Origin of the sequence: Stenotrophomonas sp. NA06056 (genome assembly GCF_013364355.1) — a bacterium.
Taxonomy (GTDB): Bacteria; Pseudomonadota; Gammaproteobacteria; order Xanthomonadales; family Xanthomonadaceae; genus Stenotrophomonas.
Window position 1 is genome coordinate 3,191,781 of sequence record NZ_CP054931.1, and the last position, 55,628, is coordinate 3,247,408.

59 protein-coding genes (1 of these 59 only partly in view) are annotated in these 55,628 nt (G+C 66.3%); 42 read left to right on the plus strand and 17 right to left on the minus strand.

Translation table 11 applies throughout. From position 1 onward, the window contains the following. A protein-coding gene (locus HUT07_RS14320; protein ID WP_176021494.1) for an RHS repeat domain-containing protein crosses the window boundary here: on the minus strand, positions 1-4,163 show its 5' portion. It extends 1,156 nt beyond the left edge of the window; only the first 4,163 of its 5,319 coding nucleotides appear in the window; it begins with the start codon at positions 4,161-4,163; the stop codon falls past the left edge of the window. 241 nt (positions 4,164-4,404) lie between these two features. Here HUT07_RS14320 and HUT07_RS14325 point away from each other — a divergent pair, with 241 nt between their 5' ends. The 13 genes from HUT07_RS14325 (at position 4,405) to HUT07_RS14385 (ending at position 17,844) form a co-directional block, all read left to right on the plus strand. After that, positions 4,405-4,944 (plus strand): GNAT family N-acetyltransferase, encoded by a 540-nt coding sequence (locus HUT07_RS14325; RefSeq protein ID WP_176021495.1) that lies wholly within the window; start codon positions 4,405-4,407, stop codon positions 4,942-4,944. After that, complete coding sequence (locus HUT07_RS14330; protein WP_033830543.1) at positions 4,941-5,273, plus strand: non-heme iron oxygenase ferredoxin subunit; 333 nt, start codon at positions 4,941-4,943, stop codon at positions 5,271-5,273. Before HUT07_RS14325 ends, HUT07_RS14330 begins: the two co-directional genes overlap by 4 nt. Positions 5,274-5,435: 162 nt before the next feature. Beyond that, a complete protein-coding gene (locus HUT07_RS14335) occupies positions 5,436-5,840 on the plus strand; it encodes a hypothetical protein (RefSeq protein ID WP_176021496.1) in 405 nt (134 codons plus the stop codon). A 154-nt stretch (positions 5,841-5,994) separates the two neighbouring features. Next, the gene (locus HUT07_RS14340; RefSeq protein ID WP_176021497.1) at positions 5,995-8,277 is read left to right on the plus strand and encodes a TonB-dependent siderophore receptor; all 2,283 of its coding nucleotides are present in this window, start codon (positions 5,995-5,997) and stop codon (positions 8,275-8,277) included. 70 nt (positions 8,278-8,347) lie between these two features. Beyond that, positions 8,348-9,067, plus strand: a complete 720-nt coding sequence (locus tag HUT07_RS14345) for a tetratricopeptide repeat protein (RefSeq protein ID WP_176021498.1) — start codon at positions 8,348-8,350, stop codon at positions 9,065-9,067. A gap of 10 nt (positions 9,068-9,077) precedes the next feature. Continuing rightward, positions 9,078-9,755, plus strand: coding sequence for a Fe2+-dependent dioxygenase (locus HUT07_RS14350; protein ID WP_176021499.1), 678 nt, complete (start codon positions 9,078-9,080; stop codon positions 9,753-9,755). A 172-nt stretch (positions 9,756-9,927) separates the two neighbouring features. Next, entirely contained in the window at positions 9,928-10,323 is a 396-nt protein-coding gene (locus HUT07_RS14355; RefSeq protein ID WP_176021500.1) for a hypothetical protein, read from the plus strand. Positions 10,324-10,471: 148 nt separating this feature from the next. Beyond that, on the plus strand, positions 10,472-12,892 hold the full coding sequence (locus tag HUT07_RS14360) for a TonB-dependent receptor (RefSeq protein ID WP_176021501.1): 2,421 nt from the start codon (positions 10,472-10,474) through the stop codon (positions 12,890-12,892). Between the two features lie 247 nt (positions 12,893-13,139). After that, positions 13,140-13,778, plus strand: coding sequence for a PepSY-associated TM helix domain-containing protein (locus tag HUT07_RS14365; protein WP_176021502.1), 639 nt, complete (start codon positions 13,140-13,142; stop codon positions 13,776-13,778). Between the two features lie 40 nt (positions 13,779-13,818). Beyond that, the gene (locus HUT07_RS14370) at positions 13,819-14,337 is read left to right on the plus strand and encodes a DUF2271 domain-containing protein (RefSeq protein ID WP_032975835.1); all 519 of its coding nucleotides are present in this window, start codon (positions 13,819-13,821) and stop codon (positions 14,335-14,337) included. 75 nt (positions 14,338-14,412) lie between these two features. Beyond that, positions 14,413-15,216 carry a DUF4198 domain-containing protein gene (locus HUT07_RS14375; protein WP_025873992.1) on the plus strand — a complete coding sequence of 268 codons (804 nt, stop codon included), beginning with the start codon at positions 14,413-14,415 and terminating at the stop codon, positions 15,214-15,216. Positions 15,217-15,271: 55 nt separating this feature from the next. Next, positions 15,272-16,243, plus strand: a complete 972-nt coding sequence (locus HUT07_RS14380; protein ID WP_176021503.1) for an FAD:protein FMN transferase — start codon at positions 15,272-15,274, stop codon at positions 16,241-16,243. Further along, positions 16,240-17,844: a sulfite reductase subunit alpha gene (locus HUT07_RS14385; RefSeq protein ID WP_176021504.1), complete on the plus strand. Its 1,605-nt coding sequence runs from the start codon at positions 16,240-16,242 to the stop codon at positions 17,842-17,844. Before HUT07_RS14380 ends, HUT07_RS14385 begins: the two co-directional genes overlap by 4 nt. A 346-nt stretch (positions 17,845-18,190) precedes the next feature. On the opposite strand, the gene HUT07_RS14390 is transcribed toward HUT07_RS14385, so the two are convergent. From HUT07_RS14390 to HUT07_RS14405, 4 genes are all read right to left on the minus strand, one after another. Beyond that, positions 18,191-18,799 (minus strand): HutD family protein, encoded by a 609-nt coding sequence (locus tag HUT07_RS14390; protein ID WP_176021505.1) that lies wholly within the window; start codon positions 18,797-18,799, stop codon positions 18,191-18,193. A gap of 34 nt (positions 18,800-18,833) precedes the next feature. Further along, entirely contained in the window at positions 18,834-19,562 is a 729-nt protein-coding gene (locus HUT07_RS14395; protein WP_176021506.1) for a murein L,D-transpeptidase catalytic domain family protein, read from the minus strand. Positions 19,563-19,579: 17 nt separating this feature from the next. Then, a complete protein-coding gene (locus HUT07_RS14400; RefSeq protein WP_176021507.1) occupies positions 19,580-20,647 on the minus strand; it encodes a L,D-transpeptidase in 1,068 nt (355 codons plus the stop codon). Between the two features lie 337 nt (positions 20,648-20,984). Further along, on the minus strand, positions 20,985-21,311 hold the full coding sequence (locus HUT07_RS14405) for a helix-hairpin-helix domain-containing protein (protein ID WP_254898875.1): 327 nt from the start codon (positions 21,309-21,311) through the stop codon (positions 20,985-20,987). Between the two features lie 198 nt (positions 21,312-21,509). Here HUT07_RS14405 and HUT07_RS14410 point away from each other — a divergent pair, with 198 nt between their 5' ends. The 4 genes from HUT07_RS14410 (at position 21,510) to murU (ending at position 25,154) form a co-directional block, all read left to right on the plus strand. Further along, entirely contained in the window at positions 21,510-23,003 is a 1,494-nt protein-coding gene (locus HUT07_RS14410; protein ID WP_176021509.1) for a M20 family metallopeptidase, read from the plus strand. 70 nt (positions 23,004-23,073) lie between these two features. Further along, entirely contained in the window at positions 23,074-23,343 is a 270-nt protein-coding gene (locus tag HUT07_RS14415) for a GlsB/YeaQ/YmgE family stress response membrane protein (protein ID WP_176021510.1), read from the plus strand. A 63-nt stretch (positions 23,344-23,406) separates the two neighbouring features. Further along, positions 23,407-24,432, plus strand: a complete 1,026-nt coding sequence (locus HUT07_RS14420; RefSeq protein ID WP_176021511.1) for a phosphotransferase — start codon at positions 23,407-23,409, stop codon at positions 24,430-24,432. Positions 24,433-24,443: 11 nt separating this feature from the next. Then, a complete protein-coding gene (gene murU / locus HUT07_RS14425) occupies positions 24,444-25,154 on the plus strand; it encodes an N-acetylmuramate alpha-1-phosphate uridylyltransferase MurU (protein WP_176021512.1) in 711 nt (236 codons plus the stop codon). 584 nt (positions 25,155-25,738) lie between these two features. On the opposite strand, the gene hda is transcribed toward murU, so the two are convergent. From hda to HUT07_RS14440, 3 genes are read right to left on the minus strand one after another with little or no spacing between them, the layout of a single operon-like run. After that, on the minus strand, positions 25,739-26,446 hold the full coding sequence (gene hda / locus HUT07_RS14430) for a DnaA regulatory inactivator Hda (protein WP_089241202.1): 708 nt from the start codon (positions 26,444-26,446) through the stop codon (positions 25,739-25,741). Further along, positions 26,446-27,618 (minus strand): AI-2E family transporter, encoded by a 1,173-nt coding sequence (locus tag HUT07_RS14435; RefSeq protein WP_176021513.1) that lies wholly within the window; start codon positions 27,616-27,618, stop codon positions 26,446-26,448. The genes hda and HUT07_RS14435 overlap by 1 nt, the downstream gene beginning before the upstream one ends. After that, positions 27,615-28,742: a DUF2066 domain-containing protein gene (locus HUT07_RS14440; protein WP_223482051.1), complete on the minus strand. Its 1,128-nt coding sequence runs from the start codon at positions 28,740-28,742 to the stop codon at positions 27,615-27,617. The genes HUT07_RS14435 and HUT07_RS14440 overlap by 4 nt, the downstream gene beginning before the upstream one ends. A 112-nt stretch (positions 28,743-28,854) precedes the next feature. Between HUT07_RS14440 and purM the strand changes: the two genes are divergently transcribed. The 7 genes from purM (at position 28,855) to HUT07_RS14475 (ending at position 33,762) form a co-directional block, all read left to right on the plus strand. Continuing rightward, entirely contained in the window at positions 28,855-29,913 is a 1,059-nt protein-coding gene (gene purM, locus HUT07_RS14445; RefSeq protein ID WP_176021514.1) for a phosphoribosylformylglycinamidine cyclo-ligase, read from the plus strand. A 22-nt stretch (positions 29,914-29,935) separates the two neighbouring features. After that, entirely contained in the window at positions 29,936-30,433 is a 498-nt protein-coding gene (locus tag HUT07_RS14450) for a hypothetical protein (protein WP_176021515.1), read from the plus strand. Further along, positions 30,430-30,852: a hypothetical protein gene (locus tag HUT07_RS14455; RefSeq protein WP_176021516.1), complete on the plus strand. Its 423-nt coding sequence runs from the start codon at positions 30,430-30,432 to the stop codon at positions 30,850-30,852. Before HUT07_RS14450 ends, HUT07_RS14455 begins: the two co-directional genes overlap by 4 nt. 43 nt (positions 30,853-30,895) lie before the next feature. Beyond that, the gene (locus HUT07_RS14460; RefSeq protein WP_176021517.1) at positions 30,896-31,558 is read left to right on the plus strand and encodes a DUF2238 domain-containing protein; all 663 of its coding nucleotides are present in this window, start codon (positions 30,896-30,898) and stop codon (positions 31,556-31,558) included. Further along, the gene (gene purN / locus HUT07_RS14465) at positions 31,555-32,211 is read left to right on the plus strand and encodes a phosphoribosylglycinamide formyltransferase (RefSeq protein WP_176021518.1); all 657 of its coding nucleotides are present in this window, start codon (positions 31,555-31,557) and stop codon (positions 32,209-32,211) included. Before HUT07_RS14460 ends, purN begins: the two co-directional genes overlap by 4 nt. Positions 32,212-32,278: 67 nt before the next feature. Next, on the plus strand, positions 32,279-33,076 hold the full coding sequence (locus HUT07_RS14470) for a DUF3108 domain-containing protein (protein ID WP_176021519.1): 798 nt from the start codon (positions 32,279-32,281) through the stop codon (positions 33,074-33,076). A 2-nt stretch (positions 33,077-33,078) separates the two neighbouring features. Further along, positions 33,079-33,762, plus strand: coding sequence for a DUF3108 domain-containing protein (locus tag HUT07_RS14475; protein WP_176021520.1), 684 nt, complete (start codon positions 33,079-33,081; stop codon positions 33,760-33,762). A gap of 44 nt (positions 33,763-33,806) precedes the next feature. On the opposite strand, the gene HUT07_RS14480 is transcribed toward HUT07_RS14475, so the two are convergent. From HUT07_RS14480 to HUT07_RS14490, 3 genes are read right to left on the minus strand one after another with little or no spacing between them, the layout of a single operon-like run. Further along, positions 33,807-34,124: an EF-hand domain-containing protein gene (locus tag HUT07_RS14480; RefSeq protein ID WP_176021521.1), complete on the minus strand. Its 318-nt coding sequence runs from the start codon at positions 34,122-34,124 to the stop codon at positions 33,807-33,809. Then, positions 34,121-35,395, minus strand: a complete 1,275-nt coding sequence (gene murA / locus HUT07_RS14485) for a UDP-N-acetylglucosamine 1-carboxyvinyltransferase (protein ID WP_176021522.1) — start codon at positions 35,393-35,395, stop codon at positions 34,121-34,123. Before murA ends, HUT07_RS14480 begins: the two co-directional genes overlap by 4 nt. A gap of 21 nt (positions 35,396-35,416) precedes the next feature. Further along, on the minus strand, positions 35,417-35,647 hold the full coding sequence (locus HUT07_RS14490) for a BolA family protein (protein WP_089239309.1): 231 nt from the start codon (positions 35,645-35,647) through the stop codon (positions 35,417-35,419). Between the two features lie 54 nt (positions 35,648-35,701). Here HUT07_RS14490 and HUT07_RS14495 point away from each other — a divergent pair, with 54 nt between their 5' ends. From HUT07_RS14495 to HUT07_RS14570, 16 genes are all read left to right on the plus strand, one after another. Further along, entirely contained in the window at positions 35,702-36,703 is a 1,002-nt protein-coding gene (locus HUT07_RS14495; RefSeq protein ID WP_176021523.1) for a KpsF/GutQ family sugar-phosphate isomerase, read from the plus strand. 66 nt (positions 36,704-36,769) lie between these two features. After that, entirely contained in the window at positions 36,770-37,318 is a 549-nt protein-coding gene (locus HUT07_RS14500) for an HAD hydrolase family protein (RefSeq protein ID WP_176021524.1), read from the plus strand. Next, on the plus strand, positions 37,315-37,890 hold the full coding sequence (gene lptC / locus HUT07_RS14505; RefSeq protein ID WP_176021525.1) for an LPS export ABC transporter periplasmic protein LptC: 576 nt from the start codon (positions 37,315-37,317) through the stop codon (positions 37,888-37,890). The genes HUT07_RS14500 and lptC overlap by 4 nt, the downstream gene beginning before the upstream one ends. A gap of 104 nt (positions 37,891-37,994) precedes the next feature. After that, positions 37,995-38,525: a lipopolysaccharide transport periplasmic protein LptA gene (lptA, locus tag HUT07_RS14510; RefSeq protein WP_176021526.1), complete on the plus strand. Its 531-nt coding sequence runs from the start codon at positions 37,995-37,997 to the stop codon at positions 38,523-38,525. Continuing rightward, positions 38,525-39,244 carry an LPS export ABC transporter ATP-binding protein gene (lptB, locus tag HUT07_RS14515; protein WP_176021527.1) on the plus strand — a complete coding sequence of 240 codons (720 nt, stop codon included), beginning with the start codon at positions 38,525-38,527 and terminating at the stop codon, positions 39,242-39,244. Before lptA ends, lptB begins: the two co-directional genes overlap by 1 nt. Before the next feature lie 40 nt (positions 39,245-39,284). After that, entirely contained in the window at positions 39,285-40,724 is a 1,440-nt protein-coding gene (locus HUT07_RS14520; RefSeq protein ID WP_176021528.1) for an RNA polymerase factor sigma-54, read from the plus strand. 58 nt (positions 40,725-40,782) lie between these two features. Beyond that, positions 40,783-41,100, plus strand: a complete 318-nt coding sequence (gene raiA, locus HUT07_RS14525) for a ribosome-associated translation inhibitor RaiA (RefSeq protein ID WP_004147311.1) — start codon at positions 40,783-40,785, stop codon at positions 41,098-41,100. A 21-nt stretch (positions 41,101-41,121) separates the two neighbouring features. Then, entirely contained in the window at positions 41,122-41,574 is a 453-nt protein-coding gene (locus HUT07_RS14530; RefSeq protein ID WP_176021529.1) for a PTS sugar transporter subunit IIA, read from the plus strand. Beyond that, positions 41,571-42,521, plus strand: coding sequence for an HPr(Ser) kinase/phosphatase (gene hprK / locus HUT07_RS14535; RefSeq protein WP_004147299.1), 951 nt, complete (start codon positions 41,571-41,573; stop codon positions 42,519-42,521). Before HUT07_RS14530 ends, hprK begins: the two co-directional genes overlap by 4 nt. A 27-nt stretch (positions 42,522-42,548) precedes the next feature. Then, positions 42,549-43,433, plus strand: a complete 885-nt coding sequence (rapZ, locus tag HUT07_RS14540) for an RNase adapter RapZ (protein ID WP_176021530.1) — start codon at positions 42,549-42,551, stop codon at positions 43,431-43,433. Between the two features lie 410 nt (positions 43,434-43,843). After that, on the plus strand, positions 43,844-44,236 hold the full coding sequence (locus HUT07_RS14545) for a PTS fructose IIA component family protein (protein ID WP_025874023.1): 393 nt from the start codon (positions 43,844-43,846) through the stop codon (positions 44,234-44,236). Continuing rightward, positions 44,229-44,498, plus strand: coding sequence for an HPr family phosphocarrier protein (locus HUT07_RS14550; protein WP_025874024.1), 270 nt, complete (start codon positions 44,229-44,231; stop codon positions 44,496-44,498). The genes HUT07_RS14545 and HUT07_RS14550 overlap by 8 nt, the downstream gene beginning before the upstream one ends. 2 nt (positions 44,499-44,500) lie before the next feature. After that, entirely contained in the window at positions 44,501-46,270 is a 1,770-nt protein-coding gene (gene ptsP, locus HUT07_RS14555; RefSeq protein ID WP_176021531.1) for a phosphoenolpyruvate--protein phosphotransferase, read from the plus strand. Between the two features lie 200 nt (positions 46,271-46,470). Then, positions 46,471-47,832 (plus strand): magnesium transporter, encoded by a 1,362-nt coding sequence (mgtE, locus tag HUT07_RS14560; RefSeq protein ID WP_025874026.1) that lies wholly within the window; start codon positions 46,471-46,473, stop codon positions 47,830-47,832. Positions 47,833-47,843: 11 nt separating this feature from the next. Next, a complete protein-coding gene (locus HUT07_RS14565; RefSeq protein ID WP_025874027.1) occupies positions 47,844-48,110 on the plus strand; it encodes a hypothetical protein in 267 nt (88 codons plus the stop codon). Positions 48,111-48,180: 70 nt separating this feature from the next. Further along, complete coding sequence (locus HUT07_RS14570; protein WP_176021532.1) at positions 48,181-48,978, plus strand: prolyl oligopeptidase family serine peptidase; 798 nt, start codon at positions 48,181-48,183, stop codon at positions 48,976-48,978. 86 nt (positions 48,979-49,064) lie between these two features. Here HUT07_RS14570 and HUT07_RS14575 read toward each other — a convergent pair whose 3' ends face one another. The 4 genes from HUT07_RS14575 to HUT07_RS14590 form a co-directional block, all read right to left on the minus strand. Continuing rightward, positions 49,065-49,556, minus strand: a complete 492-nt coding sequence (locus HUT07_RS14575; protein WP_176021533.1) for a transposase — start codon at positions 49,554-49,556, stop codon at positions 49,065-49,067. A 141-nt stretch (positions 49,557-49,697) separates the two neighbouring features. Next, positions 49,698-50,648 (minus strand): aspartate carbamoyltransferase catalytic subunit, encoded by a 951-nt coding sequence (locus HUT07_RS14580; protein ID WP_176021534.1) that lies wholly within the window; start codon positions 50,646-50,648, stop codon positions 49,698-49,700. A 16-nt stretch (positions 50,649-50,664) separates the two neighbouring features. Further along, positions 50,665-51,132, minus strand: coding sequence for a Holliday junction resolvase RuvX (ruvX, locus tag HUT07_RS14585; protein ID WP_025874031.1), 468 nt, complete (start codon positions 51,130-51,132; stop codon positions 50,665-50,667). After that, positions 51,125-51,691: a YqgE/AlgH family protein gene (locus HUT07_RS14590; protein WP_176021535.1), complete on the minus strand. Its 567-nt coding sequence runs from the start codon at positions 51,689-51,691 to the stop codon at positions 51,125-51,127. The genes ruvX and HUT07_RS14590 overlap by 8 nt, the downstream gene beginning before the upstream one ends. A gap of 81 nt (positions 51,692-51,772) precedes the next feature. On the opposite strand from HUT07_RS14590, the gene HUT07_RS14595 reads away from it, so the two are divergent. Then, positions 51,773-53,584, plus strand: a complete 1,812-nt coding sequence (locus HUT07_RS14595) for a DUF4153 domain-containing protein (RefSeq protein WP_176021536.1) — start codon at positions 51,773-51,775, stop codon at positions 53,582-53,584. Further along, positions 53,581-54,126 carry a DNA-3-methyladenine glycosylase I gene (locus HUT07_RS14600; RefSeq protein WP_176021537.1) on the plus strand — a complete coding sequence of 182 codons (546 nt, stop codon included), beginning with the start codon at positions 53,581-53,583 and terminating at the stop codon, positions 54,124-54,126. The genes HUT07_RS14595 and HUT07_RS14600 overlap by 4 nt, the downstream gene beginning before the upstream one ends. Before the next feature lie 33 nt (positions 54,127-54,159). Here the strand turns inward: HUT07_RS14600 and HUT07_RS14605 are convergent, their stop codons facing one another. Both HUT07_RS14605 and HUT07_RS14610 read right to left on the minus strand, forming a co-directional pair. Then, the gene (locus tag HUT07_RS14605; protein ID WP_099819252.1) at positions 54,160-54,867 is read right to left on the minus strand and encodes a YitT family protein; all 708 of its coding nucleotides are present in this window, start codon (positions 54,865-54,867) and stop codon (positions 54,160-54,162) included. Positions 54,868-55,196: 329 nt separating this feature from the next. Further along, positions 55,197-55,409, minus strand: coding sequence for a DUF4287 domain-containing protein (locus tag HUT07_RS14610; protein ID WP_033830520.1), 213 nt, complete (start codon positions 55,407-55,409; stop codon positions 55,197-55,199). Positions 55,410-55,628 lie beyond the last annotated feature (219 nt).

Here is a 55,628-nt window from a genome sequence, read left to right on the forward strand (position 1 = left end):
TGATAGGTGCCGGTAACCAGATCGGCACTGGTGAACGCCTGCGCCGCACCATCGAAGATCGTGCTCCAGGTTCCCGCCTGGGCACGCTGCAGTTCATAGCGGTTGGCGCCACCGGCAGGACTCCACGTCAGGTTGACGCTGCCCTGGGTGATATAGCCTGGGGCGCTCAGCGCTGGAATACTGGGGGCAGCCTCACCGTGCACCTGCGCCACCAGACTGCCGGACAGGTACAGATAGTCCGTCTGCTTTCCCGTGCGCTCATTGCGCTGGAACCGCAGCACGCCGCCATTGTCATAGAACGAGTAGATCGCGCCCGCGTCACTGTTCCAGGCCTTTACCCGGCGCCCATGCGCGTCATACAGATAGGCTTCCGTCGTCCCCACGGTACGCAGGCGGTTGCCGTAGTCGAAACCAAACGCCTGACCATTTCGGATGGAAAGATTGCCCTGCACGTCATAGCCGAGACCGACAACGGTCGCGCTGCTGCCGGTATCGACGACGTTGACCAGACGATTGGTCGGATCGAAATAATGCGTGCGGTCCCGACTGCCGACTTTGGCCCGGCGCAGGTTGTCCAGTGCGTCGTACTCATACAGCGCATTGCCAAAGCCCGGCGCGGTAACCGAGCGCAGCCGATCCAGCCCGTCATAGGCCATGTCACGATTGCCAGGCGCACCCGGCAAACCATCGGAGATGGCCATCACGTTGCCACCCGCATCGTAGTCGTAGCTGTCGTCCAGCACTGCGGCCGCAGCGGTGGCGTCGCGACTTCGGTCAGGAAGGCCGCGTGCATTCTGGGTCAATGTATGGACAACGCCGTTCCCATAGACGAAGCGTGCCAGCGCACCGTTGGCAAAATAGCTGGCCTCCTTCGCATAGCCGCCTACCGATGTAGCGCGGCCGAGCGCATCCGGGGCATAGCTGGCGATGCGCCCGCCCGGGTACGTGTTGCTGGCCAGCATGCCATTGCCGTCGTAACCATAGGCGAATTTCAGCGTCCCCAGGTCCAGATGCTGCAGCGTCTCGCTGCTGAGCAGGCGGCGACGGTTGTACTGATAACTATTGATGACCGGCGGACGCCCGGTATCGTTCTGGGTACTGATTTCTGCGGGCAGGCCGTCCGGTGTATACGACCAGGCCTGGTTACCGCGGCTATCGGGGAAGGTCAGCGCCTTCAGGCGGTTGGCGGCGTCATAGCTGCGCTGCACCGCGCGCCCACTGGCCAGTGCTTCGCTGCGGTTGCAGTCGGCGGCACTGGTCAGGCCCGTGCCGGCCGCCGACCAAAGGACATTGCCAGCGGCATCGTAGTCCTGCACCGTCGCCCCGGTTTCCGGCTCGATGGTCTTGCAGAGCTGCTGGTAGGCGTCATAGACATAACGGCGAGTCAACGCCTGGCTGCCATCGGCGCTGCGACGGGTGATCGCCAGCGGTTTGCCGAGAACGTCGCGCTGGATCTCGGTCACTACCCCTTCCGGATGCTGCAGCGTCAGCGGCATCTCATAGGACGGCTGGTCATAGGCCAGGTGCCGCGTTGTGGTGGACTGGCCTCGCGGATTGGTCACCTTCACCGACAGGTTGCCCACGAACTCGGTGCGGGTTACCAATGCACCCAGTTCGGACGACTGGCTGACCACGACCGGTCGGCCCAGCGCATCGTACTGCGTGGTGGTGCCGCCAAACGACGCATTGATGTCGGAAAGCTGGCGAACCGGATAGGACGCGAACACCGTCTTGCCGCTGGTGTCATAACGGGTCACGACTGCGCTATCGAGAACGTTGTCTGCATTTTCAGTGACCAGCACCGGGCGGAACATGGCGTCCAGGTAGGTATCGGTCCGTCTCCCGCCGTGGATTCGTGAATGCTTCCAGGCGCCGGCCGGTACGCCGAACTGCGCTCCGCCCAACCGCTGCAGATCCATGGTCACCGCATTCCAACTCACGGTGTCGCCACCGGGGAACTGCTGGCTGCGTAGGCGCCCCATGCTGTCGTAGCTGAAGCTGGTGGTCGCACCGATTTCGTCGGTCAACGAGGTGATCCACCCGTTGTCGTCCACCACAACGGTGCGCGTCGCTCCATTTGGAGATTCAGCCGTGGCTGGCATCCGCAACTGCTGCGGCACACCGCGCTTCCAACCGGAGAGATGGCTGGTGTTGCCACGGCCGTCGGCGACGGACGCCACCGTACCGTCTGCCGCGTAGGTCACCTGCTGTGCCAACCGCCCGAAGGCATAGGCGCGCAGCGGCAACGCATTGGTCGTGTCGAACTCGCTACGTGACTGCTCGACACCATTGACTACGCTGCGCGCTGATTGGCCATTCACCCAAAGCGCAGCGTTGTCGTAGTAACTGGTTGTGCTGGTGCGGCTCTGTCCGGTGGAATTTCCTTCGACGACGGTGACTTCGCGCGCAAATGCATCAAAGGCCTGCACGGAGCGGGTGAACTGCACGCCATCCTGATCCACCACAGTGGACTGTACAGGCCGGTTGTAGTGTGCTTTGAGATCGTTCGCACCGTACTTGAAGTCCTTGCCGGCCTCCTTCGGGAATGGCGCCGAGTCCAGCTGGGCATCCGGGTAGTAGTTGTTGCGATCAACGCGCACGACGGAGCCGCCCGAACGCGTCGTGGTCGACAGGAGAAGACCGTCGTTGTACGCCACCTCCTTGCCGAACTCATACACACGCACAACACCGTCAGGCAGCGTTTCGGTGGTGATCTTCGGTTCGGCCTGGCCCGGAGGAATATCCGGACCGCCCAGATCCTTCGCGTAGGCACCATTGAGATTGGTGTACTGGTAGGTCCACTGCGCTGTGGGCATGCCCGGGCCACTGATGGTCTTGGCCACCAGCGATTGCGCGTCACGATAGATAGGCGTGTAGTTCCAGCCCTCGGCAATGAGGTGATTGTCGCCGGAAGTCTGGCAATCAAGCTTGACGTTCTTGCGCCCATGGCGGAATGGCCGGAACAGGAACGACCCCAATGCGCCCGACGGATGCTGGACCGTCGCGGTGATTTCGGTGGGCACGATTTTGTTCATGCGCGAACACGTCGCCGGGTACTCCAGATATTCCCATATGTTCTGACCCGTGTACTCGGCGTACTTGTGTGTGACCCACAGTGGCGGCAGGTTGTAGACCCACTGGGTCCCGTCGGGGAGTGTCACGGTGCGCAGAATGTTCGCCTCGGTATAACCGTAGGTCCATGTCCGACCTGCCGCAGTGGCCGAAGCAATCAACCCGTTCGCGGTGTAGGCCAGGCTGATCTCGCGTCCGTCGCTGGCGACCATGCGCTGCAGCCTATCGCCGCTCCACTCATAGCGCACCCAATTGCCAAAGCGATCGACGATCTGCGAGGGGTACAGGAATACCCGTTTGCGATTCAGCATCGCGTTGCTTTCCGGGCCATACGGCTGCAGGGTGGCTTCGGTGTTGTAGCGGGCCACCATCCAATCGAAGTAGTACTTTGTTCCATCTGGTGCATGGCCAAGGAATCCCTCACCCGGCTGACCGCTCTTCAGTGCGGTCAAGCAACTGAAGGTCCATCCACCTTTCGTGTTCCAAGGCGCCGGTTGACCAAACTGCGGCTGCGGCTGGCGGGCATCGCCACTGCCGCCCAGCATCGGCTCACCACCGCCACCCGGCAGGGAGAGGCGTACGCCATCCCAGAACGTATGCGTGTTGAAGTTGACGATCTGGGTGTGTCGGCGATTCCACACATCCAGCGCCGGTGGCGCACCCACCGTCGAACAGCGCGCTGCCGGCGCCCAATAGCCGGCAGCAGCAGTTTCCGGCAGATCACCATAGACGCCGGACAACGATGGGATGTCCAGGCCCCAATCAGAGAACGGGCTCTCGCTGCTGCCGTCACCATCGCTGTAACTGCGGCTCAGCGTCATCGGCAAGCTGCCATTGCCCGGGATCGAAATATCCGTCGCCTTGAAGCTGATCGAACCGTCATACAGGTTGACCTGCTCACCAAAGATCTCGCCCTTCAAAGGCTCGACCAGGTCGCCATACTTCAAGCGCTTGTCGTACTCCTCGCGCCAGGTCGGAACGATCTGGGCGGAGGCGGTGACCGGTGCCAATACGCAGAAGGCCAGCGTTGTCAGAAGCAGGCCCTTGATGGCGCTTGCAGCGCGCGGATGAGGAATGAGCCGTGACTGCATGAAGATCCTCCCTGGATCGACCTTCCTTGAGAGCCCCGCCCACATCGCGCCACTGTCGATGCTCAGATCGGACGGTGCCCACTCCGGCAAACAACCACACGCTTGAACACGGTGGGTGGGCATTGGCTCACTTATGAATGCAAAATGAAGAACGTGTCAACAGGTCGTATACGACAAATTCGGCAAAGCCAATCAAATCAACGGCCTCCCCGCCCACCCGCGCCCCACCTAAAATGCCCCCATGAGCACCCTGACCTTCCGCGCCGCCACGCCGGCCGACATCCCCGCCCTGATCACCCTGGTCACCTCGGCCTACCGTGGCGACGCCAGCCGCGTTGGCTGGACCACCGAAGCCGACCTGCTGGACGGCGCCCGCATCGATGCCGAAGGCATCCAGGGCGACCTGGACCGCCCGCGCTCGACCATCCTGCTGGCCGAACGCGACGGCCAACTGGTGGCTTGCGCCCACGTCGCCGATGTCGACGGCAAGGGCTACTTCGGCATGTTCTCGGTCGACCCGGCCCAGCAGGGCGGTGGCGTCGGCAAGCAGCTGATGGACGCCGCCGAAGCCCATGCCGCGCGCGAATGGAACGTGCCGGTAATGCAGATGACGGTGATCGACGTGCGCGACGAACTGATCGCCTTCTACGAGCGCCGCGGCTATCAGCGCACCGGCATCAAGAAGCCGTTCCCGTATGGCGACGAACGCTTCGGCATCCCCAAGCGCGACGACCTGCGCTTCGAGATCCTGGAAAAGCCGCTGGCCGGAGCCACCGCGTGAGCGAGGCCTGGACCTTTGTCTGCGCCGGCGCCGAACTGCTGCCGGGCGAAATGAAGAGCGTGTTCGACGAAGTGACCGGTACGCCGATCGTGGTGTTCAACCTCGACGGCGAACTATATGCCTTGGAAGACCAGTGCACGCATGAAGAGTTCGAGCTGTCCTCGGGCGAGTTCAACACCACCGAAGGCAGCGTGGAGTGCGTGCTGCACGGCGCGCGCTTCGACGTGCGGGACGGCCGCGCCCTGTGTGCGCCGGCCTACACGGCGGTGCCGAAGTTTCCGGTGAAGCGCGAGCACGACGCCATCTGGACCCGCGACGACCGCGATTGAGGCCAAGGGCATCCACCCATGGGGTGGATCCACTGGAACGGCCTGAGGGGCCTGCCAAGGGCCTTTCGGGACCGCCCGGGCGACCTGCCGCACCCCGTACATGCGAATCATTATCGTTGATGTTATCCTACGTAACATCTTCGTAATGCCCCCGCCTGCGCCATGGCTTCGTCCGCGCCCACCGCCATGCTGTGCCAGCTCGCCCGTCAGGGGTGGCAGCTGCTCGTGGCCGCGCTGCTGACGCTGCTGCTGGGCTGGTCGGCGCTGCATGAAGGACGCGGTGGCCACGCCGCCAACGCAGGCTGGCAAGCGCTTCTGCACGATATCGAGCAGGTCGCTCCGCTACCGGCGCCTTCCGGCGACGAATGCCCGCACCACGCCGCCCCCGCCCCGGAACCTCCGGTGGATGGTGAAGGCGGTACGCCCTGCGCCGGCTCTACGCCGCCGCGTGCTGCGCTGGTGGCCCACATCCCGTTGTGGCACTCCGATGCCCTGCGCTGGCAGCTGCACGACCCCTCGCTGCGCCTGAATCCCGGCCACGCACCTCCGGCACCGCACGCCATCTGAGGCGCCCTGCGGCCGTTGCCGCGCGCCTGATTGCGTTTCCGGCCAGCCGAGCATGGCTCGGCTCCATAGAACCCACCTCCTGCCTGTCGCCGCGCGCCCAGTCGCGCTGGCCGGCCCTCGCTCATTCCCTATCCAAGCCACCGCCAACCTGCCCATGACCCACATCAAGACCCGCAAGTACGCACCTCGCGTTTCCGTACTGGCCACCGCCACCCTGGCCGCCGGCTTCGCGCCGCTGGCCGCACAGGCGGCCGACGACGCCGGAGCCAGCAAGGCCACCGAACTGGACAAGGTCCAGGTGCGTGGCAGCTGGTTCAACCCGTCCTCGCCGAAGTTCACCGCTGCCCTGCTGGACACCCCGAAGTCGGTCTCGATCGTCTCGGAGAAGCTGATCGCCGAAACCGGCGCGACCAACCTGCAGGATGCGCTGCGCATGGTGCCGGGCATCACCTTCGGTGCCGGCGAAGGCGGCAACCCGACCGGCGACCGCCCGTTCATCCGTGGCTTCGACTCGCAGAGCAACATGTTCGTCGATGGCCTGCGCGACGTCGGTTCGCAGACCCGCGAAGTGTTCGACCTGGAGCAGGTGGAAGTGGTCAAGGGCCCGAGCTCGGCCTACGGCGGCCGTGACTCCGGTGGCGGCAGCCTCAACCTGGTCAGCAAGACCCCGAAGCTGAAGAACGAGACCACGGCCAGCATGGGCATCGGTACCGACAGCTACGCGCGCGGCACCGTGGACGCCAACTACGTGCTGGGCGATGGCATCGCCGCACGCCTGAACCTGATGAAGCACGAGTCGGACATCGCCGGCCGCGACGCTGCCAATGTCAGCCGCTGGGGCATCGCGCCGTCGATCGCGTTCGGCCTGAACGGCCCGGCGCAGCTGATCGCCAGCCACTACCACATGCAGAGCGATGACCTGCCGGATGCCGGCGGCTTCCCGTATGGCAACCCGAACGGCGCACCGGTATCGAAGTGGGTCGACGGGCGCCCGATGGTGCCCGACCGCAACAACTACTACGGTCTGGTGGACCGCGATTTCCAGCGCACCCGCGCCGACATCAGCACCCTGGACGGCAGCTACGACTTCGGCAGCCACAAGCTGCGCAACATCGCGCGCCTGGGCAACACCAGCAACGATTACCTGTGGACCCAGCCGGACGACAGCCAGGGCAACCCGAACAACTACGGCACCTTGTGGCGCCGTACCAACAGCCGCGCCGTCGACGTCAAGAGCTTCGCTGACCAGCTGAGCCTGACCGGTGCGTTCCAGACCGGCGCGCTGAAGCACAGCTACAGCGCCGGCGTGGAATACAGCGACGAGAAGATGACCCGTGGCAGTTACCTGATGACCCCGGGCACCAACAACCCGCTGACCAACAGCAGCAAGTGCCCGACCATCGGCGCTGCTACCGGCTACAACTGCACCAGCTTCGACAATCCGAACCCGAACGATCCGTGGGCGGCGACCCATGCGGTGTACCGCAGCGACAAGGCACTGGACGTCGAGCAGCGCACCAAGACCACGTCTGCTTATCTGTTCGATACCATCGAACTCAATGCGCAGTGGAGTTTCAACCTCGGCCTGCGCTACGACGACTTCTCCACCACCCTGACCACCCCGGTGGCCGGCAAGGCGCCGACCCGTGTGCGCAACGACAATGACTTCCTGAACTACCAGGCCGGCATCGTCTTCAAGCCTTCGGCCAACGGCAGCATCTACCTGTCCTACGGCACCTCCTCGACCCCGCCAGGCATGGACGGTGGTGATGGCTCGGATGGCCTGAGCGCCGCAGTGGCCGACCTCAAGCCGCAGGAAACCAAGAACCTTGAGCTGGGCACCAAGTGGGACCTGTTCGACAACCGCCTGAACCTGACGGCTGCGATCTTCCACACCGTGATGGACAACGCGCGCGTGACCGTGGACAACGGCACCAGCCAGAACGCCGGCAAGAAGGAAATCAATGGCTTCGAGCTGGGCTTCACCGGCCAGCTGACCGATGCCTGGAGCCTGTACGGTGGCTACACCTACCTGGACTCGGAACTGAAGGACAACGGCTTCGTCTGCGCCGTGTCCGGCCGCACCTGCCCGTCCAATGTCTACGTGCCCTCGCCGTACAACGGCAACGTGTTCCCGAACACCGCCAAGCACAGCGCCACCCTGTGGACCACCTACCGCTTCCCGTTCGGCCTGACCGTCGGTGCCGGTGCCAACTACTCCGACAAGCAGTACGGTGATGTGGCCAACACCAAGTGGATCGCCAGCTACACCCGCTTCGATGCAATGGCCAGCTACGCGATCCAGGACAACATCAGCCTGCAGTTGAACGTGCAGAACCTGACCGACAAGACCTACTTCACCAAGGCCTACGCATCGCACTACGCGAGCATCGCCCCGGGTCGTTCGGCCACCCTGGCACTGAACATGAAGTTCTGATGTAACCCGCAGCACCCGCACGGCGGCAGGATCTCCTGCCGCCGTTTTTGTTTCCGGCGATACTCCGCGCATGGCATCCACTACCCCGTTTGATTCCGACGCTCTGGCAGACCTGCTGCTGCATGACCCGCAGGCCGCCTTCGCGCGCGTGCGCGATGCGGCACAGGCCGGACAGATCGAGGCGCAGCTGCTGCTGGCACAGATGCACATGGAAGGCAAAGGCACGCCGCAAGACGCTGCCGCTGCCCTGCTCTGGTACGAGACCGCAGCCAACAACGGCGCGCCGATGGCGATGAACATGCTTGGCCGCTGCCATGAGCTGGGCCAGGGCACGGTCGCCGACCCGACGTTGGCCGCGGTCTGGTACCGACGCGCGGCCGACACCGGGCTGGACTGGGGCCTGTACAACCTGGCCAACCTGCTGGCCACCGGCCGTGGCGTGCCGCAGGACCGTGCACAGGCACTGGCGCTGTACACCCGCGCGGCGCATCTGGGCCACGCCAAGTCGATGAACCTGTTGGCCCGGCATCTGGAAGATGGACTGGACACCGGACGCGATCCGCAGGCTGCGCTGGCCTGGTACCGGCGCGCAGCCGAGGCCGGCGATTTCCGCGGCCAGACCAACTACGCCTCGATCCTGCTGCAGGCCGGTGAGATCGAACAAGCCGTGCACTGGCTACGGCTGGCGCTGCAGCACGGTAGTCCCGCCTTCATGGCGCATATCGTGCCCGAGCTGGCCGCCTCACCCCACCCGCAGGTGCGCGCCCTGGTCGCACCGTCCGCTTGCTGAGGACTTCCGCATGCTGCTGCACATCCCCGACATCCTCAGCGCCGGACAGGTGGCTGATATCCGCCGCAGGCTCGATGCGGCCGACTGGACCGATGGCCGCGAGACCGTCGGCCACCTCGGCGCACAGGCCAAGCACAACCAGCAGCTGCCGGACGCCTCGCCCCTGCGCCGCGAACTGGGCGAAATCATTCTGGTGGCACTGGCACGGCATCCCTTGTTCTTCAGCGCCGCGCTGCCGTTGAAATACCTGCCACCACGCTTCAACCGCTACAGCGGCGGCGGCACCTACGGGTTCCACGTCGATGGCGCGGTGATGAGCCTGGCCAACGGCGAACAGCTGCGCTCGGACATTTCCTGCACGCTGTTCCTGTCCGATCCGGACGAGTACGACGGCGGCGAGCTGATCATCAGCGACACCTACGGCGAGCACGAAGTGAAGCTGCCGGCCGGCGATCTGATCGTGTATCCCTCCAGCAGCCTGCACAAGGTCAATCCAGTCACCCGCGGCGCGCGCGTGGCCTCGTTTTTCTGGGTGCAGAGCATGATCCGCGACGATGTGCAGCGGCGCCTGCTGTGGGAGATGGATACCTCCATCGAGCGCCTGCGGCAGACCAATGGCGATGCCGATGCGGTGCTGCAGCTGACCGGCGTGTACCACAACCTGCTGCGACGCTGGAGCGAGGTCTGAGCGGATCAGGCCCTTCCTGCGACATTTTGGCAATCATTCTCATTTGCAACGGCTAACGGGTCTCATTACAATCACGCCCCGTTGACGCCGGATGTTCCGGCCAGCCAGGGATTTCCGCTTGCGTCGCCCGTTCCGTCCCCGCCCGCTTCGGCTTGTACAGCTCGGCACCGCCATGCGCGGCCGTCGGCCTGCGCTGGCCAGCCTGCTGGCGTGGGTGGCGATGTTGACGCTGTTGCTGGGCACCCTGCCGTTGCTGCCGGTGGCCCATGCTGCAGCTCCCCAGGCGCTGCAACAGCCGCTGGAAGAGCGTGGCGGCGAAGGCCCCCTGCAGGAAGAAGCGCCGGCCAAGCTGCGGCGCTGCGCCTCGGCACCCGCCAGGTCCACCGACAAGCCGGCCCCGCCGCTGCTGCTGGCCAGCCAATGGCTGCGCACTGAACTTGATCTGGTTCCCTCCGCGTCGGCTCTGTCCGGCGTGCGTCCGCACTGGCCATTGGCCGCCCCGGACATGCCCTGGACCGATGCGCCCGGGCGTCGCCAGCAACGCGGCCAGGCGCCGCCGCTCGCCTGATCCACGGCACGCCGTGACCGCCTGCGCGGTTGCACCGGCTCGCCACAGCCTGCTTCACCTCTGCCGCCCCTGACCGGGCTTTCCCTGCCCTGCCGTGCGCGCTCCGCGCCCGGCATCGCGCTGCCTTACATCCTTCGAGGTATCTGCCATGGCCCAGCGCCATCGTGTCCGTTCGTCCCTGTCCCGCCATCTGTTGACCAGCGCCGTGCTGGCCGCCGTCACGGCTCCCGCCTACGCCAGTGGTGCCGCCAGTGGCGCGCCGCAGACGCTGGACAAGGTGGTGGTCACCGCCTCCGGCTTTGAACAGAAAGTGGTCGATGCGCCGGCCAGCATCAGCGTGGTCAGCCGCGAAGAGCTGAGCAAGCGCCCCTATACCAGCCTGGTCGACGCCCTGCGCGACGTGGAAGGCATCGACGTCGGCCTGGAAGCCACCGACAAGAACGGCCGCGCCACCATCTCCATGCGCGGCCTGCCGTCCGAATACACCCTGGTGCTGATCGACGGTCGCCGCCAGAGCAACGCCGGCCAGCTGTATCCGAACAACTTCGGCGGTGGCCAGTTCGCCTACCTGCCGCCGCTGGATGCGATCGAACGCATCGAAGTGGTGCGTGGCCCGATGTCCACGCTGTACGGCTCGGATGCAATGGGCGGTGTCATCAACATCATCACCCGCCGCAACCAGGACAGCTGGCACGGCGCGGTTACCCAGGGCTTCACCGTGCAGCAGGACGACCAGTTCGGCGATGCGCGCAGCACCGACCTGTACCTGAGCGGCCCGCTGGTCAAGGATCGCCTCGGCTTGGCCGTGCGCGGCAGCTACTACGATGCCAAGGCATCCAATCCCGAATGGGACGCACTGACCCTGCCCGACGGCACGCTGTGGGAGCGCAGCATTGGTTTCGGTGGCGGCGGCAAGTCGGTGGCCAACACCAACTGGAACACCGGCATGCGCCTGAACTTCCATGTCAACGACGACCACGAACTGTGGCTGGACTACGACGTCTCGCGCCAGAAGTACGACAACAGCGAGGGCCAGACCGGCACGCTCGACAGCCTGGCCAGCCTGTGGCGCGTGGGCAACGCGGTGATCCCGAACCCGAATGGCAACGGCACCGTCACCCGCCGCGTGGTGCAGCCGCGCGTGGGCTACACCGCCTACCAGCGCTACGAGCGCGACCAGCTCTCGCTGACCCATCAGGGCCGCTACAGCTTCGGTACCTGGCAGACCTCGCTGACCCACAGCAAGAGCAGCAACCTCGGCCGCTCGCTGCCGCTGACCCTGGACGAGCGCGCTGGCCTGCAGACCCTGTGGAACGACGTCTGCCGCCGCACCGGTGCCGCCAACAACTGTGCCGCCGGCCGCAACAACGCCCTGGGTGCGCTCAACGCCAGCGAACAGGCGCGCCTGCAGGCGTTCCTGCCGCGTCCGCTGCGCACCATGGAGCTGGAAGGCTACGTACTGGACACGATGCTCGACCTGGACTTCGGCGCGCACAAGCTGACCGTGGGTGGCCAGTACAACGACACCGACATGGTGGACGGCGTGTTCGGCATGGACGGTGCCGGCTACCGCAGCAACACCAAGCAGAAGCACCGCATGTGGGCGCTGTTCGCCGAGGACAACTGGTCGCTGACCGACACCCTGACCGCCACCTTCGGCCTGCGCTACGACGACCACAACATCTTCGGCAGCCATGTCAGCCCGCGCGGCTACCTGGTCTGGAACGCCACCGACGCGTGGACCTTCAAGGGTGGCGTCAGCACCGGCTACAAGACCCCGCGTCCGGACCAGTTGTTTCCCGGCATCACCGGCTTTGGTGGCCAGGGCGTGCTGCCGCTGGTGGGTTCGCCGAACCTGAAGCCGGAAACCAGCACCAACTACGAGCTGGCCGCGTACTACGAGGGCCAGCGCTGGGGCTTCAACGTCACCGGTTTCATCAACAAGTTCGAAGACAAGATCGCCAGCGGCGGCACGTTCCCCAACTGTGAGGTTGCACCAGCCGGCAGTGGTTACTGCGTGGACATCGGCCCGGGCTGGGCGTCGCTGGGCTACAGCACGTTCACCCAGAGCGTGAACATCGACAAGGCCGAAACCCGCGGCGCGGAACTGGCCGGCCACGTCGACCTGCTGGACAACCTGCAGCTGCGTGGCAATTACACCTGGACCAAGAGCGAGCAGACCGCCGGCTCCGGCAAGGGCCTGCCGATCACCGGCACCATGCCGGCCAAGCACATGGCCAACGCCAGCCTCAACTGGCAGCTCAACGATGCCATCAGCCTGTCGCTGATCGGCGAAGGCCGCTACGACCGCTACCGCGACACGATCCTCGATGCCGCCGGTGCCAGCCACACCCGCTACTACGAGGACTACACCATCTTCCACCTCGGTGGCAGCTGGAAGGCTACGCAGTGGCTGACCGTCAACGCGCGGGTGAACAACCTGTTCGACAAGAACTTCGTCTCGCAGTCGTGCCTGCTGACCAGCCCCAGCGAATACAACTGCGTGGACGATTACGCCACCAAGGACCAGCGCCGCAGCTATTGGATCTCGCTCAACGCGAAGTTCTGATCGCCGCTCTGGTGGGTGCCGACCTTGGTCGGCACCGTTTCATCCACGCGTGGCGTGGATCTACTGCCCGTAGCGACCTTGGTCGGCACCGTTTCATCCACGCATGGCGTGGATCTACCGGTCAGCGGTAGTGATAGTGCCGGCCGCTGGCCGGCAGCCCCCCTTCAGGGATACACAACGACATCTAATTGCGAGCAATTCTCATCAATGATGTAATGACCAGTATTCATCCGTCCCGAACCGTGCCGTGAGCCGTCCCGCATCTTCCACCGTGCAGCAGCAACAGAGCCGCGGCTTCTGGCTGCGTACCCTGCACCAGTGGCACTGGATCAGCTCGGCGGTCTGCCTGATCGGCATGCTGCTGTTCGCGGTCACCGGCCTGACCCTCAACCACGCCGCGAAGATCGAGGCCAAGCCGCAGGTGCAGAACCAGCACCTGGAACTACCGGCCGGGCTGCTCGGCCAACTGGGCACGCGCGAGGACGGCAACGCGCCGATCCCGCGCCCTGCCCGGCAATGGCTGGATGAGCAGCTGGGCATTTCCATCGGCGGCCGACCCGCCGAATGGTCAGCCGAGGAAATCTATCTGTCGCTGCCACGCCCCGGCGGCGACGCCTGGTTGAGCATCGACCGCGAAACCGGCGCGGTGGAGTACGAATCGACCTCACGCGGCGCGGTGTCCTACCTCAACGACCTGCACAAGGGCCGCAATGCCGGACCCGCGTGGGGCTGGTTCCTGGACGTGTTCGCCGTCGCCTGCCTGGTGTTCTGCATCACCGGCCTGTTCCTGCTGCACCTGCATGCGCGGCAGCGACGCATGACCTGGCCGCTGGTCGGCCTGGGCCTGATGATCCCGCTGCTGATCGCCCTGCTGCTGATCCACTGACATTCACCGTGATTTCCATCCGTTTCTCCGGAGCCGCCCCATGCGCGTCACCCTGACCATCGCCCTCAGCGGCCTGCTGGCCACCTCGCCGGCCTACGCCACCACCCTCGACATCAACGTCGAAGTGCCCAAGCTCAACGTGGCCGAATACCACCGCCCGTATGTGGCGGTGTGGCTGGAAGGTGCCGACCAGAAGGTCGCCGCCAACCTGTCGGTCTGGTACCAGCAGACCAGCAACAGCGAAGGCCATGGCACCAAATGGCTGCCCGACCTGCGCCAGTGGTGGCGCAAGAGTGGCCGCACCCTGCAGGTACCGGTGGATGGCGTGACCGGCCCGACCCGCCCTGCCGGCAAGCACGCACTGTCGTTCAACGACAAGCAGCCGGCGCTGAAGCAGCTGGCCCCGGGCAACTACACCCTGGTGGTGGAAGCGGTGCGCGAAGTGGGCGGCCGTGAACTGCTGAAGATTCCCTTCACCTGGCCGGCCACCGCTGCACAGAACGGCCGCGCGCAGGGCGCCACCGAGCTGGGCCAGGTCACCCTCGCCGTCAAACCCTGAGAGGGGACGGAGGGGATCAAGTCGTAATCCCCTTGCCCTTGTCGCATCACCCCGCATTCCACTGGAGTCTTCCGCATGAAGCGCACGCTCGTCCTCGCCGCCGCTCTGGCCGCTGCCCTTCCCTTCTCTGCCCTGGCCCACAAGGCCTGGCTGCTGCCCTCGCAGACCGTGATCGCCGGCAACGCGCCGTGGATCACCGTCGATGGTGCGGTCTCCAATGACCTGTTCTATTTCAACCATGTGCCGCTGCGCCTGGAATCGGTGGTAATCACTGCCCCGGACGGCAGCACCGTGCAGGCGCAGAACGCGGCCACCGGCAAGTACCGCAGCGTGTTCGACGTCGAGCTGAAGCAGCAGGGCACCTACCGCATCGCCTCGGTCAACGACGGCCTGTCCGCCACCTATGAACTGAATGGCGAGCGCAAGCGCTGGCGCGGCACCGCCGCTACCTTCGGCGAACTGCCCAAGGATGCCAAGAAGCTGGAAGTGAGCCAGTCAGTCGGCCGCGTGGAGACCTTCGTCACCAACGGCGCGCCGAACGACACCGCGCTGAAGCCGACCAACCGCGGCATCGAACTGGTGGCCGTCGGCCACCCGAACGACCTGTTCGCCGGCGAGGAAGCGACCTTCCGCGTACTGGTCGACGGCAAGCCGACCGCGGGCCTGGAGTTCGAGATCGTGCGCGGCGGTACCCGCTACCGCAACGCGCAGGACGAGCAGAAACTGACCAGCGACGCCAAGGGCGAGATCAAGGTGACCTGGCCGGAAGCCGGCATGTACTGGCTGGAAACCGGCACCGAGGACAAGAAGACCTCGGTCAAGCAGGCTGCCAAGCGCCGCCTCAGCTACGTCGCCACGCTGGAAGTGCTGCCGCAGTAAACGCATCGCTGCGATATCCGGCGCGCCCGGGTATCGCAGCCTGCAACGCATAGCCATGACCTCTACCGCACTCGACATCGCCCGGCTGGGTGGCACCACCATGGGTACCACCTGGAGCGTGTCACTGGTGGCACCGCGCCAGCGCGACCTTCATCCGCTGCATGCTGGCATCCAGGCACGCCTGGATGAAGTGGTCGCACAGATGAGCACGTGGGAAGCGGGCTCCGACCTGAGCCGCTACAACCGCGCCGATGCAGGGCGCTACTACCTGCTGCCTGCCGAAACACGCCATGTGTTGGCCTGTGCGCAGGCCATCGCGACAACCAGTGGCGGTGCCTTCGACCCGACCATCGGCCCATTGGTGGCGCTGTGGGGCTTCGGTGCGCATGCCGGCGAACGGCGTGCACCTGACGCCACCACGCTGCAGGCTACCCGTGCACGCTGTGGCTGGCAGCGCCTGCACTGGCGGGACGATGCACTGCTGCAGCCGGGTGGCCTGGAGCTGGATCTCTCGGCGATCGCCAAGGGCTTCGGTGTCGACCACGTCGCCGCGTGGCTGCGCGAGCAGGGTGTCGACGCCGCACTGATTGAAGTTGGTGGAGAACTGGCGGGCTTTGGGCGCAAGCCCGACGGCCAACCGTGGCGTGTGCTGGTGGAGTCGGCGCCGGAAGAAGATACCCACACCACTACGCCACCGCGTGTTCTGGCGCTGGAAGGAAAGGCCGTGGCCACCTCCGGTGATCGCTGGCACCACTATCAGGACGATGGCGTGGCCTACAGTCACAGCCTCGATCCGCGCAGCGGCACGCCCGTGCGTCAGGTCGCAGCCGCCGTCACCGTGGTCGCCGACGATGCGATGCACGCTGATGCCTGGGCCACTGCACTGACCGTGCTTGGCCGCGACGCGGGCATCGCGCTGGCAGAGCGCGAAGGTCTGGCCGCGCGCTACCTGGAACGCGCGGTCGATGGCCCGCGCGAAACCCTCAGCAGCGCTTTCCGACTGCTGCTGGATGAGCAGGCCGCATGAGCACGCGTTTCTCGCGCGCAACCGTTGGCAACGTCGTAGTGCTGTCCCTGCTGGCGGTGATCGGCGGGGCGCTGCTGCGCCTGCACCTGGGCGAAGCGTGGTGGCAGGGTGCGCCGCCGTCACGGCAATGGGGCATCGCACTGGCCGCCACCGCGCTGTATCTGCTGGCATGTGGCCTGTTGTGGTGGCGCAGCCGTCCGTGCGATGACACGATCGAAGGCGAAAGCCAACCCATGCTGCTGGTCTGGTCCAGCCAGACAGGCTTCGCCCGCGAACTGGCCGAGCGCAGTGCGCAGGCCCTGCGCTCAGCCGGCCTGCCGGTGCGCCTGCGCGGCCTACACGAGGTGGATGCCACCGTGCTGGCGGGCAGCGCGCGTGCATTGTTCATCGTCAGCACCACCGGCGAAGGCGATGCACCCGACCACGCCTTGCCCTTCCTGCGCCGGGTGATGACAACGCCGCCGCCCCTGGGCCACCTGCAATATGGCGTCCTGGCACTGGGTGATCGCAGCTACGGCCATTTCTGTGCATTCGGCCACCAGCTGCACGACTGGCTGCGCCAGCACGGCGCGCATCCGCTGTTCGATGCCATTGAAGTCGACAACGCTGATCCAGCCGCCCTGCGCCACTGGCAGCAGCTGCTCGGCCAGCTTGGCGGCGGCGCCAGCGAACTGCCCGACTGGACACCGGCCGAGTACCAGCCGTGGACACTGCAGCAGCGCACCCACCTCAACCCCGGCAGCGTCGGTGGTCCTGTCTACTGGCTGCGCCTGCAGCCACCGTCCGACAGCAGCACGCACTGGCAGGCGGGCGACATCGCCGAGATCGGTCCGCAGCACGCCGAGCAGAGCACGCGCGACTGGCTGCGGGCGCAGGGCTTCGATGCGGACACCGTGTTGGACGACGGGAGTACCCTGCTCGCCCGCGTCGCCCGCTCGCACCTGCCGTCCTTGGTTGCAGCGGGCGATCTGCCTGGATTGTTGGCGGCACTGCAGCCACTGCCGCATCGCGAATACTCCATCGCCTCGGTGATGGACGACGGCGCGGTGGAACTGCTGCTGCGCCGCCAGCTGCGTGCCGATGGCACACCGGGCGTCGGCAGTGGCTGGCTGTGCGACCACGCGAGCATCGGCCAGCCGGTGCAGATGCGCCTGCGCCGCAACGAGAATTTCCACGGTGTCGCCGCCGATGTACCGCTGCTGCTGATCGGCAACGGTACCGGTATCGCCGGCCTGCGTGCACACCTGCACGAGCGCGCTCGGGTTGGCGGCAGTCGCACCTGGCTGTTGTTCGGCGAACGCTCGGCCGCGCATGATTTCCACTTCGGCGATGAACTGCAGGCGATGTTCGTCAACGGCACGCTGACCCGGCTGGATACGGTATTCAGCCGTGATGACGGTGCACATCGCTATGTGCAGGATCGCCTGCAGGCCGAAGCGTCCACGCTACGGCAGTGGGTCGATGAAGGCGCGACGATCCTGGTCTGCGGCAGCCTGCAGGGCATGGCGCCGGCAGTGGATGCGGTGATCGAACAGGTGCTCGGTGCCGACGGCAAGGAAGCGCTGCTGCTGGCCGGTCGCTACCGGCGCGACGTGTATTGAGCGAACCGTCTCCTGGTGGGTGCGCACCGACTTCTGGTGGGTGCGCACCTTGGTTCGCACCATGCTACGGGATCGGCCACTGCATCCACGCATGGCGTGGATCTACTGAACGGCTCCATGCCGCGGTATCGGTCACGGCATCCACGCATGGCGTGGATCTACTGAACGGCTCCATGCCGCGGTATCGGCCACTGCATCCACGCATGGCGTGGATCTACTGAACGGCTCCATGCCGCGGTATCGGTCACGGCATCCACGCATGGCGTGGATCTACGAAAATCCGCGCAATCTGCTTCAGTAGATCCACGCCATGCGTGGATGATTGCCTACGGGCGCCGACGATGGCTCAACTGCCCGCAGCACTCACCCGGATCGCCAGCAACTCGCCGCCACCCTGCAGCGCGTGCCGCTGACGCTCACCGGCGGCCAACCACGCGGTATCGCCGGCCTGCATCGCAGGCAGTCCACTGTCCGCGCCGAACGTGGCCTGCCCACCCAACAGGTGCAGGGCCCACGCCACGCCCGGTTCGCAGAAGAAGAACATCGGCCCGACCAGCGGCCGGTGCAGCAGCTCGGCCTGCAGGAGTCCGCGCTTCCACATCAGGTTGAAATCGTGGGTGGTGCCGTCGACCAGTTCACCGTGCAGCGCTGCTTCACCGGCAAAACGCACGCGCCCATGCGGGGGCAGAACCTCGGCTACGCGGCCGTCCTCGAAACGCAGGCGCACGCCATTACCCTGCAGCAGCACCAGCTCGCGCTCGACGCCCGGGAATGCGGAAAACGCGGCGTCCTGCTCGATCTCGGCCACCGACAGGCGTAATGCCCAGTCATCGCCGTGCGCGGGCAACCGCAGGATCTCGCGGGTCCAGCCGAGGCCGTTGCGCCAGCGCTCGCGGCGGTAATCCAGGCTGGAAATCACCTGGCTCGGGGTCTGCAGCAGGGAGTCGATGTTCATGCGCGCATTGCATCATGCCGCGCGCCACAACGCATCACCGCGTTGCAAGACCCGCGGACGTACCGCACTCGCCGCCCAGCAGCTGCGAGTGCTTGAGCCAGTCCTGGTCGGGGTAATACGCGAACACCATCGTGCCGCCTCGCAGCGCGTCGATCAGCGGCTTGGCCACCGACAATCGCACCGCAGGACAGCCAAGACTGCGCCCCAACCGCCCCTGCAACTGTGCGGCGGAGGGATTCACATACGGCGCACCGTGGATGACGATGGCGCGCTCGCGGGCGCGATCATTGAAGCCCGGCTCCAACCCCGCCAGGCGCAGCGAATAGCCGTTGCCGCCCATGTAGGTTTCCTGCGCAGTGAACGCACCGAGGCTGGACATGAAGCTGCCATCGCGGTTGGAGAAATGCTCGGTGCGGTTCGCGCCGCTGTTGCGGCCGTGCGCCACCCACTCCTCGAACAGCAACCGCTGGCGGGCCAGGTCGAAGACCCACATCCGCGGCTCGGTGGATGGCCGCGAGTAGTCGATCACGCTCAGTCGTTCACTGCTGACACCCAGTTCCGGCCGCTGCAACGCGCAGCGCATGGCGTGGGCGGCCAACTGCAGCACCCGACGGTCGGCCCTGGGCGCTGTGCGTGCCAGCTGCGCAGCGAGATCATCGGCGCTGAGCGCCGTGGCAACGGGCGTCTGTGCCGCGGCAGGGGCACTGGCAGTGGTCGCCAGCAGGCCAAAGGCGGCCAGCCGGCACAGGCGGAGAGCGGACATGGGCACGTAGGGAGGTCTCAGGATCCCTTGAGGGTGGACGCTGGCGGCTCCGATTCCAAGACCGGCTGCATTCCCGATTCAGCCGCGCTTGGGCGCACCGCCGGCAGCGAGGTGACCAGCAGGGTCGTGCCCGGCACCAGCACCTGGTAGAGCTGGCGGGCGAAATCGGCCGGCAACGCCATCGGCAGCGATGGAGTTGCCAGCAGGTCCGGCGTGGCCTGCGCGCGATCTTGGCCCAGCAACGGATAGGCCGTCCACTGGTGCAGGCGCTGCTGCGCATCAAGCGGGCTGGGCGTATCGCTGTAACCCTGGCCCATCACGAACAGGGTGGTGCCCTGGAACGCCGGTAGCGCGTCAGCCTTCAACGGCGACTCACCGATCATCACGCCGTCGCGCAGCACGTACAGGCGCTGGTCGTGCAGGCTGACCAGGATGCCGACCTGGCCAGTCGGCGCGGCCGCATCATCCCACCACGCCTTGTCGGGGGCGCCGGCCTCGCCTTCCGGCAGGGCCTGTCCGCGTGCATTCACCGGTGCCAGCACCGCCGGATAGGCCAGCGTCATCGGCGCGCTCTTGGCATCGGCTACGACCACCGTATCGCCGCGCTTGGTTTCGCTGAACAGCTTCTGCGCGAAGGCCTGCGGCAGGCGCACGCAGCCGTGCGAGGCCGGGTGCCCGGGCAGGCTGCCGCCGTGAAGCGCGATGCCGTCCCAGGTCAGCCGCTGCATGTACGGCATGGGGGCGCTGTTGTAGAGGTTGGAACGGTGGTCCTTGTCCTTCTGCAGGATGGTGAACACACCGGTCGGTGTTTCATGGCCGGTCTTGCCCGAGCTGATCGTGGTCAGGCCGATGGCAATGCCATTGCGGTACACATAGGCGCGCTGCTCATCCAGGCTCACCACGAGCACGATCGGCCCAGCCGGCGAAACCTCCGGGTGCCACAGGTACTCGCCTGGCTTGAGGTCGGTCGGACCGCGCACTTCGGAAGTCGTCGCCGCGACCGGCTTGGACGGTGCGGCCGCGTGTGCAGCGCAGGGCAGTGCCAGGGCCGCGGCGAGCATCAGGGTCAAACGGTGCAGGTGCATCCAGCAGGTTCCATTCCATCCGAAGGCCCCACCGTACACCATGGGCGCGTCGTGGCTGCGCCAAAAGAAATTGCCCGGCGACACAGCCATGTGTCGTACCGGGCAATCGTCACGTCCTTGTCGGCCTGCTGCCACCCCCTCGCATCCTGCGAAGCGGGGGCGGCGTTGCATCCTGCACGCGGCCGCGTCTGTCCTGTTTGTATCTCAGCCCCTTCCACAGGTCTGTGATGCCACCATCCTGGTGATTGGTGCCGCGTCCCTGCGACAGTCGGTGGTTGCGGGCATCCTGTCCGCAGCCAGTGAACCTGCATCCTGCCGGTCCCGACGTTTCCTGTTGTCAGCGCCTGGGTACGGTTCGCACCGGTACCGATCCGGGTACCGGATCCGCGGGCAACATCGTGTTGCCAACGGTGATCCGCCGTCGATTCCGTTCGACGATCGATGTCCCTATCCCCTTCACCTGCGTCAGGTCCTCGACGCGATGAAACGGGCCGTGTCTGCGCCGGTGCTCGACAATCGCCGCAGCCTTGGTGGCCCCGACCATCGTCAATCCCTGCTGCAGCGCCTGGGCATCGGCCCGGTTGATGTCGATCGGCTCGGCAGCTTGCGCCGCCGCGATCCACACTCCCAGCACCAGCGCCCTAAACACGACAAACCAAGGCACGACGTGTATCTCCTTGTGGTTCTGACCGTCCCGACCGGCAATCCCGTCGGTCGAAACAGTGTCCGTCACCACATGCACACAGCGTATAGGGTTCACGGATTTCTAAAAGCCAGCCAAATACCCGACGTGATGTAGGGAAAACCCTACCCTTGGCCGAGGCGTAGAATGGGCGGATCAGCCATGCAACCGGAGTTTCAGATGGACAGCGCCAAGCTCGGCCAATTCGTCAATGACAAGTGGGACAGCGAGATCGTCCCGCAGTTGGTCGACTACATCCGCATCCCCAACAAGTCGCCGATGTTCGACGCCAATTGGGTGCAGAACGGCTACATGGAGCAGGCGGTCACCCTGATGGAAAGCTGGGCCAAGGCCCAGGACCTGCCGGGGCTGAACGTCGAAGTGGTGCGCCTGGAAGGCCGTACCCCACTGATTCTGCTGGAAATTCCGGCCACCGGCGCCGAAACCGGCGACGACACCATCCTGCTCTACGGCCACCTGGACAAGCAGCCGGAAATGACCGGCTGGGACGAGGACCTGGGCCCGTGGACCCCGGTCCTGCGCGGCGACAAACTGTATGGCCGCGGCGGCGCCGATGACGGTTACGCCATCTTCGGCTCGCTGGCCGCGGTGCTGGCGCTGCAGGCCCAGGGCCTGCCGCACGCCCGCTGCGTGGTGCTGATCGAAGCCTGTGAAGAGTCCGGCAGCTACGACCTGCCGGCCTACGTCGACCACCTGGCCGACCGCATCGGCAAGCCGTCGCTGGTGGTCTGCCTGGATTCGGGCTGCGCCAACTACGACCAGCTGTGGTGCACCACCTCGCTGCGCGGCCTGACCGGCGGCAACTTCACCGTGAAGGTGCTCAACGAAGGCGTGCATTCCGGCGATGCTTCGGGCGTGATCCCCTCCAGCTTCCGCCTGCTGCGCCAGATCCTTTCGCGCATCGAGGACCAGGACACCGGCCGCATCCTGATCGACGGCATGAACGTCGAAATCCCGGCCGAACGCCAGGAACAGGCCAAGCGCGCCGCCGAAGTGGTTGATACCGAGATCTTCGAGAAGTTCCCGATGGTCGACGGCCTGCGCCCGATGAACGAGGACCTGACCGAGCTGGTGCTCAACCGTACCTGGCGCCCGGCCCTGTCGGTCACCGGCGTCGGCGGCATGCCGCCGCTGGAATCGGCCGGCAACGTGCTGCGCCCGCAGACCTCGGTGAAGCTGTCGCTGCGCCTGCCGCCGACCGCCGATGGCAAGACCTGCGGCGAGCTGCTGAAGGAAGCGCTGCTGCGCGACCCGCCGAACGGTGCGCAGGTCACCCTGGACCTTGAAAAGGCGTCCACCGGCTGGAACGCCCCGGCCATGGCGCCGTGGCTGACCCAGGCCATCGACGATGCCAGCCAGGCCTTCTTCGGCAAGCCGGCCATGTACATGGGTGAAGGCGGCTCGATCCCGTTCATGGGCATGCTCGGCGAGAAGTTCCCCGGCGCCCAGTTCATGATCACCGGCGTGCTCGGCCCGCACTCCAACGCGCACGGCCCGAACGAGTTCCTGCACATTCCGATGGGCAAGAAGGTCACCGCCTGCGTGTCCAAGGTGATCAGCGAGCACTACGCGGCCAGCCTGCGTGGCGAGACCAGCGGTTCGCCGGTGGCAGCCGACAGCGGTACCCGCCACGGCAACCACGGCTGCTGCTGATTCCGGCACACCGTGACGGACGCAGCCTGGCCTTGCTAGGCTGCGTCCATCCTTCGAGAGCACTGATGGCATGAACGGTCTGTTTGGCAGCACCAGCTGGCTCTACATCATCCTGGTCGGCTTCTTCGTCGGCCTGCTGGGGCGCTTCTTCATGCCCGGCAACAACCGCATGGGCTGCCTGCTGACCATCGTGCTGGGCATCCTCGGTGCGTTGCTGGCCGGCTGGTTTGGCCAGTACATGGGCTGGTACGCGCCCGGTGAACCGGCCGGCTTCCTCGGTGCGGTGGTGGGCGCGGTTGTCGTGCTGGCGATCCTGCGCCTGTTCAGCGGCCGCCGCTGAGCCGCCATTCCTTTCCTTTTCTGCCCCGACGTTGGCGCGCCCAGCGCGCCCGGATATGCCTGCATGACCGAACCCGCCTCTGACCCCAAGCGCAGCGCACAGCGCCTGCAGTGGGCCCGTACCCAGCTCGACGATGGCGACGCCGTGGTCGAACGCGCCTCGGTCGACGCCGGCATGCGCAGCTACTGGCGCACCACCAGCCAGCGCGGCAGCCACATCGTGATGGACGCCCCGCCGGGGCTGGAAGATCCCACGCCGTGGCTGCGCATGCGCGGCCTGCTGCACGATCACGGCCTGCGCGTGCCCGCGCTGCTTGCCCAGGACCTCGACGCCGGCTTCCTGCTGCTGGAAGACCTGGGCGGCCCGACGCTGGCGAAGATCCTCGACGAACGCAATGCCGACGAGTGGTTCAGCCGCTCCATCGAACAACTGCTGCGTCTGCAGGCCATCCCGGTGCCCGCCGATTTCGGCCACTTCGGCGAAGCGCTGCTGCAGCGTGACGCCGGCCTGTTCGATGAGTGGTTCCTGCAACGCCATCTTGGCCTTGAGCTGGACTGCGGCGAGATCGAAGGCCTGCAGCTGGTCCACCGCCGGTTGATGGACAACGCGCTGGGCCAGGCCCAGCTGATGACCCACCGCGATTACATGCCGCGCAACCTGATGCCGGTGGACGGCGGCCCGGCCGTGCTGGATTTCCAGGACCTGGTGCGTGGCCCGATTGCCTACGACGCGGTGAGTCTGTTCAAGGATGCTTTCCTGAGTTGGCCACTGCAGCGCGTGGACGACTGGCTGGCGCAGTATCACCAGCGCGCACGCGACGCTGGCCTGCCGGTACCCGACCGTGCCACCTTCCTGCGCGATGCCGACTGGATGGGCATCCAGCGCCACGTGAAGATCCTTGGCCTGTTCTGCCGCCTGCGCTACCGCGACAACAAGGGCCATTACCTGGACGACGCACCGCGCTTCATCGCCTACCTGGATGAAGTGCTGCCGCGCTACCGCGAGCTGGCGCCACTGCAGCAGCTGCTGGACATGCGGATCAAACCGGCATTGGCCGAGCTGGCCGCGCCGATGCGCGTGCTGCGCTGAAGGCCACATCGATGAAGGCACTGATTTTCGCCGCCGGCCTGGGCGAGCGCATGCGTCCACTCACCCTGCACACGCCCAAGCCGCTGCTGGAAGTGGCCGACAAGCCCCTGATCGTGTGGCACCTGGAGCGGCTGGCTGCGTTCGGCATCCGCGACGTGGTGATCAACACTGCATGGCTCGCAGAGCAGTTCCCGGCCACATTGGGCGAAGGCAGCCAGTGGGGCCTGCACCTGCATTTCATGCACGAAGGCGATACCCCGCTGGAAACCGGCGGCGGCATCCTCAATGCATTGCCGTTGCTGGGTGACGATCCGTTCCTGGTGGTGAACGGCGATATCTGGACCGATTTCGATTTTGCCACGCTGCCGCGTGAGCCGGCTGGCGAGGCGCACCTGGTGCTGGTCGACAACCCGGCGCAGCACCCCAACGGCGACTACCGGTTGGATGCCCAGGGCGTGCTGCACCACGACCGCGAAGGCCCTTGCCTGACCTACGCGGGCATCGGCGTTTATCGTCCGTCGATCGTTGCCGATTGGCGCGCGGTGATCGGTGATGCGCCAGGCAGCGAGCGTGTGCCACCGAAGTTCTCGGTGGTGCCGCTGCAGAAGCATTTCATGGCGCAGGGATTGATGACGGGGCAGCACCATCGTGGGCGATGGACCGATGTGGGTACCGTGGATCGCCTGCGCGCGCTGGATGTTGAGTTGGCGGCGAACGGCTGAGCCCCTCGTGGTTGGACGCCTTCAGAGCAGAAGCCTTGCTTGGCCGGGCGGGATGGGTTCGCGGGGGACGCCGTGAACCCATCCATGGGGGCTTGGCCGCGGCATCCATGCCGCGGACACCCCCGCGAACCCACCCCGCCCAGCCTTTGACAGTTTCCGTGTGCGTCCAGCCACGGAAAAAGAAAGTAAAGCAAAAGCGGGTCGCTTCGCTGCGCTTGCTCTGGTGACGACCAACGGTCGTCACCCACCACAAGCGGAGCAGGTCAGATTCAAGGTAATTCTTCCCCGGAAAGTCTCATCCACGCATGGCGTGGATCTACGTGTCGACCAAGGTCGACACCCACCAACAGCAGTGCAGAACGCCGTCCCGACAGATCGCGGGAACCTGTCGAAGGCGGGGCGCTGTGGGTTTGCGGGGTGTGAGCCGCATGGATGCGGCGACCAAGCCCCCATGGACGGGTTCACGGCGTCCCCGCAAACCCACAGCGCCCCGCCATCCCACGGATAGCCCGCTTTTGACGTTGACGTTGACGTTGCTCTGGCTTCGGCGGGTGCAGGGCGCAGCCCTGCCGGACAACACCCCCTCAGTACCGAGGACGGCCTTCTTCCAGTACCTGGCGCAGGAACGGCACGGTGATCCGCCGCTTCGCCGCCAGCGATTCGCGATCAAGCCAGTCCAGCAGCGTAATCAACCCACCCAGCTCGCGGCCGGTGTGCGAAAGCAGCCACTCGATGGCGGCCTCGTCGATCGCCAACCCCCGACGCAGCGCGCGCTCGCGCAGCACCGCCGCGCGTCCTTCCTCGTCCAGCGGCTGCAGCAGCACCCGTACGCATTGGCCCAGGCGCGAACGCAGGTCTGGCAGCACCAGACCCAGTTCGCCGGGCGACTTCTGTGCGGTATACAACACCGTGACGTCGGCAGCGCGCGCGCGGTTGTGGAAATCGAACAGCGCAATCTCGTCCTCGCGGTTGCCCGCCACCGCATCCAATCCATCCAGCGCCACCAGCTCGCGCTGCTCCAGCCCTTCCAGCGCCACCCGCACCCGGCCGACCACGCTGGCCAACGGCACATAGGTCGGCAGGCGCCCGGCCTGCTCGGCACTGGAACACATCGCCAGTGCCTGATGGGTCTTGCCGGTGCCGGCCGCACCTTCCAGGTAGATCCAGTCATGGCTGGCCCCTACCGCGATGGCACGCAGCTGCGCCAGCGCGCCATCCGGCGCGCCGATGAAGCTCTCCAGACGCTGGTCCCGCGGGTAATGCAGGGCCAGCGGAAGTTGCGGCACACCAATCACTTCAGTTCCGGACCCTTGTCATTGCCAGGCACGATGATATGGGGCTGGTCGATCACGCCATCAAGCACGATCGCGGGCTTCTCGCCGGCATACAGCTCACTCTGCCGGTAGCGCTGGTGCGCATAGCGCAACAGGACATTGGTCACCGCCGCCACCGGCAACGCCAGCAGCATGCCGAGGAAACCGAACAACTGGCCACCGGCCATCACCGCGAAAATCACCGCCACCGGGTGCAGGCCGATCTTGTCACCGACGATGCGCGGGGTCAGCACGTAGCTCTCCAGCAGCTGGCCAACGGTGAACACCACGCCCACCAGGATCAGCAGCTTCAGGTCGAACCCCTGCGCCTGCACCAGCGCGGCCACGATCGCCATCAGGATGCCGGTGGTCGCGCCCAGGTAGGGAATGAAGCTGATCAGGCCCGCGATCAGGCCGATCAACAGGCCCAGCTTGAGCCCGACCAGCGACAGGCCACCGGCGTAGATCACGCCCAGCGCCAGCATCACCAGGAACTGCCCGCGGATGAACGCACCGAGCACTTCGTTCGATTCACGCGCCAGCGCGGTGATCGTGCCGATCTGGTTGCGCGGAATCACCGACGCCACGCGTTCGACCAGCTTGTCCCAGTCACGCAGGAAGTAGAACGCCAGGATCGGCAGCAGCAACAGGTTGACCACCCAGGTGACCACCGTGAAGCCCGAACGCGACACGTAGCCCATGAAGGTCGTTGCGAACCCGCCGGCCTGCTGCCAATGGCTGCGTACCCACTCGATCAGGCGATCCGGGTCCATCCACTGCATGACTTCCAGCCCGGTCTTCTGCTCGAACCAGGGAATCCCCTTCTCCATCAGCCAGGCCTGTGCCTGCGGCGCCACTGCGATCAAGGTGGTGATCTGGCGCTCGATCATCGGCACCAGCACCAGCAGCAGCGCGACGATCACCAGCACCATCGCCACGAACACCAGCACCACACCGGTCATGCGCGAGCGGCCGGTGGCCTCGATGCGGTCCACCAGCGGATCGCCCAGCCAGGCCAGCGCCAACGCCAGCACGAACGGGGTCAGGATCGGCGCCAGCAGCCAGACGATCCAGCCGATCAGGCCCGCCAGCAGGATGTACTTCAGCCGACGCAGGAACTGTGCGATTTCCGCTTCCGGGGACAGGATCATCGCAGACGGTACTCGTTGCTGACCGGCGCCGGTGCCGGCGCACCGGTCGTATCGTCGATCGGCGTCGGCAAGGCCGGCAGAGTCGCCGACGGCACCAGCACGCCGTTGTCGCCGAGCATGCGGTTGAAACCGGCAAGGCCGGTGGTCATTTCCAGATTCAGCTCCAGATGGTCGGCGGTCGCGCGCAGCGGGGTGACGTTGCGCACCACCGCCACTTCACGCAGGCCGGCGGCCAGGCGCAGGTATTCGTCGGCGCTGTTGATGCCGGTCACCACCACGCGGTAGGTGCCCGCCTGGCCAGTGGCCGCACCGGCCTTGGCGTAACGCTTGACCAGCGCGTCGGCAGCGCCATCGGCACCGGCGGCCATCGCGCGCATGGCGTTGGCGTCCTTGCTGGTCCACTTGTTCAGTTCACGGCCGTTGTCGACGAACACCCAGTCCGCCTGCCAGCCGCCATTGGCGCGGTAGAGCTTGCCGATCAGCTGCATCGGCGGCGAATAGCGCGACGAGGCACGGGCGACGGCGGCGCTGTCCTGGCGCCAGATGGCACCGGCAAGCGCCTGCTCGGCGGCGCCACCACTGGGCAGGCCCAGCTTGTAGCCACGCTCGATGGCCCGGCTCAGCAACGGCCGCGCGGCATTGGCCTGCTGCACGCTGACCAGACGCGGACCGCTGCCATCATCGACGGCCAGCCACAGCACCGGCTTCGGTCGGGGCTGCGGCCACAGCGGCAGGCCCAGGGCCGACACCAGCCCGTCCACGTCATCCTCGCGGAAACGGGCAACCAGCAGGGTACGGAAGCTCGGCGCACCACTGGCGCCCACGCTCTGGTCCTGCTTGTAGTCGTAGCTGGCCACATAGTCCTTGGCATTGCGCAACGCCTGCGCCACGCCAGGGCGCGACATGACGCTGCGATCGCCGGACAATTTGCCAAGTACCACGCTCAACGCGCGGGCAAGTGCACCGTTGCGGTCAGCCTCGGCTTGGCTGTTGACGGGCACTTCGGCCTCGTACGCACCACTGGCAGTGGCAACATCCCCCTCGGTTCGCATGCCGCTCTGGGCCATCGTGGCCACCGGCAGGCACAGCGCAAGGAGCAGGGTCAAAAACAGGCTGCGGCGCATCAGGACATCCATTGGCTCGACGTATCCGGGGGGAATTGTTGCCCGAATACGGCCTTTGCGCCAATGCGGCCTGTTAAAATCGGCGATTCAACCCCTGCCAGCGCCGACGCCCGTGACCAACAGCCCGTCTTCCGCCCCTTCCCCCCTCACCTACCGTGACGCGGGTGTCGACATCGACGCCGGCAACGAGCTGGTCGAGCGGATCAAGCCCCTGGTCAAGCGCAGCTTCCGTCCGGAAGTGATGGGCGGCCTGGGCGGCTTCGGCGCCCTGTTCGACCTGTCCAACAAGTACCGCGAGCCGGTGCTGGTATCGGGCACCGACGGCGTCGGCACCAAGCTGAAGCTGGCCCACCAGCTGAACCGCCACGATACGATCGGCATCGATCTGGTCGCCATGTGCGTGAACGACGTGCTGGTGCAGGGCGCCGAGCCGCTGTTCTTCCTGGACTACTTCGCCACCGGCAAGCTGGACATCGACACCGCCGCGGCCGTCGTGGGCGGCATCGCCAATGGCTGCACCGAGGCAGGCTGCGCGCTGATCGGCGGCGAAACCGCCGAGATGCCCGACATGTACGCACCGGGTGAGTACGATCTGGCCGGCTTCACCGTCGCTGCCGTCGAAAAGAGCGAGCTGAAGGACGGCGCCCATGTCGCCGCAGGCGACGTGCTGATCGGCATCGCCTCCTCCGGCCCGCACTCCAACGGCTATTCGCTGGTGCGTCGCATCTACGACCGCGCCGGCCGCCCGGCCGAGCTGGAGCTGGAAGGCGGGGTCAAGCTGGTCGATGCACTGATGGCGCCGACCCGCCTGTACGTCAAGCCGATCCTGTCGCTGCTGAAGTCGCACGGCGAGGCCATTCACGGCATGGCCCACATCACCGGTGGTGGCCTGACCGAGAACATCATCCGCGTGGTGCCCGAAGGCCTCGGCCTGGATATCCAGGCCTCGTCGTGGACCCTGCCGCCGGTGTTCCAGTGGCTGCAGAAGGAAGGCGCGGTGGCCGACAGTGAAATGTGGCGCACCTTCAACTGCGGCATCGGCTTCGTGCTGATCGTCGCCCCGGACCAGCTTGAGGCCGTATCTGCTGCGGTCAAGGCGCAGGGCCTGGAGCACTGGACGATCGGCCAGGTGGTCACCGCCCAGGGCGGCGAACGCGTCCACATCGCCTGATCCACTGGACAAAGGAACCCGCATGGACGCCCCTCCTCCCTTGTCGACGCCGCCGGCTCCGCCGGTGCTGCCGCCGAACCCGGCCCTGCCGGTGTTCGGCCCGCAGGACGCCGCCCAACTGCGCCAGCTGGCGATCGGCCACTACGTGGTCGCGGGCCTGATGGCGGTGTTCTCGCTGATCTTCATCGTGCACATCGTGCTGGGCATCGCCATGCTGTCCGGCTCGCTGCCGATGAAGTCCGGCGGTGAGCCGTCTTCGCCGGAAGAACAGCAGTTCGTCGGCTGGCTGTTCACCGTGATGGGTTTCTGCATCGTGCTCGGCGGGCTGACCCTGGCAGGGTTTGTCGCCTATGCCGGCCGCTGCCTGGCGCAGCAGCGCCGCTACCTGCTGTGCCTGATCGTGGCAGGGCTGTCCTGCCTGTTCACTCCCATCGGCACCATCCTCGGCGTGTTCTCCCTGGTCGTGCTGCTGCGCCCGCATGTGAAGTCCGCGTTTGCGGGCCAGGCGGACGTGGCATGAGCGATGGACTGAACCCACCGCCACTGCCCAGGCAGACCCTGGCCGACCTGCAGACCGCCAGCCACCTGCACAACCTGAAGATCCTGTTCTACGCACTGGCCGGCTTCCATTGGCTGGCCGCGCTGATGTTCCTCGGTTTTGTCGGCATCGTCGCCTTCGAACGTGGCGTGGATGACGGTGCCGTGCTGGCGATGGTGTACGGCGCGGTGTCACTGCTGGCCATCGGCCTGGGCTTCCTGCAGTTGCACACCGCGCGGCTGCTTGGCCAGCGCAGCAACCTGGCCTGGTGCCGTGGCGCGGCCTGGGTGGCGGTGATGGCCGGCCCGCTGGGCATGGCCCTGACCGCCTACGCGGTGTATTTCCTGCGCAAGCCGGAGATCGCCGCACTGTTCGACCGCGGCGACCACGTCAGCGTCTGAGCTGGCAGGCGCATGTTCCGTCCTTTCTGCTGATCGCTCCGACATGTCCACGCCCGCTGCCCCCACCCTCGCCCGCAACCGCACCACCCACTCGCTGTCGGGACCGAAGAAGGTCGCGCTGGCCGCGGTGCTGGGCATATTCGCGGCCACCTGGATCCATCCGCTGTGGCCGCTTGAACAGACCCTGCACAGCTCGCTGACCGTGATCGGACTGCTGGCCCTGTGGTGGGGGGATCGGCGCTGGCAGCTGGGCAATGGTGCGTTCATCGCGATCTGCGGCTTCATCGCGATCCACTGCGTGGTCGCGCGCTGGCTGTATTCCAACGTGCCCTATGACGCCTGGCTGCAGTCGCTGTTCGGATGGTCGCCGGATGCAGCCTTTGGCTGGCAACGCAACCACTTCGACCGCCTGATCCACTTCCTCTATGGCGTCTGCTTCACCCCGGCGTTGCTGCAGTTGGCGCGACATTCCTGGCCTGCGCTGCGCATCGGCCAGGCATTCACCCTGGCAGTGATGGCGGTGATGTGTTCCAGCCTGGTGTATGAGTGGCTGGAATGGGGCATCGCCCTTGCCCTGTCGCCGGAAGCCGCCGAGGCCTACAACGGACAGCAGGGCGACATGTGGGACGCGCACGCGGACATGCTGCTGGCGACCCTGGGCAGCCTGTTGCTGTGGCCGCTGGTGCGCCGGAGCGTGGTGCGATGAGCATCCGCCGAATCGCCGTGCTGGCATCCGGGCGCGGCAGCAACCTGCAGGCCATTGTTGACGCCATCACGGCAGGGCGGCTGCAGGCCGAAATTGTCGGCGTGTTCTCCGACCGCCCCGATGCGACCGCATTGGAGCGGGTGGCAGCGGATCGACGCTGGGCGCATGCGCCGAAGGAATTCAGCGACCGCGCCGCCTACGAGCAGGCGCTGGGTGATGCGCTGGCAGCGTCCGCTCCGGACTGGATCATCTGCGCCGGTTACATGCGCATCCTCGGCGCCGATTTCGTGCAGCGGTTCAATGGCCGCCTGGTCAACATCCATCCCTCGCTGCTGCCGCTGCACAAGGGCCTGCACACCCATGCACGGGCACTTGAGGCGGGCGACAGCGAGCACGGCGCCAGCGTCCACCTGGTGGTGCCGGAACTGGATGCCGGTGCGGTGCTGGCGCAGGCACGGGTTCCGGTGCTTGCCGGCGATGATGCGCAGACCTTGGCCGAACGCGTGCTTGCGGTGGAGCATCCGCTGCTGATCGCGACCCTGGAGCTGCTCTGTGCGGGCCGCCTGGCTGAACGGGAAGGCCAGCCGACATTCGACGGTCACCCCCTGTTTAACCCCTTGGCTCTAGATTCCGCCGGGAACCTGAACCGGTAACGCCCGTGCACACGCCCCGCTGACTGCGGGGCTGGCATCCTGCTCCCTCCTGCGGTTCCTGTCGGCCATGAAGACCACGTCCCTGCTGCGTACAACGCTCCTGCTGCCACTTGCCGTCCTCGCCTGTGCGGGCTGGGGCCAGGCAACAGCGCCTGCTGCGCCGGCATCTGCCGAGGTGGCACCGCCGATGCTGCCTGCACTGGCCTGGGAGCCGCCGCCGCTGCAGCCGTTCAGCGCGACCTACCAGGCGTTCTACAAGAGCAAGGAAGCGGGCGACGCGACCATGCAGGTCACCCACACCGGTGGCAACCAGTGGCGGGTGGACATGCAGGTGGTTGGCCGTCGCGGCTTCGCCAGCGTGCTCGGCCTGAACATCGAGCAGAGCACGGTCTTCGAAGAGCGAAGCGGTGTGTACGCGCCGCTCAGCCAAAGCACCGTGCGCAAGGGCCTGTTCCTCGGCAAGAAGGCCGTCGGCACCTACAACTGGCAAGCCGGCACCGCGCAGTGGAGTGGCGACGTGGAAAAGAAGCGCGCGCAGCCGATCCCGCTGCAGCCGGGCGACCAGAGCGCACTGCTGATCAACCTGGCGATCATGCGTGACGCCCGCCCGGGTGCCGCCATGCATTACCGCTACGTGGACATGGGCAAGGTCCGCCAGCACGACTACCAGGCCGCGCCGCAGACCGAGAACGTCGAGGTCGGCGACCTGTCCTACAACGCGCTGCGGGTCTATCGAACCAACGGCGGCAACAATGAAACCATTCTCTGGATCGCCAACGGTGTCCCCACCCCGGTGCGCATCCTGCAACGCGAAGACGGCGAAGATCGCGTCGATCTGCGCCTGATCGAATACCAAGGAGTCTGAGCATGAACACCCTGACCCGCCCCCTGACCTGGATCGCCGCTGCCGCACTGTCGGTGGTCAGCCTGCCGGCCATGGCCCTGCAGCCATTCAAGGCCGACTACCTGGCCAGCTACATGGGCATGCAGGCCAACGGCAGCATGACCCTGGCCAGCGAAGGCAGCAACAAGTGGCGCTACAGCCTGCAGGTCAAGAACCAGCTGGCCGACCTGAGCCAGAGCACGGTGTTCGAAGAGGTGCGCGGGCAGCTGCGCCCGCTCAGCAGCCAGGACCGCTCTGCGTTGCTGGTGAAGAAGCGCAATGTGCAGGCGAACTACAACTGGACCAGCAACCAGGCCACCTGGACCGGCGACATCAAGCCGGACCGCGCCGGTCCGATCGCGTTGAAGGCCGGCGACATGGACGCGCTGCTGATCAACCTGGCCATTGCCCGCGACCTGGCTGCCGGCAAGCCGCTGACCTATCGCATGGTCGACGAAGGCCGCATCAAGAACATGACCTACCGCGTGGTGGGCAAGGAATCGGTGACCGTGGGTGGCAAGAGCTACCAGGCCACCAAGGTCTCGCGCACCGACGGCAACAAGGAGCTGATTGCCTGGATCGTGCCGGAGTTCCCGGTGCCGGCGCGCATGCTGCAGCGTGAAAGCGGTCGCGATGCGCTGGACCTGACCATCAAGGCGATGAACTGACCGGCACTACCAAATGAAGAACGCCCGCTTTCGCGGGCGTTTTTTTATTTCTTCTCTGCGGCTTCCGCCGGCGCGAACTCGGTACGACAGTCCACCCGGATCTGCTCGCCCGTGGATCGGCGCACAAACGTACGGCAATGGCGATTGCCTTCCTGGCTGTCGTTCACCGCCACCGCGTAGAACGACTGGATGATCTCGTCACGGGTCACCGTGCCGTCGCCATTCCAGTCCATGTCCTTCTGCTCAATGCCCTTGGTGATGGCGATGTTGGCGTACCAGGCGTAGCCCAGCCATGCCAGCACGATCAGCACCAGCGCCAGCAGCGCCTTGCGGCGGCGACTGAATTTGCCGCGCAGGATCATGCGGCCACGCGCCGGATGCTGGCGCCGAGCGAAGACAGCTTTTCTTCGATGTTCTCGTAGCCGCGATCAAGGTGGTAGATGCGATCGATGGTGGTATCGCCATCGGCCATCAGGCCGGCCAGGATCAGCGACGCCGATGCGCGCAGGTCGGTCGCCATCACCGGTGCACCGCTCAGGCGTTCGTGCCCGCGCACGATGGCGGTGTGGCCTTCCACCTGGATATCCGCGCCGAGGCGCAGCAGTTCGTTGACGTGCATGAAACGGTTCTCGAAGATCGTTTCGTTGATCACGCCCACGCCGTCGGCCACGCAGTTGAGCGCCATGAACTGCGCCTGCATGTCGGTCGGGAACGCTGGGTACGGCGCGGTGGTCAGGTTGACCGCCTTCGGCCGCTTGCCCTGCATGTCCAGGGTGATGCTGTCTTCAGTGGTCTCGATGGTCGCGCCGGCTTCCACCAGCTTGGCCAGTACGGCGTCCATGGTGTTCGGGCGCGCGCGGTTGACGGTGACCTTGCCACCGGTCATCGCCGCAGCCACCAGGAAGGTGCCGGTCTCGATGCGGTCGGGCAGCACTTCATGGCGTCCACCGGACAGGCGTTCGACGCCTTCGATGACCAGGCGGGCGGTGCCCAGGCCTTCAATCTTCGCGCCGAGGGCGATCAGGCAATGCGCCAGGTCGGTGACTTCCGGCTCCATCGCCGCGTTGTCGAGGATGGTGGTGCCTTCGGCCAGCACCGCTGCCATCAGCACGTTCTCGGTGCCGGTCACGCTGACCATGTCGAAGGTGAAGTGACCACCCTTCAAGCGCTTGGCGGTTGCCTTGATGAAGCCGTTCTCGACCACGATGTCGGCACCCAGCGCCTGCAGGCCCTTGATGTGCTGGTCGACCGGACGCGAGCCGATCGCGCAGCCGCCGGGCAGCGATACTTCGGCCGCGCCGAAGCGGGCCAGCAGCGGGCCCAGCACCAGGATCGAGGCGCGCATGGTCTTGACCAGCTCATACGGAGCCACATGCTGGTTGACCGAACGCGGGTCGACCACGATCGCGCTGCCGCGCGACAGCGTGCCCTGGTCGATGGTCACTTTCGCGCCCAGTTCGCCCAACAGTTTCACCGTGGTGACCACATCGTGCAGATGCGGCACGTTGGTGATCTCCACCGGCTCGTCGGCCAGCAGGGTCGCACACAGGATGGGGAGGACGGCGTTCTTGGCGCCGGAGATGCTTACTTCACCGTGCAGCGCAGTGCCGCCGGTCACAACGATCTTGGCCATGTATTGGGGATCTTCTGCGGTTCAGCCGGCTTCGGCCGGGGTCACGGTTTTCAATGCGAGCGCGTGGATCGCGCCGCCCATCAGGTCGCCCAGAGTGGCATACACCATCCGGTGGCGGGCCAGCGGCATCTTGCCGGCGAAGGCCTCGCTGACCACGGTCGCTTCGAAATGCACGCCATCGTCACCCTGCACGTCGGCGCGGGCGCCGGGCAGGCCGGTTTCGATCAGATTGCGGATGGTGTCGGCGTCCAACGGGCTTTCCTAATAAAATGTGCGTCCATTCTACTTCCGCTGCGTGGCGTCCGCATGGCCGAATCCCTGTTGCCCCCCCGTTCCGCCGACCCTGCCGCCCTGGTCGCCAGTGGCCGGCGCGTGTTCGAGATCGAACGGCAGGCGCTGGACGCCGTGGCCGACCGCCTCGGCGACGCCTTCCAGCAGGCCTGCCGGGCGATCCTGGGCAGCCGCGGCCGGGTAGTCGCCACCGGCATGGGCAAGTCCGGCCATATCGCTCGCAAGATCGCCGCCACCCTGGCCTCAACCGGCACCCCGGCGTTCTACGTGCACCCGGGCGAGGCCGGCCACGGCGATCTGGGCATGATCACCGAGGACGACGTGGTGCTGGCCCTGTCCTATTCGGGTGAATCGGATGAGCTGCTGATGCTGCTGCCGGTGCTCAAGCGCCAGGGCAATGTGCTGATCGCCATGACCGGCCGCCCGCAGTCGAGCCTGGCCAGCGCCGCCGATTTCCACCTGGACGTGAGCGTGCCGGCCGAAGCCTGCCCGCTGGCGCTGGCACCCACCTCCAGCACCACCGCCTCGCTGGCGATGGGCGATGCCCTGGCGGTGGCCCTGCTGGACGCACGCGGCTTCACCGCCGACGATTTCGCCCGCTCCCATCCGGCCGGCAGCCTCGGCCGCCGCCTGCTGCTGCACATCACCGACGTCATGCACACCGGCGAGGACCTGCCCAAGGTCGATGCCGGCGCCAGCCTCAGCGAAGCGCTGATGGAGATGAGCCGCAAGCGCCTGGGCATGACCGCCGTGGTCGATGACCAGGGCGTGTTGATCGGCCTGTTCACCGATGGCGACCTGCGCCGCGCGCTGGACACCGACCTGGACGTGCGCACGGCGAAGATCGCCGATGTGATGACCCGTCACCCCCGCACCATCAGCGCCGACAAGCTGGCGGTGGAGGCTGCACGGCTGATGGAAACCCACAAGATCACCGGCCTGATCGTGGTCGACAGCCAGGGCCGCGCAGTCGGCGCCCTGAACATTCATGACCTGTTGCGGGCCCGGGTGGTTTAACCGACAGTCCGTAGACCCCATTCAGTCTGTACCAACGAGCCCGCAACCACCGAGTCCGATGCCCTGATGCCCTGGTCCCCCCTGCCCGCCTTCCCCGCCCACCTGCATGCCGTTGCGGCCGGTATCCGCTTGGCCTGCTTCGACGTGGACGGCACCCTCACCGACGGTCAGCTGTACTACGACAAGGATGGCAACGAGAGCAAGGCGTACTTCGTGCAGGATGGCCTGGGCCTGAAACTGCTGCAGCAGCACGGTATCCACCCCGTGCTGATCACCGCGCGCAACAGCCAGTCCGCGCTCAAGCGCGGCGCTGACCTGGGCATCGACACCCAGATTGCCGTCGGCGACAAGCTGGCCAGCGTGCAGGCACTGTGCGCGCAGCACGGCATCGGCCTGGAGCAGGTGGCCTTCATGGGTGACGATCTGCCGGATCTGGCGCCACTGGGCGCGGTCGGCCTGGCTGTCGCCCCGGCCAATGCCCATCCGTGGATTGCCGAGCGCGTGCACTGGATGACCCGTGCCGAGGGTGGCCGTGGTGCGGCACGCGAGCTGTGCGACGTGCTGCTGGCCGCTCAAGGCCGCGTGGACGCCGTGCTGGCGAGGTTCGGCGCATGAACGCTCCCACCCTGAACTGGCGGATGATCCTCGGTGTCGGCCTGCTGCTGGCGGCCCTGCTGAGCAGTTGGGCAGCGCTGCGCAACCGTGAAAAGGCACCGGTTGTCGAAGGCCAGGACGCCGGTGTGGACTACATCCTGCACGATTTCCAGATCGTCGCCCTGGACGAACACGGCAAGGAATCGACCACCCTGCGCGCGCCCCTGCTGGAACGCCAGCGTGGCGACCAGACGCTCAACATCACCACCCCGCTGTTCGAAATGCCCGACAAGGACGGCAAGCACTGGACGCTGCGCGCCGAGACCGGCTGGCTCAGTGCCAAGGGCGACGAGATGAAGCTGCGTGGCAACGTCGCCGGCGACAGCCCCGCCGATCCCGGCGTGGTCACGACCACCTTCCGCACCGATCACCTGGATGTGTTCCCCAAGGACAACCGCGCCCGTACCGATGCCCTGGTGACCATGACCCGCCCGGGCATGGAGCAGTCCGGCGTCGGGTTCGAGGTGGATTCGAAGAACAACACGTATCATTTCCTCAGCCAGTCCAAGGGCCGTTACACGCCCAAGCGCTGATTCCGCCGCCCGCCCGCGACGTCTTCGGACAGGCGCGAAGCAGGCAGCCCCCACCCGCAGCCCCCGGTCCCGCCGGAGGGCCACCACCGGTAGAACGGACCCCGATGAAGATTCCCTTTGCAGCCGTGCTCGCACTCAGTCTTCTTGTCCCCGCTGTCGCCTTTGCCAAGTCGACCGACCGCAATGAAGCGATGAACATTGATTCCGGCGCGCAGTCCGGCACCCTCACCGGTGACGGCAAGACCGTGCTGTCCGGCGGGGTGATCATCACCCAGGGCACCCTGGACCTGCGTTCGTCCGAGGCCGAGATCTACCTCAAGGGCGGCGAAGCCGTGCGTGCGGTGTTCACCGGCAAGCAGGCCAAGATGAAGCAGCAGCTCGACGATGGCACCTGGATGGATGCAACGGCTGATCGGATCGACTACGACATCACCACCGAGATCATCACCCTGACCGGCAACTACAAGGTCACCAGCGCGCGCGGCACCAACGCCGGCCAGCGCATGGTCTACAACACCCGCAGCGGCGAAATGAACTCCGGTGGCGATGGCAGCCGTGTGCGCACGGTGATTCCGCCGAAGAACAAGACGCCTGCTGCCGCGCCGGCTGCGGCGCCGGCAGGAGGCAAGAAGTAATGCTCGTCGCAACTGGCCTGCGCAAGCGCTACAAGCAGCGCGAAGTCGTCAAGGACTTCGGGCTGACCCTCGACGCCGGTGAAGTGGTCGGTCTGCTGGGCCCCAACGGCGCCGGCAAGACCACCTGCTTCTACATGATCGTCGGCCTGGTGGCCGCCGACGCCGGCAGCATCGTGCTCGATGGCCAGGACATCACCGGTGACCCCATGTACACCCGCGCCAAGCAGGGCGTGGGCTACCTGCCGCAGGAACCGTCGGTGTTCCGCAAGCTGACCGTGGCCGACAACCTGCGGCTGGTGCTGGAACTGCGCGAGGATCTCGATTCGGCGGGGCGCGAGCGCGAACTGAACAGCCTGCTGGACGAACTGCAGCTGGGGCATGTGTCCGAACAGCTCGGCGCCAGCCTGTCCGGTGGTGAGCGCCGTCGTTGCGAGATCGCGCGAGCACTGGCCGCCAAGCCGCGGCTGATCCTGCTGGACGAACCGTTCGCTGGCGTGGACCCGATCTCGGTCGGCGAAATCCAGCGCATCGTCACCCATCTCAAGCAGCGCGGCATCGGTGTGTTGATCACCGACCATAACGTGCGCGAGACCTTGGGAATCTGCGACCGCGCGTATATCCTCGCAGAGGGCACCGTACTGGCCCAGGGCTCGCCGGAGGCGATCCTGGACAACGCCGACGTGCGCCGCGTCTACCTTGGGGATTCCTTCAAGCTGTAACCGCGGCCGCCGGGCCCTCTCCCTTCCGTTCGGCACAGGCATGAAGACTCGGCTGCAGACATCGTTGGGACAGCAGCTGGTGCTTACGCCCCAGCTGCAGCAGGCGATCAAGCTGCTGCAGATGTCCACCACCGAGCTGGAGCTGGAAATCGCCCAGGCGGTGGAGAGCAATCCGCTGCTGGACTGGTCCGACAGCAGTGACGAAGGCGCCGGTGTCGACAAGGACGGCAGCGGTGACGACGCGGGCGGCGACAATGACGCCCCGCCCGACAACGCTGAAAGCAGTGGCGACGACTGGGCGCCCGCCGAGCTGGACTGGAGCAGTGGCGGCAGCGGCGGTAGTTTCGATGACGACGACGACAACGGCAGTGCTGCCGAACGCGTTGCGGAAACCGAAACCCTGGCCGACCACCTGCTGTGGCAGCTGCACCTGACCCACCTGTCCAACCGCGACCGCAGCATCGGCGCCGCGCTGATCGATTCGCTGGAAGACGATGGGTATCTGCGCGAGCCGCTCTCGGCCATCGCCGAAGCGCTGTTGCCGGCGATCCATGCCGGCGAAGACGAAATCCTGACCGTGCTGCACCAGATCCAGCGCTTCGACCCCGTAGGCGTGGCCGCACGCAGCCTCGGCGAATGCCTGCAGCTGCAGCTGGACGTGCTTCCTGCCGACACCCCGTGCCTGGCCCTGGCCCGGCAGGTCGCCGCCGGTCCGCTGGAACACCTGCCGCGCAGCGGCGTGACCGGCCTGGCCCAGCAGCTGAAGCAGCCACTGGCCGAGGTCGAGACGGCAGTGGCCCTGCTGCGCTCGCTGGACCCGCGCCCCGGCACCCAGATCGCCCCGCTCGCCCAGGACACCTACGTGGTGCCCGACGTGGTCGTATGGCGGCAGAACGGCATCTGGCGCGCTGCGCTGGCCGCCCATGCCGGCCCCAGGCTGGTGATCCACCGTGGTTACGAGCAGATGATCCGCCGCTGCGGTGACGCCGATGCCGGTTACCTGCGCGGCCAGCTGCAGGAGGCGCGCTGGCTGCTGAAGGGCCTGCAGGCGCGGGGTGAAACCCTGCTGCGGGTGGTGCGCAGCCTGATCCAGCAACAGGCGGGCTTCCTTGAGTTCGGCGAACAGGCGTTGCGTCCACTGACCCTGCGCGAGATCGCCGGCGAACTGGGCCTGCACGAATCCACCGTGTCGCGCGCGATTGCCCGCAAACATGTGCGTACACCCCGCGGCACCCTGCCGCTGCGCGCTTTCTTCGCCTCGGGCATCGACACCGACGGCGGTGGCGAAGCCTCCAGCACCGCCATCCAGGCCATGATCCGGCGCCTGATCGATGACGAGAACCCACGCAAGCCGCTTTCTGACGCCAAGCTGGCTGACCTGCTCAAGACATCGGGAATCCCAGTAGCGCGGCGCACCGTGGCGAAGTATCGTGAGGCCATGAACATCTCCGCCTCGCACGAAAGAGTCAGAATCGTTTGACGCGCCGCCGCGCCCGGCGGAGAGGTTCATTGGCACATCCGATCAAAGGAGAAACCCGATGCGCATCGAAACGTTTGGCAAAGATGTCGAAGTCACCCCGGCCCTGCAGTCCTATGTAGAGGAGAAGCTGGCCCGGATCGGCAAACACTTCGACCAGCACTGCGAAGCGCGGGTGACGCTCAAGCTGCAGAAGACCGAGCACCACGTCGATGCCAGCCTCAATATTCCGGGTCAGACCCTGCACGCTGAAGCCAATGCGCAGACCATGTATGCCGCCATCGACCTGCTGGCGGACAAGCTTGACCGCCTGGTGATCAAGCACAAGGAGAAAAAACAGCAGCACGCACCGCTGCCGGTGGGCGACAATGGTGGCTGATCGCCACCGCTCCCCGCAGACATGCCCCTGACTGACCTCCTGGCGGCCGTGCAGACCCAGCTCTGCACGGCCACCGACCGCGACAGCGTCCTGCAGGCCGCGGCCGGATTGCTGGCCTGCCGCCAGGCCAATGCCGAACAGATCTATCTCAACCTGTGCCAGCGCGAAGCGCTGGGCAGTACCGCGATCGGCTACGGCATCGCCATCCCGCATGGCCGCGCGCCAACCCTGGATCGACCCCGTGGCGCGCTGCTGCGTCTGCAGACCCCGGTCGATTTCGGTGGCGACGAGCCGGTGGACCTGGTGTTCGCCATGGCCGTTCCCGCCCACTACACCCATCAACACCTGATGCTGCTGTCCGAGCTGGCCGAGCTGTTTTCCGCACCCTGCATCCGCCAGGCGCTGCGCGAGGCCGGCGATGCACGGGAGCTGCGCCAGGTCCTGGACCTGCCCCCACCGGCGAGCGCCGCATGAATACCAGCATCACTGCCCGCGAACTGTTCGAACAGCAGCGTGAGCGGCTCGGCCTGCGTTGGGCAGCGGGCAAGTCCGGCGAGAAGCGCGAGCTGGAGGCCGGCAATACGGTCTCGCGACGCCCTTCACTGGCCGGCTATCTCAACGCGATCTATCCCAACAAGGTGCAGATCCTCGGCACCGAGGAACTGTCCTGGCTGGACGCGCTGGAACCACGCCAGCGCTGGGAAACCATCGAAAAAATCATGCAGTCGCACCCGCTGGCGCTGGTGCTGACCCGCAACCAGCCGTGTCCGGAAGACCTGCGCGCGGCCGCCGATGAATCCGGCACGCCACTGTGGCTGTCGCCCAAGCGCGGCCACGAACTGCTCAACCATCTGTCCTACCACCTGGCCCGCACGCTGGCGCCACGAGTGATCCTGCACGGCGTGTTCATGGAGATCTATTCCATCGGCGTGCTGATCACCGGTGAAGCCGGATCTGGCAAGAGCGAGCTGGCCCTGGAACTGCTCAGCCGCGGTCACCGCCTGGTGGCCGATGACGCACCCGAGTTCACCCAGATCGCCCCCGACGTGCTTGATGGCACCTGCCCGGAGCTGCTGCAGGACCTGCTGGAAGTGCGCGGCCTGGGCGTGCTGAACGTGCGCGAGATGTTCGGCGACACCGCTGTAAAGAAGAACAAGTACCTTCGGCTGATCGTCCATCTGACCAAGCCGATGACCGAGCCCACCCCACACGGTTACGAGCGCCTGACCGGCGACTCGGGCACGCGCCATGTGTTGGACCTGGATGTGCCGCTGATCACCCTGCCGGTGATGCCCGGCCGCAACCTGGCGGTGCTGACCGAGGCGGCCACCCGCCTGCACATTCTACGTACCAAGGGTATCGACCCGGCGGCGATGTTCATCGCCCGCCACAGCAACCTGCTGGAACGGCGAACGCCCTGACCCCCCTGTCCTTCGAAGAGTCCGTCCATGAGCACCGTCATTCCCACCGCCCCGACCCTGATCATCGTCAGTGGCCTGTCCGGCTCGGGTAAATCCGTCGCCCTGAAGACCTTCGAGGACCAGGATTACTACTGCTCGGACAATCTGCCGATCCAGCTGCTGCCGGACTTCGTACGCAGCGTGCTGAGCAACCACGACGGCAGCGCGCCACGACGGCTGGCGGTGGGCATCGACGTGCGCGGGCAGAGCGAACTGAGTGAACTGGCCAATTGGCGCCAACTGGCCGTCGATGCCGGCGTGGCCACCAAGGTGCTGTTCTTCGAGGCCAGCGACGAGGCGGTGCTCAAGCGCTATGCCGACACCCGTCGCCGGCACCCGCTGAGCCAGCTGGGCCTGTCGCTGCCGGAAGCCATCGCCCGCGAGCGCGAACTGATCGCGCCGCTGCGCCGCGAAGCCGACGCGGTGATCGATACCAGCGCGCTCAACGTGCACCAGCTGCGCCGGCGCATCATCACCGAATTCGCGCTGGACCACGCCACCCGCCTGTCGCTGCTGTTCGAATCGTTCGCCTACAAGCGTGGCGTGCCCGCCGAGGCCGACTTCGTGTTCGACGCCCGCGTGCTGCCCAATCCACACTGGGATCCGGACCTTCGAGCGCTGAGCGGTCGCGAACCGGGCGTGCGCGACTACCTGGAAGCGCAGCCGGATGTGCAGCGCTACCTGTCGCAGCTGATGGATTTCCTGGATACCTGGCTGCCCAAGCTGGGCGATGGCACCCGCAGCTATGTGACGGTGGCCTTCGGTTGCACCGGTGGCAAGCACCGCTCGGTGTTTCTGGCCGAACGGCTGGCGCGCCATGCGCGTGAAATGGGCTGGGAAGACGTGGCGACGTACCACCGCGAGCAGGATTGAGGGGTGGTCGGCCGGGCTGCGCCCGGCACCCGCAGAAACCATGGCAACGGCAACGGCAAGAGCCGGATTACGTGGGATGGCGGGGGGGTCCGGTTGCGGGGGACGCCGTAAACCCATCCATGGGGGCTTGGCCGCGGCATCCATGCCGCGGACACCCCCGCAACCGGACCCACCCCACCTTCGACAGATCGCGCCGCATCGTCGTTCGGCCGTTGGTGGGTGTCGACCTTGGTCGACACAGTAGATCCACACCATGCGTGGATGAATCTCTGTCGGGTGTCGAAAAACGGATGGGGTCGGATCCCTCTTTCAACGAAAAAGGGCTCCGACCCGAGCAACACTGAATACGGGACACAGTGCCCCTCTGCTGCTGCTATCGCCAATTCACCTTGACCTGTTAACGTGCAGTAATGACCTGTGGCATTCTCCTCGTAACACATCCTGGGGTCGGGATCGCCCTGCTCGACGTGGCGACCCGGCTTCTACGGCAATTGCCGCTGAAAACCGAAGCTTTCGAAGTACCGTTCGACGCAGACCTGGATGCTCTGCTCCCGCTCGCCTCGGCCGCTCTGCGGCGTGTGGACGGGGGTGATGGCGTGCTGATCCTGACCGACCTGTACGGCGCCAGCCCCGCCAACCTTGCCGGGCAGCTGGCCCGCTTGGGAACCCCGGTTCGCCGGGTGTCGGCTTTGAGTCTGCCGATGTTGCTGCGGGTGATGAATTATCCGGAACAGGGACTGGATCAACTGCCTGCCACTGCGGCGGCGGGCACCCGTAATGGAGCGATAGTCGACGATGCTTGAACGAGAACTCACTGTGAGCAACCGCCTGGGCCTGCATGCCCGGGCCACCGCCAAGCTGGTGCAGACCCTGGCGCCGTTCCGCTGCAACGTGACCATGGCCGCCAAGGGCCGTGAGATCAACGCCAAGAGCATCATGGGCGTGATGCTGCTGGCGGCTGGGCAAGGCACGCCGGTCACCATCCGCATCAACGGCGAAGACGAAGTGGCCGCGATGGACGCGGTGGTCGACCTGTTCGAGCGTCGCTTCGACGAGGACAACTGAGCGTGCCACGCGTGCGCGCCGGCCAAGCCCCCACCGGCCAACGGCCGGTACAGCTGCTGGCCGGACACGGCGCCGCCCGCGGTACTGCGATGGGCCGCGCCCGCGTGCGCCTGCCGCATGCACTGGAAGTAGCCGAACAGCGCGTCCCCCCTTCCCAGGTTGAAGCCGAACTGGCCCGCCTGCACCGTGCCGTCGATGCGGCGCGCACGGAAATGCACGAGCTGCGCCAACGCCTGCATGGCGCGCTGAACCAGGAAGTTGGTGAGTTCCTCGACCTGCATGCACTGCTGCTGGACGATCCCGAACTGCTGTTCGGGCTGGACGAACTGATCCGCAGTGGCCCCTACAGCGCCGGCTACGCGTTGCGCCTGCAGCGCGACCGTCTGGCCAAAGTCTTCGATGGCATGGACGACGCCTACCTGAAGAGCCGCATGGACGACCTCGACCATGTGATCGGGCGCATCCATGCCTTCCTGCAGCCTGAGCGCCCGGCGGCGGTGAAGGGCCTGGCCGGTGAAATCCTGGTCTGCGACAACATCGCCCCTTCCGAGCTGGCCCAGCTGCAGTCGCACGGTGTGGTCGGCATCGTCACCAGCGCGGGCAGCGCGCTTTCGCACAGTGCGATCCTCGCCCGCAGCCTGCACCTGCCGCTGATCGTCAACGTGCCGCAGGTGCTGAGCAAGGTGATCGACGGCGACGTGCTGATCATCGATGGCGCCGACGGCAGCATCACCGTCAACCCGCAGGCCGACAACCTGCGCGATTACCGCGCACGCCTGAAGGAGCACGCGCGCGAGCAGCGCGAGCTCGGCCGCCTGCGCAGCAAGCCCAGCCGTACCCGCGACCAGGTCGACATCGCCCTGCTGGCCAATGCCGAGTCGCTGGAAGACGTGACCCAGGCGCATGCGCTGGGCGCCCACGGCCTGGGCCTGTACCGCACCGAATTCCTGTTCCTGCAGCGCAACGAGCTGCCGGACGAAGAAGAACAGTTCCACACCTACCGCGATGCGGCACTGGGCATGAGTGGCCGCCCGGTGACCATCCGTACGCTCGACCTGGGTGCGGACAAGGCGGACCGTACTGGCCTGACCCTGAGCAACGAAGAAAACCCGGCGCTGGGCCTGCGCGGCGTGCGCCTGTCGCTGGCCCGGCCCAAAGTAGCCGATACCCAGCTGCGCGCGATTCTGCGTGCCTCGGCCTACGGCAAGCTGCGCGTGCTGGTGCCGATGATCAGCACCCGCGAAGAGTTGCTGGCAGTGCGCCGGCGCATGCTCAAGCTGGCCGAGCAGCTGCGCGGTGAAGGCCACATGGTGGCCGACCATGTGCCACTGGGTGCGATGATCGAAGTGCCCGCCGCGGCACTGGCGCTGGAGAGTTTCATCGACCTGGTCGACTTCCTGTCGATCGGCACCAACGATCTGGTGCAGTACCTGCTGGCCGCCGACCGCAACAATGAAGCGCTGGGCGAACTGTATTCGCCGCTGCACCCGGCCGTGCTGCGCCTGCTGCAGATGGTGATCGAGACCGGCGCACGCCATCGCATCCCGGTGGCGGTCTGCGGCGAAATCGCGGGCGACGCGCGGATGACCCCGTTGCTGCTGGCGCTGGGCCTGACCGAGTTCAGCCTGCATCCGGGCACGCTGCTGGAAGTACGCAGGGCCGTCCGCGACGCCGACCTGGGTGCCCTGCGCGCCCGCGCGCCGAAGCTGCTGGGCATGCGTGACCGCCGCGGCATCGAGCGCTGGCTGGCGTTGGTGGCGGACGCGTCCTGATCGACGGGGTTACGCGATTGCCGGCCAGCGGCCGGCACTACCTGCGCTTGCCGGGCGTTGCGCGAGGGAATGTGGCCCCCGGTGGCCGCAGGCCAGCGGGGTATGCGCTGAAACATCCCCTTGCGATAATGACGCGCTGAACACCCCTGTTGCCGCATCCTTGCCAGGATCGCGGCTTTTCTTATCCCGCGGGAGCTGCGATGGCTGAGGCTGTACGCCACGACAAGACTGCGCGCCAGTTGCGGATGCTGTCCGATGCACTGGACAGTGGTCGGCTGGGCCCGGTACGCCGTCTGGTCAATACCCTGGCGCCGGCCGAGATCGGCAACCTGCTCGAATCGCTGCCACCGGGCAAGCGCGAGATCGTCTGGGGCCTGGTCGATCCGGAAGATGACGGCGAGGTGCTGGTTCACGTCGGCGACGACGTGCGCGAAAGCCTGCTCGCGGACATGGACCCGGACGAGATCATCGCCGCGGTCGAAGACCTCGACATCGACGACCTGGCCGACCTTGTCGAAGACCTGCCGGATACGGTCATCGACGAAGTCCTCAAGTCGATGGACCGCGAGAACCGCGAGCGCCTCGAACAGGTGCTGTCCTACCCCGAGGACAGCGCCGGCCGCCTGATGAACCCGGACGTGGTGACCGTGCGCGCCGACGTCAACGTCGACGTGGTGCTGCGCTATCTGCGCCTGCGCGGCGAACTGCCTGACCACACCGATCACCTGTTCGTGGTCAGCCGCCGCCATCAGTACCTGGGCCGCGTGTCATTGGCCTCGCTGGTGACCCACGAAGACACCACCCCGATCAACCGCCTGATCGACGATGAGCAGCCTGCCATCGATGTCGGCGAGAGCGACCAGGAAGTGGCGCGGCAGTTCTCCGACCATGACTGGATCTCCGCGCCTGTGGTGGATGACAACAACATCCTGATCGGCCGCATCACCATCGATGACGTGGTCGACATCATCCGTGGCCAGGCCGAGCACCAGGCGCTGGGCGCCGCCGGCCTGGACGAGGACGAAGATCTGTTCAGTCCGGTCTGGCGCGCGATGCGGCGCCGCCTGATGTGGCTGTCGGTGAACCTGTGCACCGCCTTCCTGGCCTCCAGCGTGGTCGGCCACTTCGAAGGCACGATCGACAAGCTGGTCGCACTGGCCGTGCTGATGCCGATCGTCGCCGGGCTCGGCGGCAATGCCGGCACCCAGGTACTGGCGCTGATGGTACGCGGCCTGGCACTGGGTCAGGTCGGCAGTTCCAACGCGCGTACGCTGCTGTGGAAGGAAGTGCGGGTCGCCCTGCTCAATGGCGTGGTGCTCGGCTCGGTGCTGGGCCTGATCGTGCTCGCCTGGTTCCACTCCCCCGGGCTCTCGGCGGTGATCGCCATCGCGCTGACCTGCAACCTGTTGTTCGCGGCGCTGGCCGGCGTGCTGGTGCCCCTGGGCCTGAAGCGCTTCGGCTTCGATCCGGCGCTGGCCAGCGGCATCTTCCTGACCGCGGTGACCGACTCGATGGGCTTCTTCACCTTCCTCGGCCTGGCCACCATGGTCCTGCTGCACTGACTGGAACTGCCATGGCAACGACGATCGAAAACTACTTTGCGCCCGGTTGGCGCGACCAGCTTCACACCTGTGCGGCCTGCGAGTGGAAAGGCAGCTCGCGGGCAATGGTGATGGAGCTGGACGAGGACGCCACCGAATACGTGTGCCCGGTGTGCGAGAACCCGTTGCTGGTGGTGCTGCACCCGGACATGGCGCAGGTACAGGCCGCGGCCGCGGGCGGCAATGCCGAAGCACAGGAGCAGCTGGAGATCATCGCCAGCTTCCCGCGCCCGCAGTGATGCGGCGCACGATGCCGGGCCGGCCGCAGCGCACTACCATCGAGGCGACATCGCCCTTATGGGAATCGCCATGCTTCGATCGTTCTCGCGCTGGCTGCCGCTGCTGGTCCTGCTGATGATGACAGGATGTGCCAGCACGCCGCCGGTTGCGCGCGGCCACTTCGAGGCACGCGCGGTGAAGGTGGACGGCGAAACCGCCTACTACCAGGTGTTCATTCCCGCCGCTGCCGCGCGCGCGTCAGGGCCTCTGCCGGTGGTGCTGTTCCTGCACGGCTCCGGCGAGCGCGGTGGCGATGGCGTGAAGCAGACCCACGCAGGCCTGGGCCCGTACCTGCGCCGGCACGCCACCGACTTCCCCGCGCTGGCGGTGTTTCCGCAGGTCCCCGGCGGTGAAGAATGGAGCGGCCGCAACAACCGGGTGGCGATCGCGGCACTGGACGCCACCATTGCCGAATTCGGCGCCGATCCCGCAAGGCAGTACCTGACCGGGATGTCGATGGGCGGCTACGGCAGCTGGAACATCGCCCTGGATGACCCGCGGCGCTTTGCCGCCATCGTGCCGGTCTGTGGTGCGGTACTGGCGCCACGTGCGATACGTCCTACCCTGTTCGTGGAGCAGGTGACGAACGAACCGGATCCCTATGCAGTGATCGCGCAACGCTTGCAGCACACCCCGATCTGGATCTTCCACGGCGCACTGGATGATGTGGTGCCGCCGGATGATGATCGCCGGCTGCAGGCCGCGTTCCAGACCGCAGGCGCACGTGACGTGCGCTATACCGAGTACGCGGAAGGCAACCACAACGCCTGGGACGCCACCTACGCCGACGCAGCGATGTGGGCTTGGTTGTTCGCGCAGAAGCGCTGAGCCACGGCTTCTGCGGGAAAAGGTCTGTTGGTGGGTGCCACCTCTGATGGAGGTCCGACTTCGGTGGGTGCCAACCTTGGTTGGCACTATCTCTCCGCGCCCGTGAACTCTGGCTTGGCGAGGGAATCGTCAATCTCCCACTCACACCACGCATGCGGGTACTCGCCAAGCTGTGTTGCCAGCCCCGCCCTGATCGGATTGCCCATCACATACATTGCGTGCCGGAACAGCGATTCATCAGAGCGGATCGCATGATCGTGATAGCAGGACTGCCAGAAGCACCCCACCCTGCCCAGTAGCTTGTTTGCGTGCACAGCCGTGCGCGACTTGAATCGCTTCATGACAACATGGAGCGATGCCGCGCGCAGTTGCATCAACCAGTGGACGTGATCTGGCATGACCACGTAGGCGATTGAATGGGTCAGGCCTTCCAGATCCAAGCGCAGGAACTCCTGCATGGCTACGGCCGCGGCATTGCTATTGGCGAACAGAGGCGCCCGACAATACACATTGGTAGTAAGTATGTAGCTCTGGCCGATACTGGAGTGGCGGCCTAGCAGGAGGCGAGCGCTGTTCATGCAGAAAAGCATGGTCTGCCCCAGGTTCCCTGAACATCGGGAAATCACCTTGCCTCGTGTAGGTCAGTGCCAACCAAGGTTGGCACCCACCAGAAGCCCATTTCAGCCTTGCCCCAAGCCCAGTGCAGCTTCCAAGGCAGCTCAACCCAGCAGGGTTTCCAGCACGGCCATGCGTACGGCGACGCCGTTGGCGACCTGGCGCAGCACCCACGACTGCGGGCCGTCGGCTACTTCGTCAGTCACTTCCACGCCGCGGTTGATCGGGCCCGGGTGCAGCACGGCTGCATCCTTGCCGGCGCGGGCCAGGCGTGCGGTGTTCAGGCCGTACTGTGCGTGGTACTGCTCCAGCGACGGCACCAGGCCTTCTTCCATGCGCTCGCGCTGCAGGCGCAGCATCATCAGCGCGTCGACGCCTTCCAGCATCGCGTCGAAATCATCGCCCACCACGCAGCCCTTCAGGGTGTCGTCGTCCGGCAGCAGCGTCTGCGGGCCGCACACGCGGATCTCGCCCACGCCCAGCGTACGCAGCGCATGCAGGTCGGTGCGGGCCACGCGCGAGTGCTTGACGTCGCCGACGATCACCACCTTCATCTTCGAGAAGTCCGGGCCCTTGGCCTGGCGCAGGGTCAGCATGTCCAGCAGGCCCTGGGTCGGGTGCGAGCTGCGGCCGTCGCCGGCATTGACCAGCGCGGTGCCCTCGCCCGCCACAGCAGCCAGCGCCGCCACGGCACCGTCATCGGGGTGGCGCACGATGAAACCACGCACGCCCATCGCTTCCAGGTTCTTCAGCGTGTCGCAGGCGGTCTCGCCCTTGCGCGTGGAGGAGGTGGAGGCGTCGAAGTTCAGCACGTCCGCCCCCAGCCGCTGCGCCGCCAGGTGGAACGAGCTGCGGGTACGGGTGGAGGGTTCGAAGAACAACGTGCACACCGCCGATCCGCCCAGCACGTGGCGCTTGTTGCCGACACGGCCGACCGCGGCATCGCGGATCTGGCCGGCGCGGTCGAGCAGTTGCACCAGGGTGTCGCGGGGCAGACCTTCAAGCGTCAACAGGTGGCGCAGGCGGCCGGAGTCATCGAGTTGCTGGACGGTCATGGCGGGGTTCGTATCGTCAGGGAATGGGAATGGCGTCGTCCGGCGACGACAACCAGCGGTCGATGATCACCGCCGCAGCCACGGCATCGAGGGCGGCCGCATCGCGGCGGCGCTTGCGCCCTTCGGCGCGCTCGACGGCGAAACGGCGAGCGGCCTCGACCGAGCTGGAACGCTCGTCGATCATCACCACCGGCAGTTTGAAACGTTCCCGCAGCTGGCGGGCAAAGCCCTGCGCGCGCTTGCGGTTGGGCTGGTCCTGGCCGTCCAGGGTCAGCGGATCGCCGACCACCAGGCCATCAGGCTTCCATTCCTTGAGCAGGCGTTCGATGGCCGCCCAGTCGGGACCATTGCCATGCACATCGACGACGGCCACCGCGCGCGCATGCGCCGCGAAGGCACTGCCGATCGCCACACCGATCCGGCGCGAGCCGACGTCGAAACCGAGCACGGTGCCATCGCGGCGGATGAGGGCCGGCTCAGACATGGCCGCTGTAATCGGTCAGCCGGAACAGATCGACGCCAATGCGCGACGCGGCGCCCTGCCAGCGCTGCTCCAGCGGCAGCTGGAAGACCAGTTCGGCGTCGGCCGGCACGGTCAGCCAGCTGTTCTCGGACAGTTCGCTTTCCAGCTGGCCGGCACTCCAGCCCGCGCAGCCCAGAGTGACCACGGCATTGGCCGGGCCTTCGCCGCGCGCCATCGCCTCGAGGATGTCACGCGAAGTGGTCAGGTACAGACCGTCACCGACAACGAGGCTGGAATCCCATGCGCGCGCATCGTCATGGATGACGAAGCCACGTTCGGGATGCACCGGCCCGCCATTGAGCACCGGACGCGCCTGCAGGCCATCATCACCGGTGGTGATATCCATCTGCGCCAAGACTTCGCCCAGGGTGTACTCGGAAAGCTGGTTGACCAGCACCCCCATGGCCCCGTTCTCGTCGTGCTGGCAGATCAGCGCAACGGTACGGGCGAAGGTGGCGTCGATCAGCGACGGCAGCGCCACGAGCAGGTGATTGGCGAGGGAAGTCGGCGTTACTGGCATGGGCGCCATTCTAACCGCTGCGGCCGGATGCGGGCGCGAAGGGATGGGCTAGGATGGCGCTCTTGCAAGGAGGACGACCCGATGCAGCAGGACGCAACGCTGTCATGGCCCACCCGCAGCATGATCGTGTTGATCGCATTGCTGCAGGGGCTGATGCTTTTCGCCGCCCAGGAACTGGCCGATCAATGGCCGTTCCGGGATATCGGCTGGCGCTACTGCTGGTATGCCTGGGTACTGACCGTGCCCACTGCGGTGGCATTGACGCTGGTCGATCTGAAGGCGTGGCGCCTGTGGCTGCACGCCGGGCTGGCCTCGCTGCTGGTCCTCGCGCTGGCCGCTTGGACCGCCTGGAACCTGAGCGGAGAAACCGCGTTGTATGCGGCCGGGCTGCAGGTTCCGCTCTCGATCTGCCTGGCGGTTGCCGCGTTCATTGCCCTGCCCTGGTGGCAGTTCCGCCTGCACGCCGATCATTGGCGGGCCGACTATGGCGCGCTGTTCGAACGTGCCTGGCAGAACGGTCTCACCCTGGTGCTGGCGGCGGTGTTCACCGGCTTGACCTGGCTGCTGCTGTGGCTGTGGGCCGTGCTGTTCCGGATGGTCAAGGTCGACTTCTTCCACGTCCTGTTCGGCAGCGACGCCTTCATCGCCCTGGCCACCGGCATGCTGGCAGGATTCGGCGTGCTGATCGGGCGCACCCAGCATCGCGCGATGCAGATCACCCGTCAGGTGCTGTTCGCGATCTGCCGCGGCCTGCTGCCGTTGCTGTCGTTCATCGCGGTGTTGTTCGTGCTGTCGCTGCCGTTCACCGGGCTGGCGCCGCTGTGGGCCACGCGTTCGGCCGCCAGCCTGCTGCTGGTGCTGGCGGTGCTGCTGATCAGCCTGGCCAACGCGGTCTACCAGCACGACGACGGCACGCCGCCCTACCCGGCATGGCTGCGCCGGCTGGTCGAGGCCAGCCTGCTGGCACTGCCGATCTACGCCGGCCTGGCGTTGTATGCGATGACCCTACGGGTCAGCCAATACGGCTGGACCCTCTCGCGCTTCTGGGGCGTCGCGGTGGCGGTGCTGATCGCCGGCTATGCCATCGGCTACGCCTTCGCCGCACTGCGCCGGCAGGGCCGTTGGCTGCATCGGCTTGAGCCGGTCAACCGCTGGATGTGCTGGGCCGTGCTGGCCACGGCACTGCTGGCCATCTCGCCGGTGATCGACCCGGTGCGCATCACCCTGGCCAGCCAGATGAAGCGCCTGCGTGCCGATCCGACGCTGATGACCGCGGACGCTGCAAACCAGCTGCGTTTCGAGCTGGGCCGGCGAGGTGTGCAGGCGCTGCGCACGCTGCAGAAAGCACCGTCATTGGCGGCCGACACCCGCGCTTCCAGCATCATCGTGCAGGCCTTGGCCCGGCAGAAGCGCGAGTCGCGCTGGGACAATGACATCGACGATGGCGTGCGCGACCTGGCCGGCCTGAAGGCACGGATCGTGCAGGCCAAGGGCACCACCTCGCCAGCTGATGACTGGTGGCAGGCGGTACTGGACCGCCGCTTGAACGCCGGCGATTGCCTGGACGACGACAAGACCGGCGACAACCGCTGCATCACCCTGCGCCGTGACCTGGACGGCGATGGCCAGGACGAGGTGCTGCTGTGCATGACCAGCCTGTACAGCGGTCCGCGCTGCCAGCTGCATGTGCGTGAACCGGCTGGCTGGAGAAAGGAGGGTGATGTTTCCTTCCAGGACGTTGATCAGCGCACCTCGGACGAGGCCCCACAGGCCCTGCGCGATGGCCGCCTGACCGTGCAACCGCCGCGCTGGCCGACGCTGCTGCTTGACGGCGCGGCGGGCCAGCTGGAGATTGATCGCAGCAACGACCGCGCGGAGGCGGCCACACCATGAGCGGATACTGCCGCATCGCACCGGGCCACCCGGTACACGAGTACTACCACGCCAACGAATATGGCTTTCCGCAACGCGACGAGCGCGAACTGTTCGAGCGCCTGCTGCTGGAGATCAACCAGGCCGGCCTGAGCTGGGAAACCATCCTGAAAAAGCGCGAGGGATTCCGCGCAGCCTATGACGCTTTCGACGTCGATCGCGTCGCAGCCTATGTCGAGCAGGACATCGAGCGCCTGCTGTCCGATCCCGGCATCATCCGCAACCGCCTGAAGGTGCTGGCGGCGATCCACAACGCGCAGGTGATCCAGCAGCTGCGCCAGAGCCACGGCAGCTTCGCCGCATGGCTGGACGCACACCACCCGCGCAGCAAGGCCGACTGGGTGAAGCTGTTCAAGAAGACCTTCCGCTTCACCGGCGGCGAGATCACCGGCGAGTTTCTGATGAGCCTGGGCTATCTGCCAGGCGCACATGCCGAGGACTGCCCCGTGCATGCGAAGCTGCTGAAGCTGGCGCCGCCGTGGGTGCAGGCCTCCACCCGGTAGTGCCGGCCGCTGGCCGGCAACCCCCTTGCGCCGTCAGACGCCCATGTAGCGGCCGGGGCGGTGGTTGAACATCAGCACCAGGCTGAGCACCACCGCACCGATGGCCGAGTACATTACCTTCGACGGCGACAGCACGAAGAATGCTGCCACCATCAGGCACGCGTCGAAGGACATCTGCACCTTGCCGGCACTCCAGCCGCGGGTGCGCTGCAGGTACACGGCCAGGATGCCGATGCCGCCGAGGCTGGCGCGGTGGCGGATGAAGAACAGGATGCCCAGGCCGGACAGCGCGCCACCGACCAGCGCCGAGTACAACGGCGCGATATGCGAGAAGTCGGCCCAGCGCGGCAGGATGTCGGTCAGCAGGCCGCAGGCGGTGACCGCCGCGAACGTCTTCAGGGTGAATTCCCAGCCCATGCGGCGCACCGCCACCCAGTAGAACGGCAGATTGACCAGCACGAACACCAGGCCGAAATTCCAGCCCATGGCGTAGTGCAGCAGGAATGCCATGCCGGCCATGCCGCCGATCATCAGCCCGCCCTTGGCGAAGATCGCCAGGCCCAGCGAGGCCACCAGCATCGCCAGCACCATGCCCTGCACGTCCTCGGCGACCGAGTGGCGCAGTGCCTTCTCATCGGCGGGGGTGCCGGCAACATCGGGCGGCGGGGTCAGCGGGCCAGCGGTGACCAGGTGGCCGTCAGCGTCGTCGCACGGCGCCGGGCCATGGGATTGGAGGGACATACAGGTGGGGGCACTACGGGTGGGGAGCGGTATTAGACACGATCTGCATGACAGTTGCAGATGAAATCGTTCAGTTGGGAGTTCCGGCGAACGGCGCAGCCCCTCGTGGCTGGGCGGCATACTGCCTCCAAGTCTGGCAGTGGGCCGGGCGGGGGGGCTGTGCAGGGGGCGCTGCAAGTACGTCCATGTAAGCTCGGTCGCCGCATCCATGCGGCTCACGCCCCTGAACAGCCCACCCGCCCGGCCCCGGACAGTTTCCGTGCGCGTCCAGCCACGTAAAGAGAAAAGAAGAGCAGAAGCGGGTCGCTGCGCTCGGTGGGGCGGTTGTCTCAGCGCTGGGTGGCCAGGTGGTGGGCGACCAGGGCGTTTGCATGGCCATGGCCCAGTCCGTGCTCGGATTTCAGGAAGCTGACCAGTTCCATGTGCTTCAGCCCCGGCCGTTTGGCCAGCAGCCCCAGCCAATGCGCCACCGGCTGCCCGTAGGTCTTCTCGATGGACGGAAAGTAGGACGCCGGGCCCTTGGGTTTGCTGTCGGTGCTCATGTGCTGCTCCCTGTTGTTTGGAAAGTACCCAATCGACGAACCACAGAACCACGAATCGACATGGCGCACCTGCCGACCATCGCCGGCACCACCGGGCACCTATCCACGCATGGCGTGGATCTACGTGTCGACCAAGGTCGACACCCACCACGAGCAGGCCATGCCATTCCGACAGATCGCGGCCCCCTGTCGAAGGCGGGGTGGATCCGGTTGCGGGGG

Excerpts from the sequence above, each read along its gene's own strand:
- lptB (WP_176021527.1), top strand. The coding sequence starts at position 38,525 with ATGCTCGTCGCAACTGGCCTGCGCAAGCGCTACAAGCAGCGCGAAGTC.
- murU (WP_176021512.1), top strand. The coding sequence starts at position 24,444 with ATGAAGGCACTGATTTTCGCCGCCGGCCTGGGCGAGCGCATGCGTCCA.
- HUT07_RS14595 (WP_176021536.1), top strand. The coding sequence starts at position 51,773 with ATGCAGCAGGACGCAACGCTGTCATGGCCCACCCGCAGCATGATCGTG.
- HUT07_RS14435 (WP_176021513.1), bottom strand. The coding sequence starts at position 27,618 with ATGATCCTGTCCCCGGAAGCGGAAATCGCACAGTTCCTGCGTCGGCTG.
- mgtE (WP_025874026.1), top strand. The coding sequence starts at position 46,471 with ATGGCTGAGGCTGTACGCCACGACAAGACTGCGCGCCAGTTGCGGATG.
- HUT07_RS14520 (WP_176021528.1), top strand. The coding sequence starts at position 39,285 with ATGAAGACTCGGCTGCAGACATCGTTGGGACAGCAGCTGGTGCTTACG.
- HUT07_RS14370 (WP_032975835.1), top strand. The coding sequence starts at position 13,819 with ATGCGCGTCACCCTGACCATCGCCCTCAGCGGCCTGCTGGCCACCTCG.
- HUT07_RS14590 (WP_176021535.1), bottom strand. The coding sequence starts at position 51,691 with ATGCCAGTAACGCCGACTTCCCTCGCCAATCACCTGCTCGTGGCGCTG.
- purN (WP_176021518.1), top strand. The coding sequence starts at position 31,555 with ATGAGCATCCGCCGAATCGCCGTGCTGGCATCCGGGCGCGGCAGCAAC.
- HUT07_RS14415 (WP_176021510.1), top strand. The coding sequence starts at position 23,074 with ATGAACGGTCTGTTTGGCAGCACCAGCTGGCTCTACATCATCCTGGTC.
- HUT07_RS14610 (WP_033830520.1), bottom strand. The coding sequence starts at position 55,409 with ATGAGCACCGACAGCAAACCCAAGGGCCCGGCGTCCTACTTTCCGTCC.
- HUT07_RS14480 (WP_176021521.1), bottom strand. The coding sequence starts at position 34,124 with ATGATCCTGCGCGGCAAATTCAGTCGCCGCCGCAAGGCGCTGCTGGCG.
- lptA (WP_176021526.1), top strand. The coding sequence starts at position 37,995 with ATGAAGATTCCCTTTGCAGCCGTGCTCGCACTCAGTCTTCTTGTCCCC.
- HUT07_RS14390 (WP_176021505.1), bottom strand. The coding sequence starts at position 18,799 with ATGAACATCGACTCCCTGCTGCAGACCCCGAGCCAGGTGATTTCCAGC.
- HUT07_RS14355 (WP_176021500.1), top strand. The coding sequence starts at position 9,928 with ATGCGCGGCCGTCGGCCTGCGCTGGCCAGCCTGCTGGCGTGGGTGGCG.
- HUT07_RS14495 (WP_176021523.1), top strand. The coding sequence starts at position 35,702 with ATGGCCGAATCCCTGTTGCCCCCCCGTTCCGCCGACCCTGCCGCCCTG.
- HUT07_RS14440 (WP_223482051.1), bottom strand. The coding sequence starts at position 28,742 with ATGCGCCGCAGCCTGTTTTTGACCCTGCTCCTTGCGCTGTGCCTGCCG.
- HUT07_RS14575 (WP_176021533.1), bottom strand. The coding sequence starts at position 49,556 with ATGAACAGCGCTCGCCTCCTGCTAGGCCGCCACTCCAGTATCGGCCAG.
- HUT07_RS14580 (WP_176021534.1), bottom strand. The coding sequence starts at position 50,648 with ATGACCGTCCAGCAACTCGATGACTCCGGCCGCCTGCGCCACCTGTTG.
- raiA (WP_004147311.1), top strand. The coding sequence starts at position 40,783 with ATGCGCATCGAAACGTTTGGCAAAGATGTCGAAGTCACCCCGGCCCTG.
- HUT07_RS14340 (WP_176021497.1), top strand. The coding sequence starts at position 5,995 with ATGACCCACATCAAGACCCGCAAGTACGCACCTCGCGTTTCCGTACTG.
- lptC (WP_176021525.1), top strand. The coding sequence starts at position 37,315 with ATGAACGCTCCCACCCTGAACTGGCGGATGATCCTCGGTGTCGGCCTG.
- HUT07_RS14325 (WP_176021495.1), top strand. The coding sequence starts at position 4,405 with ATGAGCACCCTGACCTTCCGCGCCGCCACGCCGGCCGACATCCCCGCC.
- HUT07_RS14400 (WP_176021507.1), bottom strand. The coding sequence starts at position 20,647 with ATGCACCTGCACCGTTTGACCCTGATGCTCGCCGCGGCCCTGGCACTG.
- HUT07_RS14500 (WP_176021524.1), top strand. The coding sequence starts at position 36,770 with ATGCCCTGGTCCCCCCTGCCCGCCTTCCCCGCCCACCTGCATGCCGTT.
- HUT07_RS14605 (WP_099819252.1), bottom strand. The coding sequence starts at position 54,867 with ATGTCCCTCCAATCCCATGGCCCGGCGCCGTGCGACGACGCTGACGGC.
- HUT07_RS14565 (WP_025874027.1), top strand. The coding sequence starts at position 47,844 with ATGGCAACGACGATCGAAAACTACTTTGCGCCCGGTTGGCGCGACCAG.
- HUT07_RS14475 (WP_176021520.1), top strand. The coding sequence starts at position 33,079 with ATGAACACCCTGACCCGCCCCCTGACCTGGATCGCCGCTGCCGCACTG.
- HUT07_RS14455 (WP_176021516.1), top strand. The coding sequence starts at position 30,430 with ATGAGCGATGGACTGAACCCACCGCCACTGCCCAGGCAGACCCTGGCC.
- HUT07_RS14550 (WP_025874024.1), top strand. The coding sequence starts at position 44,229 with ATGCTTGAACGAGAACTCACTGTGAGCAACCGCCTGGGCCTGCATGCC.
- HUT07_RS14570 (WP_176021532.1), top strand. The coding sequence starts at position 48,181 with ATGCTTCGATCGTTCTCGCGCTGGCTGCCGCTGCTGGTCCTGCTGATG.
- HUT07_RS14450 (WP_176021515.1), top strand. The coding sequence starts at position 29,936 with ATGGACGCCCCTCCTCCCTTGTCGACGCCGCCGGCTCCGCCGGTGCTG.
- ruvX (WP_025874031.1), bottom strand. The coding sequence starts at position 51,132 with ATGTCTGAGCCGGCCCTCATCCGCCGCGATGGCACCGTGCTCGGTTTC.
- HUT07_RS14600 (WP_176021537.1), top strand. The coding sequence starts at position 53,581 with ATGAGCGGATACTGCCGCATCGCACCGGGCCACCCGGTACACGAGTAC.
- rapZ (WP_176021530.1), top strand. The coding sequence starts at position 42,549 with ATGAGCACCGTCATTCCCACCGCCCCGACCCTGATCATCGTCAGTGGC.
- murA (WP_176021522.1), bottom strand. The coding sequence starts at position 35,395 with ATGGCCAAGATCGTTGTGACCGGCGGCACTGCGCTGCACGGTGAAGTA.
- HUT07_RS14420 (WP_176021511.1), top strand. The coding sequence starts at position 23,407 with ATGACCGAACCCGCCTCTGACCCCAAGCGCAGCGCACAGCGCCTGCAG.
- HUT07_RS14345 (WP_176021498.1), top strand. The coding sequence starts at position 8,348 with ATGGCATCCACTACCCCGTTTGATTCCGACGCTCTGGCAGACCTGCTG.
- HUT07_RS14395 (WP_176021506.1), bottom strand. The coding sequence starts at position 19,562 with ATGTCCGCTCTCCGCCTGTGCCGGCTGGCCGCCTTTGGCCTGCTGGCG.
- HUT07_RS14360 (WP_176021501.1), top strand. The coding sequence starts at position 10,472 with ATGGCCCAGCGCCATCGTGTCCGTTCGTCCCTGTCCCGCCATCTGTTG.
- HUT07_RS14460 (WP_176021517.1), top strand. The coding sequence starts at position 30,896 with ATGTCCACGCCCGCTGCCCCCACCCTCGCCCGCAACCGCACCACCCAC.
- hprK (WP_004147299.1), top strand. The coding sequence starts at position 41,571 with ATGAATACCAGCATCACTGCCCGCGAACTGTTCGAACAGCAGCGTGAG.
- HUT07_RS14335 (WP_176021496.1), top strand. The coding sequence starts at position 5,436 with ATGGCTTCGTCCGCGCCCACCGCCATGCTGTGCCAGCTCGCCCGTCAG.
- HUT07_RS14385 (WP_176021504.1), top strand. The coding sequence starts at position 16,240 with ATGAGCACGCGTTTCTCGCGCGCAACCGTTGGCAACGTCGTAGTGCTG.
- HUT07_RS14380 (WP_176021503.1), top strand. The coding sequence starts at position 15,272 with ATGACCTCTACCGCACTCGACATCGCCCGGCTGGGTGGCACCACCATG.
- HUT07_RS14530 (WP_176021529.1), top strand. The coding sequence starts at position 41,122 with ATGCCCCTGACTGACCTCCTGGCGGCCGTGCAGACCCAGCTCTGCACG.
- HUT07_RS14375 (WP_025873992.1), top strand. The coding sequence starts at position 14,413 with ATGAAGCGCACGCTCGTCCTCGCCGCCGCTCTGGCCGCTGCCCTTCCC.
- HUT07_RS14350 (WP_176021499.1), top strand. The coding sequence starts at position 9,078 with ATGCTGCTGCACATCCCCGACATCCTCAGCGCCGGACAGGTGGCTGAT.
- HUT07_RS14470 (WP_176021519.1), top strand. The coding sequence starts at position 32,279 with ATGAAGACCACGTCCCTGCTGCGTACAACGCTCCTGCTGCCACTTGCC.
- HUT07_RS14410 (WP_176021509.1), top strand. The coding sequence starts at position 21,510 with ATGGACAGCGCCAAGCTCGGCCAATTCGTCAATGACAAGTGGGACAGC.
- HUT07_RS14545 (WP_025874023.1), top strand. The coding sequence starts at position 43,844 with ATGACCTGTGGCATTCTCCTCGTAACACATCCTGGGGTCGGGATCGCC.